The organism is Pseudomonas putida (assembly GCF_002906855.1).
GTDB lineage: Bacteria > Pseudomonadota > Gammaproteobacteria > Pseudomonadales > Pseudomonadaceae > Aquipseudomonas > Aquipseudomonas putida_N.
In genome coordinates this window covers 897,337-954,701 of sequence record NZ_MINI01000048.1, presented here as the reverse complement: position 1 = coordinate 954,701, position 57,365 = coordinate 897,337, and the positions used below count along the sequence as shown (strand labels likewise).

47 protein-coding genes (1 of these 47 running past the window's edge) are annotated in these 57,365 nt (G+C 62.7%); 27 read left to right on the top strand and 20 right to left on the bottom strand.

What is annotated here, in order from left to right; all coding sequences use genetic code 11:
• Positions 1 to 282: 282 nt before the first annotated feature.
• Together BGP85_RS27150 and BGP85_RS27145 are read left to right on the top strand one after the other, a co-directional pair.
• Positions 283 to 1,116 carry an EamA family transporter gene (locus tag BGP85_RS27150; protein WP_103445968.1) on the top strand — a complete coding sequence of 278 codons (834 nt, stop codon included), beginning with the start codon at positions 283 to 285 and terminating at the stop codon, positions 1,114 to 1,116.
• Between the two features lie 28 nt (positions 1,117 to 1,144).
• Positions 1,145 to 1,531 carry an MAPEG family protein gene (locus BGP85_RS27145; RefSeq protein ID WP_103445967.1) on the top strand — a complete coding sequence of 129 codons (387 nt, stop codon included), beginning with the start codon at positions 1,145 to 1,147 and terminating at the stop codon, positions 1,529 to 1,531.
• A 115-nt stretch (positions 1,532 to 1,646) separates the two neighbouring features.
• Here the strand turns inward: BGP85_RS27145 and mltA are convergent, their stop codons facing one another.
• Positions 1,647 to 2,798, bottom strand: a complete 1,152-nt coding sequence (gene mltA / locus BGP85_RS27140; protein WP_103445966.1) for a murein transglycosylase A — start codon at positions 2,796 to 2,798, stop codon at positions 1,647 to 1,649.
• Positions 2,799 to 2,917: 119 nt separating this feature from the next.
• On the opposite strand from mltA, the gene BGP85_RS27135 reads away from it, so the two are divergent.
• Positions 2,918 to 3,364 (top strand): c-type cytochrome, encoded by a 447-nt coding sequence (locus BGP85_RS27135; RefSeq protein ID WP_103445965.1) that lies wholly within the window; start codon positions 2,918 to 2,920, stop codon positions 3,362 to 3,364.
• Positions 3,365 to 3,394: 30 nt separating this feature from the next.
• On the opposite strand, the gene BGP85_RS27130 is transcribed toward BGP85_RS27135, so the two are convergent.
• The 4 genes from BGP85_RS27130 to BGP85_RS27115 form a co-directional block, all read right to left on the bottom strand.
• The gene (locus BGP85_RS27130; protein WP_103445964.1) at positions 3,395 to 3,787 is read right to left on the bottom strand and encodes a DUF1090 domain-containing protein; all 393 of its coding nucleotides are present in this window, start codon (positions 3,785 to 3,787) and stop codon (positions 3,395 to 3,397) included.
• A gap of 131 nt (positions 3,788 to 3,918) precedes the next feature.
• Positions 3,919 to 5,610 (bottom strand): NAD-dependent DNA ligase LigB, encoded by a 1,692-nt coding sequence (ligB, locus tag BGP85_RS27125; RefSeq protein WP_103445963.1) that lies wholly within the window; start codon positions 5,608 to 5,610, stop codon positions 3,919 to 3,921.
• Between the two features lie 145 nt (positions 5,611 to 5,755).
• The gene (metK, locus tag BGP85_RS27120) at positions 5,756 to 6,946 is read right to left on the bottom strand and encodes a methionine adenosyltransferase (protein WP_103445962.1); all 1,191 of its coding nucleotides are present in this window, start codon (positions 6,944 to 6,946) and stop codon (positions 5,756 to 5,758) included.
• 19 nt (positions 6,947 to 6,965) lie between these two features.
• On the bottom strand, positions 6,966 to 7,958 hold the full coding sequence (locus BGP85_RS27115; protein ID WP_103445961.1) for an ArsR/SmtB family transcription factor: 993 nt from the start codon (positions 7,956 to 7,958) through the stop codon (positions 6,966 to 6,968).
• 226 nt (positions 7,959 to 8,184) lie between these two features.
• Between BGP85_RS27115 and tkt the strand changes: the two genes are divergently transcribed.
• The 9 genes from tkt (at position 8,185) to BGP85_RS27070 (ending at position 17,561) form a co-directional block, all read left to right on the top strand.
• Positions 8,185 to 10,182, top strand: a complete 1,998-nt coding sequence (gene tkt, locus BGP85_RS27110) for a transketolase (protein WP_103445960.1) — start codon at positions 8,185 to 8,187, stop codon at positions 10,180 to 10,182.
• Positions 10,183 to 10,333: 151 nt separating this feature from the next.
• Positions 10,334 to 11,395, top strand: coding sequence for an erythrose-4-phosphate dehydrogenase (epd, locus tag BGP85_RS27105; protein WP_103445959.1), 1,062 nt, complete (start codon positions 10,334 to 10,336; stop codon positions 11,393 to 11,395).
• Between the two features lie 12 nt (positions 11,396 to 11,407).
• Positions 11,408 to 12,571 (top strand): phosphoglycerate kinase, encoded by a 1,164-nt coding sequence (locus BGP85_RS27100; RefSeq protein ID WP_103445958.1) that lies wholly within the window; start codon positions 11,408 to 11,410, stop codon positions 12,569 to 12,571.
• Between the two features lie 32 nt (positions 12,572 to 12,603).
• A complete protein-coding gene (locus tag BGP85_RS27095; RefSeq protein ID WP_103446237.1) occupies positions 12,604 to 12,822 on the top strand; it encodes a hypothetical protein in 219 nt (72 codons plus the stop codon).
• 76 nt (positions 12,823 to 12,898) lie between these two features.
• Positions 12,899 to 13,228, top strand: coding sequence for an MliC family protein (locus tag BGP85_RS27090; RefSeq protein WP_103445957.1), 330 nt, complete (start codon positions 12,899 to 12,901; stop codon positions 13,226 to 13,228).
• Positions 13,229 to 13,328: 100 nt separating this feature from the next.
• A complete protein-coding gene (fba, locus tag BGP85_RS27085; protein WP_008093958.1) occupies positions 13,329 to 14,393 on the top strand; it encodes a class II fructose-bisphosphate aldolase in 1,065 nt (354 codons plus the stop codon).
• A gap of 198 nt (positions 14,394 to 14,591) precedes the next feature.
• Positions 14,592 to 16,712, top strand: a complete 2,121-nt coding sequence (locus BGP85_RS27080) for a putative bifunctional diguanylate cyclase/phosphodiesterase (protein WP_103445956.1) — start codon at positions 14,592 to 14,594, stop codon at positions 16,710 to 16,712.
• A gap of 39 nt (positions 16,713 to 16,751) precedes the next feature.
• Positions 16,752 to 17,252 carry a M48 metallopeptidase family protein gene (locus BGP85_RS27075; protein ID WP_103445955.1) on the top strand — a complete coding sequence of 167 codons (501 nt, stop codon included), beginning with the start codon at positions 16,752 to 16,754 and terminating at the stop codon, positions 17,250 to 17,252.
• 12 nt (positions 17,253 to 17,264) lie between these two features.
• Entirely contained in the window at positions 17,265 to 17,561 is a 297-nt protein-coding gene (locus BGP85_RS27070; protein ID WP_023378388.1) for a winged helix-turn-helix domain-containing protein, read from the top strand.
• Here the strand turns inward: BGP85_RS27070 and BGP85_RS27065 are convergent.
• A complete protein-coding gene (locus BGP85_RS27065) occupies positions 17,536 to 18,009 on the bottom strand; it encodes a GNAT family N-acetyltransferase (RefSeq protein ID WP_103445954.1) in 474 nt (157 codons plus the stop codon). The two genes, BGP85_RS27070 and BGP85_RS27065, sit on opposite strands and share 26 nt — an antisense overlap.
• Before the next feature lie 166 nt (positions 18,010 to 18,175).
• On the opposite strand from BGP85_RS27065, the gene BGP85_RS27060 reads away from it, so the two are divergent.
• A complete protein-coding gene (locus tag BGP85_RS27060) occupies positions 18,176 to 18,913 on the top strand; it encodes a substrate-binding periplasmic protein (protein WP_103445953.1) in 738 nt (245 codons plus the stop codon).
• Positions 18,914 to 18,948: 35 nt separating this feature from the next.
• Here the strand turns inward: BGP85_RS27060 and yccS are convergent, their stop codons facing one another.
• The 7 genes from yccS to BGP85_RS27025 form a co-directional block, all read right to left on the bottom strand.
• The gene (gene yccS, locus BGP85_RS27055; protein ID WP_103445952.1) at positions 18,949 to 21,132 is read right to left on the bottom strand and encodes a YccS family putative transporter; all 2,184 of its coding nucleotides are present in this window, start codon (positions 21,130 to 21,132) and stop codon (positions 18,949 to 18,951) included.
• An 83-nt stretch (positions 21,133 to 21,215) separates the two neighbouring features.
• Positions 21,216 to 22,397: a BaiN/RdsA family NAD(P)/FAD-dependent oxidoreductase gene (locus tag BGP85_RS27050; protein WP_103445951.1), complete on the bottom strand. Its 1,182-nt coding sequence runs from the start codon at positions 22,395 to 22,397 to the stop codon at positions 21,216 to 21,218.
• 136 nt (positions 22,398 to 22,533) lie between these two features.
• Positions 22,534 to 23,868: an ATP-dependent RNA helicase DbpA gene (gene dbpA / locus BGP85_RS27045; protein WP_258035835.1), complete on the bottom strand. Its 1,335-nt coding sequence runs from the start codon at positions 23,866 to 23,868 to the stop codon at positions 22,534 to 22,536.
• Positions 23,869 to 23,980: 112 nt separating this feature from the next.
• Positions 23,981 to 25,408, bottom strand: coding sequence for a multidrug transporter subunit MdtD (mdtD, locus tag BGP85_RS27040; protein WP_103445949.1), 1,428 nt, complete (start codon positions 25,406 to 25,408; stop codon positions 23,981 to 23,983).
• 130 nt (positions 25,409 to 25,538) lie between these two features.
• On the bottom strand, positions 25,539 to 26,858 hold the full coding sequence (locus BGP85_RS27035; protein WP_103445948.1) for a TldD/PmbA family protein: 1,320 nt from the start codon (positions 26,856 to 26,858) through the stop codon (positions 25,539 to 25,541).
• Positions 26,858 to 28,300, bottom strand: coding sequence for a TldD/PmbA family protein (locus BGP85_RS27030; RefSeq protein ID WP_103445947.1), 1,443 nt, complete (start codon positions 28,298 to 28,300; stop codon positions 26,858 to 26,860). The genes BGP85_RS27035 and BGP85_RS27030 overlap by 1 nt, the downstream gene beginning before the upstream one ends.
• A gap of 118 nt (positions 28,301 to 28,418) precedes the next feature.
• Positions 28,419 to 29,297 carry a LysR family transcriptional regulator gene (locus BGP85_RS27025; protein ID WP_103445946.1) on the bottom strand — a complete coding sequence of 293 codons (879 nt, stop codon included), beginning with the start codon at positions 29,295 to 29,297 and terminating at the stop codon, positions 28,419 to 28,421.
• 125 nt (positions 29,298 to 29,422) lie between these two features.
• On the opposite strand from BGP85_RS27025, the gene BGP85_RS27020 reads away from it, so the two are divergent.
• From BGP85_RS27020 to BGP85_RS27010, 3 genes are read left to right on the top strand one after another with little or no spacing between them, the layout of a single operon-like run.
• Positions 29,423 to 30,403, top strand: a complete 981-nt coding sequence (locus BGP85_RS27020) for a hypothetical protein (RefSeq protein WP_103445945.1) — start codon at positions 29,423 to 29,425, stop codon at positions 30,401 to 30,403.
• 24 nt (positions 30,404 to 30,427) lie between these two features.
• Entirely contained in the window at positions 30,428 to 31,384 is a 957-nt protein-coding gene (locus tag BGP85_RS27015; protein ID WP_258035829.1) for a 2OG-Fe(II) oxygenase, read from the top strand.
• 2 nt (positions 31,385 to 31,386) lie between these two features.
• Complete coding sequence (locus BGP85_RS27010) at positions 31,387 to 32,319, top strand: DMT family transporter (RefSeq protein ID WP_103445943.1); 933 nt, start codon at positions 31,387 to 31,389, stop codon at positions 32,317 to 32,319.
• Here the strand turns inward: BGP85_RS27010 and BGP85_RS27005 are convergent.
• Entirely contained in the window at positions 32,316 to 34,118 is a 1,803-nt protein-coding gene (locus tag BGP85_RS27005) for an acyl-CoA dehydrogenase (protein ID WP_103445942.1), read from the bottom strand. The genes BGP85_RS27010 and BGP85_RS27005 overlap by 4 nt on opposite strands.
• A gap of 677 nt (positions 34,119 to 34,795) precedes the next feature.
• Positions 34,796 to 38,749 carry a trifunctional transcriptional regulator/proline dehydrogenase/L-glutamate gamma-semialdehyde dehydrogenase gene (gene putA, locus BGP85_RS26995; protein WP_103445941.1) on the bottom strand — a complete coding sequence of 1,318 codons (3,954 nt, stop codon included), beginning with the start codon at positions 38,747 to 38,749 and terminating at the stop codon, positions 34,796 to 34,798.
• A 357-nt stretch (positions 38,750 to 39,106) separates the two neighbouring features.
• Between putA and putP the strand changes: the two genes are divergently transcribed.
• Positions 39,107 to 40,585 (top strand): sodium/proline symporter PutP, encoded by a 1,479-nt coding sequence (putP, locus tag BGP85_RS26990; RefSeq protein WP_103445940.1) that lies wholly within the window; start codon positions 39,107 to 39,109, stop codon positions 40,583 to 40,585.
• Positions 40,586 to 40,711: 126 nt separating this feature from the next.
• On the opposite strand, the gene BGP85_RS26985 is transcribed toward putP, so the two are convergent.
• Positions 40,712 to 40,969 (bottom strand): hypothetical protein, encoded by a 258-nt coding sequence (locus BGP85_RS26985; protein ID WP_103445939.1) that lies wholly within the window; start codon positions 40,967 to 40,969, stop codon positions 40,712 to 40,714.
• 182 nt (positions 40,970 to 41,151) lie between these two features.
• On the opposite strand from BGP85_RS26985, the gene BGP85_RS26980 reads away from it, so the two are divergent.
• The 7 genes from BGP85_RS26980 (at position 41,152) to BGP85_RS26950 (ending at position 49,569) form a co-directional block, all read left to right on the top strand.
• On the top strand, positions 41,152 to 41,988 hold the full coding sequence (locus tag BGP85_RS26980) for a 23S rRNA (adenine(2030)-N(6))-methyltransferase RlmJ (protein WP_103445938.1): 837 nt from the start codon (positions 41,152 to 41,154) through the stop codon (positions 41,986 to 41,988).
• Between the two features lie 159 nt (positions 41,989 to 42,147).
• A complete protein-coding gene (locus BGP85_RS26975) occupies positions 42,148 to 43,905 on the top strand; it encodes a carbamoyltransferase family protein (RefSeq protein WP_103445937.1) in 1,758 nt (585 codons plus the stop codon).
• Complete coding sequence (locus BGP85_RS26970) at positions 43,889 to 45,019, top strand: glycosyltransferase (RefSeq protein WP_103445936.1); 1,131 nt, start codon at positions 43,889 to 43,891, stop codon at positions 45,017 to 45,019. The genes BGP85_RS26975 and BGP85_RS26970 overlap by 17 nt, the downstream gene beginning before the upstream one ends.
• Positions 45,019 to 45,915 carry an antimicrobial resistance protein Mig-14 gene (locus BGP85_RS26965; protein ID WP_103445935.1) on the top strand — a complete coding sequence of 299 codons (897 nt, stop codon included), beginning with the start codon at positions 45,019 to 45,021 and terminating at the stop codon, positions 45,913 to 45,915. Before BGP85_RS26970 ends, BGP85_RS26965 begins: the two co-directional genes overlap by 1 nt.
• Positions 45,912 to 47,315, top strand: coding sequence for a PIG-L deacetylase family protein (locus tag BGP85_RS26960; protein ID WP_103445934.1), 1,404 nt, complete (start codon positions 45,912 to 45,914; stop codon positions 47,313 to 47,315). The genes BGP85_RS26965 and BGP85_RS26960 overlap by 4 nt, the downstream gene beginning before the upstream one ends.
• 37 nt (positions 47,316 to 47,352) lie before the next feature.
• Positions 47,353 to 48,309 carry a glycosyltransferase gene (locus BGP85_RS26955; protein WP_103445933.1) on the top strand — a complete coding sequence of 319 codons (957 nt, stop codon included), beginning with the start codon at positions 47,353 to 47,355 and terminating at the stop codon, positions 48,307 to 48,309.
• Between the two features lie 168 nt (positions 48,310 to 48,477).
• The gene (locus BGP85_RS26950) at positions 48,478 to 49,569 is read left to right on the top strand and encodes a glycosyltransferase (protein WP_103445932.1); all 1,092 of its coding nucleotides are present in this window, start codon (positions 48,478 to 48,480) and stop codon (positions 49,567 to 49,569) included.
• 2 nt (positions 49,570 to 49,571) lie between these two features.
• On the opposite strand, the gene BGP85_RS26945 is transcribed toward BGP85_RS26950, so the two are convergent.
• The gene (locus BGP85_RS26945; RefSeq protein WP_103445931.1) at positions 49,572 to 50,177 is read right to left on the bottom strand and encodes a toluene tolerance protein; all 606 of its coding nucleotides are present in this window, start codon (positions 50,175 to 50,177) and stop codon (positions 49,572 to 49,574) included.
• A 101-nt stretch (positions 50,178 to 50,278) separates the two neighbouring features.
• On the opposite strand from BGP85_RS26945, the gene BGP85_RS26940 reads away from it, so the two are divergent.
• The 3 genes from BGP85_RS26940 (at position 50,279) to hldE (ending at position 54,829) form a co-directional block, all read left to right on the top strand.
• Positions 50,279 to 51,454 (top strand): O-antigen ligase family protein, encoded by a 1,176-nt coding sequence (locus BGP85_RS26940; RefSeq protein WP_103445930.1) that lies wholly within the window; start codon positions 50,279 to 50,281, stop codon positions 51,452 to 51,454.
• A gap of 15 nt (positions 51,455 to 51,469) precedes the next feature.
• Entirely contained in the window at positions 51,470 to 53,278 is a 1,809-nt protein-coding gene (gene msbA, locus BGP85_RS26935; RefSeq protein ID WP_103446236.1) for a lipid A export permease/ATP-binding protein MsbA, read from the top strand.
• A gap of 129 nt (positions 53,279 to 53,407) precedes the next feature.
• Positions 53,408 to 54,829: a bifunctional D-glycero-beta-D-manno-heptose-7-phosphate kinase/D-glycero-beta-D-manno-heptose 1-phosphate adenylyltransferase HldE gene (gene hldE / locus BGP85_RS26930; protein WP_103445929.1), complete on the top strand. Its 1,422-nt coding sequence runs from the start codon at positions 53,408 to 53,410 to the stop codon at positions 54,827 to 54,829.
• Between the two features lie 34 nt (positions 54,830 to 54,863).
• Here hldE and BGP85_RS26925 read toward each other — a convergent pair whose 3' ends face one another.
• The 3 genes in view from BGP85_RS26925 to BGP85_RS26915 are tightly spaced (at most 55 nt apart) and all read right to left on the bottom strand, a layout consistent with a single transcriptional unit that may run on beyond the window.
• Complete coding sequence (locus tag BGP85_RS26925) at positions 54,864 to 55,832, bottom strand: metal ABC transporter ATPase (protein ID WP_103445928.1); 969 nt, start codon at positions 55,830 to 55,832, stop codon at positions 54,864 to 54,866.
• Positions 55,833 to 55,887: 55 nt separating this feature from the next.
• Positions 55,888 to 56,700: an aldo/keto reductase gene (locus tag BGP85_RS26920; protein WP_103445927.1), complete on the bottom strand. Its 813-nt coding sequence runs from the start codon at positions 56,698 to 56,700 to the stop codon at positions 55,888 to 55,890.
• A protein-coding gene (locus BGP85_RS26915) for an NAD(P)/FAD-dependent oxidoreductase (RefSeq protein ID WP_103445926.1) crosses the window boundary here: on the bottom strand, positions 56,697 to 57,365 show its 3' portion. 507 nt of this gene lie beyond the right edge of the window; 669 of the gene's 1,176 nt are visible here — the last part of the coding sequence; its start codon lies beyond the right edge, outside the window; the stop codon is at positions 56,697 to 56,699. Before BGP85_RS26915 ends, BGP85_RS26920 begins: the two co-directional genes overlap by 4 nt.

Here is a 57,365-nt window from a genome sequence, read left to right as displayed (position 1 = left end):
TACCCCATGCGTTATGGCGATCCTAAACCTGCGCGTGTCGAAGCGTCAATCGTGTTTCGTAAGTGAGTGTGTATTCGTAGTGGTGGCTGCGTTCAGGTGCAGCACGAGCGCCCAACTACATGCGATGCGGTCCGTTATGAGTGTATTGAATGATGAGGCGAGAAACGGCTTTCTGAGGTGGCTGAAACTTCTACTGAACTTGTAGTCTTTTTCAGTAGCCTGACGCTGCCCCGAGGTATAGTGCTGCGGACCCATTTGAACCCAAGGCAAGGACTCTCTCGCGTGCTGGCAACTTCCCTGGTATTGGTCGCCGCCCTGCTGCATGCGACTTGGAACACCCTGATCAAATTCAGTGCCGAGCGCCTGTTGGTGATCGCCAGCATGGACGTCGTGGCGTTGCTGTTCGCCGTGTGCGCGGTGGCCTCCACCGAGTTCCCGCCCGCCGAGATCTGGCCTTGGTTGCTGGCTTCGGCGCTGGCCGAGCAGTTGTACCGGTTTCTGCTGATCCAGGCCTATCGGGTCGGGGATCTGGGGCTGGTCTATCCTCTGATGCGCGGCCTGTCGCCGTTGGTGGTGCTGGGGCTGACCCTGGCGTTTGCCGGTGAGTCGCTCAGCTCGCAGCAGATAATCGGCATCCTGCTGATCCCGTGTGGCATGGCGTGCCTGTTGTGGCAGGGTGGCGGTGGTGACCGGTTGCCGTGGTCGATGCTGCCGGTGGTTGCGCTGATCGGGCTGTGTATCGGTTGCTATACCTGGTTCGACGGCCAGGCGGTGCGGTTGTGGGGTAAGCCTTGGGATTACCTGGTGTGGTTGACGCTGCTCAGCGCCTGGCCATTCCCGTTGCTGGCCAGCGTGGCGCGCAGGGCGCCGTTCGTGCTGTTCTGGCGTACCCAATGGCGCTTGGGCCTGGCTGTGGGCTTTTGCGTGCTGTTCAGTTACGCACTGGTGTTGTGGGCCATGCACCTGGGGTCGGTGGCAGAAGCGGCAGCTCTGCGCGAATTGAGTGTGATCTTGGTGGTACTGCTCGGTATGCGCTACCTCAAAGAACCTTTTGGCGGGCCGAGACTCCTAGCTTGCGGGCTGGTCCTGGCAGGCATGCTGGTGATGAAGCTCTGACCTCACGATCGAACAAGGAGTCCTGTCCATGACCGTTGCCCTGTGGTGCATTCTCATCGCGTTGTTTCTGGCGCCGCTGTGCGCATTGATCGCTAAAGTGTCGAGCGGCCGCTTCGGGCTCAAGGACAACCACGACCCGCGCGCCTTCCTCGACACGCTGTCGGGCTTGCCGCGCCGTGCGCATGCCGCCCAGCAGAATAGCTACGAGGCTTTTCCGGCATTTGCAGCGGCGGTGCTGGTGGCAGATATCGTCGGTAATGCCGAACAGGTGACCCAGGATGTGCTGGGTGTGATGTATATCACCAGCCGCCTGCTCTACATCATCTGCTATTTGGCAGACTGGGCGGCGTTGCGCTCGCTGGTATGGTTTGCCGGGTTGGCGATTATCGTGGCGTTCTTTGTGGTTTCCATCTGATATCGAGTCGCCTGCTTCGCGGGACAAGCCCGCTCCTACGGGTAAAGCGCAGGATCGACGGCTTGCGCGATACCTGTAGGAGCGGGCTTGTCCCGCGAAGCAGGCGGCTCGGTCTTCAAAGAACCTTGGGCACCTCAGGCAACGGTTTGCCCTTGGGCCAGAGCATCCAGATCTGCCCCTGCTGCTTCATGTTCCCGGCCAGTTCGCCAGCCGCCGGCCCAGTGCCCCAGAACAGGTCGGCACGCACTTCGCCGGCAATTGCTCCGCCCGTATCCTGAGCCCCCACCGGACGTACCACCGGCGTGCCGTCGGGGCGCGTGGTCGACAGCCACAACAAGCTGCCCAGCGGGATCACTTTGCGGTCGATGGCCACGCTGTAGCCCGCTGTCAGCGGCACGTTCAATGAGCCACGCGGCCCTTCGTTGCTGTCCGGGCGGGCACTGAAGAACACATAGCTAGGGTTGCTGGCCAGCAGTTCCGGCACGCGCTGCGGGTTGGCCATGGCCCAGGCGTGAATGCTGCCCATGGTCACGTCTTCTTTTTTCAACTGGCCTTGTTCCACCAGCCAGCGGCCGATTGGCCGGTAGGGGTGGCCGTTCTGGTCGGCATAGCCCAGCCGCAGCTGGCGGCCATCTTCCAGCTGGATTCTGCCTGAGCCCTGAATCTGCAGGAACTGCAGGTCCATCGGATCGGTCAGCCAGGCCAGCACGGGTGCCTTGACCCCATCGCGGCTGATCACCTCGGCAGTGTCGTAAGGTTTGAGCACGCGACCGTCCAGGCGGCCACGCAGGCGCTTGCCTTTAAGTTCGGGGTACACGCTGGCCAGGTCGACCACGATCATGTCATCGGGTACGCCATAAACCGCAACGTGCGCCGCTTCAGTACGCTTCAGGCTGCCGGGGTAGACCGGTTCGTAATAGCCGGTGATCAGGCCGTTGGCGTTGTTGTCGGCGGAACGCAGGCCATACACCTGCAGGTTCTGCTCAAGGAACGTGCGCACCTGGGTGGCGCTCGCTGTGTCGCTGCCGGCCGCTTCGCAGGTGGCGGCCCACACCGGGTCGCGTTTGAGTTTTTCGCAGCCGTTGCGCCAGGCGTAGAAGCCGGCCAGCAAGTCTTCATCGCTGACCGCAGGCAGGTCTTTCCAGGTGGCCGGGGCATAGGTGGCGATGGCATGAGGCTCGGGCTTGGCGTTTTCGCCGCCGTTGCAGCCGGCCAGCAGGGCGAGTGCCGGGAGTGTCCAGGCCAGATGGCGCAGGGCAGATTTCATCAGTGGGTACCTGTGGCTGGCGAACATGAATATTCGCCCTTGTATTTTATGTGGCTATTGGTCTTTGCCTGGCGGGCGGCGATACTGGCCGCCCCTTTGCGTAGGCTGAAGTGACCGTGATGTTCAAGCGATTGACCGTAGTACTGCTGGCTGCCCTTGCCCTGACTGCCTGTGACCGGGTCGACCCCAACTCGCCGCTGGGCAAGCGCAAGGCAATCTTCAAGGACATGCTCAAGACCAGCGAAGACCTGGGTGGCATGTTGCGCGGGCGCTTGCCCTTCGACGGGGTGAAGTTCGCCGATGGTGCGTTGAAGCTTGATGGCCTTGCCCATGCGCCGTGGCAGCATTTTCCGCAGGTGCGGGATGAGGGCGACAGTAGCGCACGGCCGGAGGTGTGGGAGCGGCAGGCGCATTTCCATGACCTTGCCCGGCAACTGGAAGGTGTGACCGGCGAATTGGTCGACGTGACGCGGACCCAGCCATTGGACGCGGCGCAATTGAAGGCACCGATGGACAAGGTCGAGGCGGCGTGCAAGGCGTGCCATAACGAATTCCGCAATCATTGATCGCCTGCGTCAACAGGCGATCAGCAAGGATCAACGGTCCAGGTCGTCCACGGCTTCCTGCAGCTCTTTACGGGACTCGGCAAGCTTGTCCTTGCGCTTGTTGATCTTTTCCGCGTCGCCTTTTTTCTCGGCCTTCTTCAGGTCTTTCTCGCGCTGTGCCACTTCATGGCGGGCATCGAGCACTTTCTGCTCGCGCTCTTTGCGCAGGCTGGCGTCGGTGCAATTGTCAACGCCACGCAGTGCTTCCTCAAGCCCTGCCACCTGATCACTGTTGCCGTGGTCGCGGGCGATTTTCAGCTGGTTCTCGATGGCACTGCGCTTGGCGGCGCAACCGGTCAGGCCTTCTTCGGGTTGGGCGGCTTGGGTGACGCCGGCAGAGAGACCAAGCGTGGTCAGCAGCGCCAAGGTGGAAATCAATTTCATCAAAGCCTCCTTGAGGGGGCGGGGCAGCAAAAGATGGGGCAAATCCTGCCTTGCTTTTGACGATTTAGGAACCCTTGTTGGATATTTCTGGAACAATCCAGGCATTTTCCTACAACAGTTTTTGTTATAACTCATTGCCTCACGCGGGTGGCAGCGGCAGGAAACCCCTGGATGCCGCTTTCGCTCAGCTTTTGAGCCAGGGCCTGCACGTGCTCAGCCGCAAAAAATGCTTGTAGTTGGCTGGCACGGATTGCGCCAATGCCGGGCAGGGCTTGCCATTCAGCGGCTGAGCGCCGGGCGAGGGTCGCCCAGTCGTCCTCGATTGGCAGATTGCGTGGTATCGGCACGCCAAGACCGGTGATCCACTGGTCGAAAGGTCTGGCGCGGCCAGCCTCGAAGCTTCGTTGCAAGCGCCTGGCGCTGGTATCGCTGATGCCCGGCACCTGGGCCAGTAGCTTGGCGTCCAGCTCAAGCCAGTCGGTCAGCGACGTTACCAGCCCGGCCTGTACCAGCCGTCGCCAAGTTCCGCGCCCGGTGCCCGGCATGGCCAGGCCATGTTTGCCACTGAGCCAGGTGAGGCGAGCAATGAATTGCTCTTCGCAGTTTTCAACAGCTTGCCAGCAGGTCAAGGCGCCGTATTGATCCAACGCAGGAACCGTCAAGTCTTGGCGCTCGATGGCGCGGTGCACAACCTGCTCGAAGCGCGGGATGGTCAACCCCGCCAGGCTGATGGCTACCTGGTCCCCCGGGCGAATATCGAGTGCCTGCCAGCGAGCCAGGGAGCCCAGGCTCACCTGGGTAACACGGCGGTCGTCGAGTTGTACCGGCTGCAGCTTCAGGACCGGTGTGATTCGGCCTGTGCGACCGATGCGAAAGTGCACGTCACGCACTTCGCTCAATACCTGGGCAAAGGGATGCTTCCAGGCTGCGATCCAGTAAGGTGCATTGGTCTGCCAGCGCGCAGCGGATGGCCGCGTGTTCTGGCGCAGGATCACTCCGTCCGTGGCGAAGGGCAGGGCAGAGCGATACCAGTGCTGGCGCCAGTGTGCAGCTTCGCCAGCACTGCCGATGGCCACGCTGTAGCGCTGGCTGTCGGGGAAACCCAGTGCAGCGAGCCGGGCCACACGCTCGCCCTGATCGTTCGGCCCTTGCGGCCAGTCCCAGACAAACAGCGCAATATCTGCGCCTTGTTCACGGGCCAGCTGCTTGCGCGCCAACAACCCCGCTACGGTGGCGCGGGCGTTGACGCTACCGTTGCGTGCCTGCACATGGTCATCCAGGCGCAGGTACAGCTCGCCTTGCAGGATCAGGTCCAGTGAGCTTGGCAATTGCCGGTTGATGCCTTCCAGAACCTTGATATGCCGGCTCCAGTCATGCCCGTGGGTGCCGTCACCCCTGCTGAGCAGTTGGGTCAGGCTGCCTTGCTGATAAACCAGGGTCACCGCGACGCCATCGACCTTCGGTTGTAGCCAGACACCTGTCTTGCCGGCCATCCACTGGCTCACGGCCTGTTCATCCGGCAGCTTGTCGACGCCGGTGTGTGGGATCGGGTGGGCAATCGGCCCGCGTGCGCTGGCCAGTGAATCCAGCTCGCTCTGCAGTGAGAAACACCCTTGCAGGTGCAGCAAGCGTTGCCGGCTCTGGTCATAGACCTCATCGGGCACCAGGGACTTGCCCAGGCGATGGTAGTGGTCATCCCATTGGCTAACTGTCGCGCGCAGGCGGGTGACTTCTGTGCGAGCCCGCTCGACTGACCAGGTTGGGCAGTCAGCGGCTTGCGCGTTGAACGATAGAGCGAGCAGGAACATGAGCACTAATGGCATGGCCAGCATCCTTGCTTGGCAGAGGGGAAGCCTCAGCCTAGGCAACGCAAGCGAGCGTTGTGCCGCGCAGTTGTCAGCCGATATGTCACAAAAAAAGCCCCTGCCGATCACCCGGCAGGGGCTTTCATTTACCGCTGTAGGAAAATTACAGGCCGGCAGCGTCACGCAGCGCCTGGGCGCGGTCGGTGCGTTCCCAGGTGAAGGTGGTGAAGGTGTCGTCGCCGACGGTCTTCTGCTGCGGCTCGCGGCCGAAGTGGCCGTAGGCAGCGGTTTCCTGGTACATCGGGTGCAGCAGGTCGAGCATCTTGGTGATGGCGTACGGGCGCAGGTCGAAGCACTCGCGCACGATCTGGATGATCTTGTCGTCGGAAACCTTGCCGGTGCCGAAGGTGTTGATCGAGATGGAGGTCGGCTGGGCCACGCCGATGGCGTAGGACACCTGGATCTCGCAGCGCTCGGCCAGGCCGGCGGCAACGATGTTCTTGGCCACGTAGCGGCCGGCGTAGGCGGCGGAACGGTCGACCTTGGACGGGTCCTTGCCGGAGAACGCGCCGCCACCGTGCCGGGCCATGCCGCCGTAGGAGTCGACGATGATCTTGCGGCCGGTCAGGCCGCAGTCGCCCACCGGGCCACCGATGATGAAGTTGCCGGTCGGGTTGATGTGGAACTGGGTGCCTTTGTGCAGCAGTTCGGCCGGCAGGGTGTGCTTGACGATCAGCTCCATTACGGCTTCCTGCAGGTCTTTCAGCGAGACCTCAGGGTTGTGCTGGGTCGACAGGACAACCGCGTCGATACCGACGACCTTGCCGTTCTCGTAACGGCAGGTGACCTGCGACTTGGCGTCAGGGCGCAGCCACGGCAGCAGGCCGGACTTGCGCGCTTCGGCCTGGCGCTCGACCAGGCGGTGCGAGAAGCAGATCGGCGCTGGCATCAGTACGTCGGTTTCGTTGCTGGCGTAGCCGAACATCAGGCCCTGGTCACCCGCACCCTGGTCTTCCGGCTTGGAGCGGTCGACGCCCTGGGCGATGTCCACCGACTGCTTGCCGATGATGTTCATCACGGCGCAGGTGGCGCCGTCGAAGCCGACGTCGGAGCTGTTGTAGCCGATGTCGATGATGACCTTGCGCACCAGCTCTTCCAGGTCGACCCAGGCGGAGGTGGTGACTTCGCCGGCGATGATGGCGACACCGGTCTTGACCAGGGTTTCGCACGCTACGCGGGCGTACTTGTCCTGGGTGATGATGGCATCAAGGACCGCGTCCGAAATCTGGTCGGCGATCTTGTCCGGATGCCCTTCGGACACGGACTCGGAGGTGAAAAGGGAGTATTCGCTCATCTCGACGGGTTCCTAAAATTTACCGATGGTGAGTGTCGCCAGTCGTCCGCTGAAAGTGGCGGACCTGTATCTGGAAACCGTTACGCAAGCCCACATAGAGGCTATCCCCGGGGGCCAGCCCGGCTGCTGTGGCCCAACGGGCCAGGTCGTCCTGTTCGAAGCCCAGCCAGAGGTCGCCGCAGGCTTCCCGCGCCCAACCCTGGTCATGGCTGCACAGTTCGGTGACCAGCAGGCTGCCGCCTGCCTTCACCCGTTTGGCCAGCTGGCGCAGGGCCAGGGCCGGGTCGCTGAAATGGTGCAGGACCATGTTCAGCACAACGCAGTCGGCTTCCACATCCGTTGCACCCAGTGCATCGGCCAACTGCAGGTATACGTTACCCAGGCGTTCGCGTTCGCAGACCTGGCGCGCCAGCTCGAGCATGGTCGGGCTGTTGTCCAGGGCCGTGACTTGGGCGAAGCGCCGTGCCAGGTCTGGCAGGAAGCCGCCATCGCCTGGGCCGACTTCCAGCGCGCTGGCGGTCGAGGCGAAGTTCAGCTTGTCGAGCAGTGCCAGCAGGCTTTCGCGGTACTGCGGCAAGCCGGCGATGAGGTCTTGCTGGGCGCGGAACTTTTCTTCCACACGCAAGAAGAAGTCCTGGCTGGTGGCGGCGCGGCGTTGCTGCACCTGGGCGATGCGGGCCTGAACATCCTCCGGCAAGGTCAGGTCGTCGACCTCATCGAGCAGGGCCATGTGCAGGCGCCCACCGAAGCGCTGGCCATCGGGCAGCGCGCGACGGTAGAAGATCGCATTGCCTTCACGCCGCGTGGCAACCAACTCGGCCTGGGCCAGCACCTTGAGGTGGTGGCTCATGCCCGACTGGCCGACGTCGAAGATCTGCGCCAGCTCCAGCACGCCGAACGAATCACTGGCCAGGGCACGCAACACGTTCAGGCGCAGCTCGTCGCCACTGGCCTTGCACAGGGCGGCCAGTGTATCGCTTTGCTGAGGGATCGGTTGCGCACGGAGGTTCATGGGGCGGCAGTCTAGACAGGCAGGGCTGCCCCCGCAAGGTCAATATCAAAAAGTTTTGATATTGCCTGATGGGCGGGTGACGCTGGCGGATTTTTCGCCGTTATGGAGGCCAATCACAGGAAAATCCCCCAACTGCGACCATCCGTGATTGCCCCCGGCCCCCGCAGTGGGCGAAAATGGCCGCCTTTTTCGTGACACCACCTATTCAAGCCCCAGGAGATAAGCGATGCCCAGCCGTCGTGAACGTGCCAACGCCATTCGTGCCCTCAGCATGGATGCCGTGCAAAAGGCCAACAGCGGCCACCCAGGTGCCCCCATGGGCATGGCGGATATCGCCGAAGTGCTTTGGCGCGACTACATGAAGCACAACCCGAGCAACCCGAAGTTCGCTGACCGTGACCGCTTCGTGCTGTCCAACGGCCACGGCTCGATGCTCATCTATTCGCTGCTGCACCTGACCGGCTACGATGTCACCATCGATGACATCAAAGGCTTCCGCCAGCTGCACAGCCGCACCCCGGGCCACCCGGAGTACGGCTACACCCCAGGCGTCGAAACCACCACCGGCCCGCTCGGTCAGGGTATCGCCAACGCCGTGGGCTTCGCCCTGGCGGAAAAAGTCCTGGCGGCCCAGTTCAACCGTGACGGCCACACCATCGTCGACCACAACACCTACGTGTTCCTCGGCGACGGCTGCATGATGGAAGGTATCTCCCACGAAGTCGCCTCGCTGGCCGGCACCCTGGGCCTGAACAAGCTGATCGCTTTCTACGACGACAACGGCATCTCCATCGACGGCGAAGTCCACGGCTGGTTCACCGACAACACCCCGGCGCGTTTTGAAGCCTATAACTGGCAGGTCATCCGTAACGTCAACGGCCATGATGCCGATGAAATCAAGATGGCCATCGAGACCGCGCGCAAGAGCGACCGTCCGACCCTGATCTGCTGCAAGACCATCATCGGTTTCGGCTCGCCGAACAAGCAGGGTAAGGAAGACTGCCACGGCGCACCGCTGGGCAACGACGAAATCGCCCTGGCCCGCAAGGAACTGAACTGGAACCACGGTCCGTTCGAAATCCCGGCCGACATCTACGCCGAGTGGGATGCCAAGGCTGCCGGCGCCAAGGCCGAAGCCGACTGGAACCAGCGTTTCGACGCCTACGCCAAGGCCTACCCGGAGCTGGCTGCTGAGTTCAAGCGCCGTGACAGCGGCGAGCTGCCGGCTGACTTCAGCGAGAAGGCCCAGGCCTACATCAATGAAGTGGCCGCCAAAGGTGAAACCATCGCCAGCCGCAAGGCCAGCCAGAACGCGCTGAATGCCTTCGGCCCGATGCTGCCTGAGTTCCTCGGCGGTTCGGCTGACCTGGCCGGCTCCAACCTGACCCTGTGGAAAGGCTGCAAGGGCGTCGAGGCCAACGATGCCAGCGGCAACTACGTGTTCTACGGCGTGCGTGAGTTCGGCATGACCGCGATCATGAACGGCGTTGCCCTGCACGGTGGCCTGGTACCTTACGGCGCGACCTTCCTGATGTTCATGGAATACGCCCGTAATGCCGTGCGCATGTCGGCGCTGATGAAGCAGCGCGTGATCCACGTCTACACCCACGACTCCATCGGCCTGGGCGAAGACGGCCCGACTCACCAGCCGATCGAGCAGCTGACCAGCCTGCGCAGCACGCCGAACCTGGACACCTGGCGCCCAGCCGACGCGGTCGAATCGGCCGTGTCCTGGAAAAACGCCCTGGAGCGCAAGGACGGCCCATCGGCGCTGATCTTCTCGCGTCAGAACCTGCAGCACCAGGAGCGCGACGCCCAGCAGATCGCTGACATCAGCCGCGGCGGCTACGTGCTCAAGGATTGCGCTGGCGAGCCTGAGCTGATCCTGATCGCCACCGGTTCGGAAGTGGGCCTGGCCGTTCAGGCGCACGCCAAGCTGACCGAGCAGGGCCGCAAGGTACGCGTGGTTTCCATGCCTTGCACCAGCGTGTTCGATGCCCAGGATGCTGCCTACAAGCAGTCGGTACTACCGGTCGAAGTCGCTGCGCGCATCGCTATCGAAGCCGCTCACGCGGACTTCTGGTACAAGTACGTCGGCCTTGAAGGTCGTATCATTGGCATGACCACCTACGGCGAGTCGGCTCCGGCCGCTGCACTGTTCGAGGAATTCGGCTTCACCCTGGAGAATATCCTGGGCACCGCCGAAGAGCTGCTGGAAGACTGATACAGGCAAGGCGAGGGCCTTGGGCCCTCGCTCGCGGCGCAAGGCCGCTCCCACAGGGTCCGCTTGCACTGCGGTACTTGTGGGAGCGGCCTTGTGCCGCGAATGGGCCGCATGGCGGCCCCGTTCAACCGCCGGAGTTCACGAGCTACCTATGCCTCACCTGCGTCCCTACAAAGTTGCACTCAACGGTTACGGCCGCATCGGCCGCTGTGTCCTGCGCGCACTGTTCGAGCGGGGGGCAAAGGCCGGTTTCGAGATCGTTGCGCTGAACGACCTGGCCGATCAGGCCAGCATCGAATACCTGACACGCTTCGATTCCACCCACGGGCGTTTCCCCGGCGAGGTGAAGGTCGTCGGCGACTGTCTGCACATCAATGGCGACTGCGTGAGAGTCATGCGCAGCGCCACGCCTGAAGGCGTCGACTGGTCCGCCCTGAATGTCGACCTGGTGCTGGAGTGCTCCGGTGTCTACCACACCCGCGCCGATGGCCAGCGCTTCCTCGATGCCGGTGCGCCGCGCGTCTTGTTCTCGCAGCCCATGGCTAGCGAGGCCGATGTCGACGCCACCGTAGTCTACGGCATCAACCAGGATTGCCTGACAGGTAACGAACGTCTGGTGTCCAACGCCTCCTGCACCACAAACTGCGGCGTACCGCTGCTGCGCGTGCTGGACCAGGCATTTGGCATCGAGTACGTGCAGATCACCACCATCCACTCAGCGATGAACGACCAGCCGGTGATCGATGCCTACCACCATGAAGACCTGCGTCGCACGCGCTCGGCCTTCCAATCGGTGATCCCGGTGTCTACTGGCCTGGCGCGCGGTATCGAACGCCTGCTTCCGGAACTTGCCGGGCGAATTCAGGCCAAAGCGGTACGCGTGCCGACCGTCAACGTCTCGTGCTTGGACATCACCCTGCAGACCACCCGCGACACCAGCGCGGCCGAGGTCAATCGGGTGCTTCGCGAGGCAGCGCAGAGCGGCCCGCTCAAAGGCCTGCTGGCCTACACCGAGCTGCCTCACGCCAGCTGTGATTTCAACCACGACCCGCATTCGGCCATCGTCGATGCCAGCCAGACCCGCGTCTCAGGCCCACGCCTGGTGAACCTGCTGGCTTGGTTCGACAACGAATGGGGGTTCGCCAACCGTATGCTCGACGTTGCCGAACACTATCTGCACGTCGTCCACCCAACCCGCAGCAAACAGCCCTGAAGGACTGCATTCATGACCGTGTTGAAGATGACCGACCTCGACCTGCAAGGTAAGCGCGTACTGATCCGCGAAGACCTCAACGTACCTGTGAAGGACGGTGTGGTAACCAGCGATGCGCGTATCCTGGCAGCGCTGCCGACCATCAAGCTGGCCCTGGAAAAGGGTGCGGCGGTAATGGTCTGCTCGCACCTGGGCCGCCCGACCGAAGGCGAATTCTCTGCCGAGAACAGCCTCAAACCTGTCGCCGACTACCTGAGCAAGGCCCTGGGCCGCGAAGTGCCGCTGGTTGCCGACTATCTGGACGGTGTTCAGGTCAACACGGGTGATCTGGTGCTGTTCGAGAACGTGCGCTTCAACAAGGGCGAGAAGAAGAACGCCGACGAGCTGGCACAGAAGTACGCCGCCCTGTGCGACGTGTTCGTCATGGACGCTTTCGGCACCGCTCACCGCGCTGAGGGCTCGACCCATGGCGTCGCCAAGTTCGCCAAGGTCGCTGCCGCTGGCCCGCTGCTGGCAGCAGAACTGGACGCCCTCGGCAAGGCCCTGAAAGCCCCGGCCAAGCCGATGGCGGCCATCGTCGCCGGCTCCAAGGTGTCGACCAAGCTGGACGTACTGAACAGCCTGAGCAGCGTCTGCGACCAGCTGATCGTCGGTGGCGGCATCGCCAACACCTTCCTCGCCGCTGCCGGCCACCCGGTCGGCAAGTCGCTGTACGAGCCTGACCTGGTCGACACCGCCAAGGCCATCGCCGCCAAGGTCAGCGTGCCACTGCCCGTCGACGTGGTGGTTGCCAAGGCCTTTGCCGAAGACGCCGAAGCCACCGTCAAGGCCATCGCCGACGTAGCCGCCGATGACATGATCCTGGACATTGGTCCGCAGACCGCAGCCAATTTCGCCGAGCTGCTGAAGTCGTCGAAGACCATCCTGTGGAACGGCCCGGTTGGCGTGTTCGAGTTCGATCAGTTCGGCAACGGCACCAAGGTGCTGGCCAAGGCCATCGCTGAGAGCGCTGCGTTCTCCATCGCCGGTGGTGGCGATACCCTGGCTGCCATCGACAAATATGGCGTCAGCAAGGAAATCTCCTACATTTCTACCGGTGGCGGTGCTTTCCTCGAGTTCGTCGAAGGCAAAGTGCTGCCAGCCGTGGCGATCCTGGAAGAGCGGGCAAAAGCCTGACAATGGCGGCGCCTGGCAAAGGGAGCGACCTGATGGTCAAGCAATTGCCTGTGATGATCCTGGCCGGCCTGCTGGGCGCTTGCTCCAGCGGTCCGTCCTCGGATGCCGACCCGGCGCAGCCGCCCAAGGGCGGTTGCTACCAGTCCGAGTGGCAGGCCGAGACCGTGCCGGTCATCAGCAAGCGCGTCGGCCCGCAGGGCCTGGAAAAGTACGACGAAGAACACCAGCACCAGGCGCCGGGTTGCCCTTGAAGAGAACGACGGAATCAAGCGTTTCGTCGGGGCAGGCAACCAAGCGCCCGCTGTGTGGTCATCTAGAGGATATGTAATGAAAGCGCTGCTGGCCTCGATGGCCCTGGCGACACTGGCAGGATGCTCGCTGATGCAGCCTGCACCTTCCGCCCCGGCGGACAACTGGACCCGCTGGGTCTGTGACACCCAGGCCGAAGTGCTGTGGCGATTCGCTGATGCACAACGGGACCAGGTTGACGTGCGCCTCGGCGGCGGTGACCAGGTCTATCGGCTCAAGGCCGAGCCGGGCGCCTCTGGCGCGTTGTACAGCAATGGCGTGCTGGCCTTCCACACCAAGGGCGAAGAAGGTCTGGTGTACTGGGTGGCAACCAACGATCTGATTGGGCGGGGCTGCAAGGCACCGTGACTGGCCGGGCCGCACTGGCGGCCCACACTACTTGAACAGCAACCGCCCCTGCGGCAGGCTTGCACGAAACAAACGACGCTTGTCGGGAGAGAGATACACAATGGCACTCATTAGCATGCGCCAGATGCTGGACCACGCCGCCGAGTTCGGTTACGGCGTTCCGGCTTTCAACGTCAACAACCTCGAGCAGATGCGCGCCATCATGGAAGCGGCCGACAAGACCGACTCCCCAGTGATCGTCCAGGCTTCGGCAGGTGCCCGCAAATACGCCGGTGCCCCATTCCTGCGCCACTTGATCCTGGCCGCCATCGAAGAATTCCCGCACATCCCGGTGTGCATGCACCAGGACCACGGCACCAGCCCTGACGTCTGCCAGCGCTCGATCCAGCTGGGCTTCAGCTCGGTGATGATGGACGGCTCGCTGGGCGAAGACGGCAAGACCCCGACCGACTACGAGTACAACGTCCGCGTTACCCAACAGACCGTGGCCATGGCCCACGCCTGTGGCGTTTCGGTAGAAGGCGAGCTGGGCTGCCTGGGTTCGCTGGAAACCGGCATGGCCGGTGAAGAAGACGGCATCGGTGCCGAAGGCGTGCTGGACCACAGCCAGATGCTGACCGACCCGGAAGAAGCCGCCGACTTCGTCAAGAAGACCCAGGTCGACGCCCTGGCCATCGCCATCGGCACCAGCCACGGTGCCTACAAGTTCACCAAGCCGCCTACCGGTGACGTGCTGGCCATTGACCGCATCAAGGAAATCCACAAGCGCATCCCTAACACCCACCTGGTGATGCATGGTTCTTCCTCGGTGCCGCAAGAGTGGCTGGCGATCATCAACCAGTACGGTGGCGACATCAAAGAGACCTACGGCGTACCGGTCGAAGAGATCGTCGAAGGCATCAAGCACGGCGTGCGCAAGGTCAACATCGACACCGACCTGCGCCTGGCGTCCACCGGTGCCATGCGCCGCCTGATGGCACAGAATCCGAGCGAGTTCGACCCGCGCAAGTTCTTCGGTGAGACCGTCAAAGCCATGCGTGACGTGTGCATCGCCCGTTACGAAGCGTTCGGTACCGCCGGCAATGCCTCCAAGATCAAGCCGATCTCCCTGGAAGGCATGTTCCAGCGCTATCTGAAGGGTGAGCTGGCCGCCAAGGTCAACTGATCCACAGGTGCAGCCATGAGAAACCCGCAGCGATGCGGGTTTTTTATGTGTCGAAAATGCTGCAAGGCAACCGTTAGTCGGCTAACGTGAAACTTATTCACTGATAGCGATCTGATTGCATTGCTTGTCGCAATCGCAGGTCTAGAGTATCAATCGGATCCAATAGCTAGTCGAAGTCGGTCAAATAAGAGAAGCAGCATGGATGGCGCTTACCCTCAACCACTGGATGGCAAATCGGTTCTACTGGTAGTAGACGATTACCCGGAAAATCTCATTAGCATGCGGGCCTTGCTGGCGCGTAATGATTGGCTCGTGCTGACAGCGAGCTCGGGGATGGAAGCCCTGGGTACGTTACTCGAACACGAGGTCGATCTGGTCCTGCTCGATGTGCAGATGCCCGAAATGGACGGCTTCGAGGTCGCCCGCCTGATGCGCGGCAGTCAACGAACCCGGCTGACTCCGATCATCTTCCTCACCGCCAATGAGCAGTCCGATGCCGCCGTGCTCAAGGGCTACGCCAGCGGTGCGGTGGACTACCTGTTCAAACCGTTCGATCCACAGATTCTCAAGCCCAAGGTACAGGCGCAGCTGGACCAGCAGCGCAACCGGCGCATGCTGCAGCGCTTGACCCGTGAACTGGAGACCGCCCGGGCGTTCAATGCCTCAATCCTGGAAAATGCCGCCGAAGGCATCCTGGTGGTCGATGCCGAGGGCGTCATCAGTTTCGCCAATCCGGCGATCTCGCGTTTGATGCACAGCCCCGTCGAGCAACTGCAGGGGGGGCATCTGCTCGATTTGCTGCAGTTGGCCAATGCCACCCTGTGGAGCGAATCCGAGTTCCACAACGCCTATCTCACCCGGCAGATCGTGCGCGTTCATGATGCCCATCTACGTATCCCGGGTAGTGAGCTGGTGCCCGTGGCGCTGTCCTGTGCACCGTTACCAGCGGAGCAGCAGGCCATGGTGGTGACGGTGCTGGACATGTCGGTGGAGCGCAACCTTCACCAGCAGCTCGAGTACCAGGCAGTGACCGACCCATTGACCGGGCTGCTCAACCGCCGCGGCTTCTACCAGGCTGCGGAAGGCGTATTGTTGCGCGGCGAGCGCTCGAACAAGGTCCAGGCCCTGATGTACATGGACCTGGACGGTTTCAAGCGGATCAACGACTCGCTGGGCCACGAAGCCGGTGACCGGGTGCTGAACTGGGTGGCCGAACAGATGAAGGACTGCCTGGGTAGCGAGGCGCTGCTGGCGCGCATGGGGGGCGATGAATTCACCGCATTGTTCGACGGCCTGCCCTATCCGGAACAGGCCGGGCGCCATGCCGAGAAACTGCTTGAGCGGGTGTCGATCCAGCAGCAGGTGGAAGGCATGGATGTGTGCCTGGGTGTCAGCATCGGTATTGCCACCTACCCCGACTGTGGCGGCAATGTCGAAGGCCTGCTGCGCGCCGCCGATACGGCGATGTATGCGGCCAAGCAGGCCGGTCGCCAGCAGTATCGCTTCTATGATCAGGAACTCAATGGCCGTGCGCGCTCACGGCTGATGCTTGAAGACAGCGTGCGCAATGCCGTCGAGGCCCAGGATTTCAGCCTTGTGTACCAACCCCAGGTGGCTTTTGCCGATGGCCAGCTACGGGGCTTCGAAGCCTTGTTGCGCTGGCAGCACCCCAGCGTTGGCGACGTGCCGCCCGGGCTGTTTATCCCATTGCTGGAAGAGGCACGGCTGATCAACCGCCTGGCCAGCTGGATCTACCGCCAGGGTGCCGCCCAACGCCAGGCCTGGTGCCAGCGTTTCGACCCGGAACTGGTGTTGGGTATCAGCCTGAGCCGCGCGCAGTTCACCATGCCCAACCTGGTCGAGGAGCTGCAGCGGGTGATTCAGGATTACCAGCTCGACCCGGCGCAACTGGAGGTCGAGGTTGCCGAGACCTCGCTCATGTACAACATCGACACGGCGATCAAGCAGATTCACCGCCTGCGTGAACTGGGCGTGCGCGTGGCGCTGGACGATTTCGGTGCGGGGGACTGTTCGCTGCGCATGTTGCGTGACTTGCCCATCGACACGTTGAAGCTGGACCGCCATCTGGTGGCACGCCTGCCGGACTCGGCGGCGGATGCCGCGCTGGTGCGCAGTGTCCTCGGGTTGTGCGCGGATTACCGCATCACTGTGGTCGCTGAGGGGGTTGAAACAGAGGCCCAAGCTGCGTGGCTGAAGGCAAACGGTTGCGCTTACGTCCAGGGCTTCCTGGTCGCGCACCCGATGACGGCGGCTGATGCCAGTGGCTTTCCGGCGATTTTTCCCTGGCTGCGGCCGTGATTGGCTAGAATCGGCATTCGTTACGCCGAATGCCATGCCATGACCGTATTACGCTATTTGCAAGCCTACCCACCGCACCTGCAGGAGCAGGTGCGGCAGATGATCGTCAGCGACCGCTTGGGCGAGTACCTGCAGCGCCGCTACCCCGGGCGCCATGACGTGCAGAGCGACAAGGCGCTGTACGGCTTTGCCCAGGACCTGCGCCAGCAATACCTGCGCAGTGCACCCAACCTGGACAAGGTGCTGTTCGACAACCGCCTGGACCTGACTCACCGGGCCCTGGGGCTAAATACCGCGGTTTCGCGGGTGCAAGGCGGCAAGCTAAAGGCGAAGAAGGAAATCCGCATTGCCTCGTTGTTCAAGGAGGCGGCGCCCGAGTTCCTGCGCATGATCGTGGTACACGAGCTGGCGCACTTGCGCGAGCGCGATCACAACAAGGCGTTCTACCAGCTCTGCCAGCACATGGAGCCGGCTTACCACCAACTGGAATTCGACCTGCGCGTCTACCTGACCTACCGGGAGTTGCCAGGCAACCTGTAAGGATCACGCAGCATGGATGTGAGCAAGACCAAGAGCAGTTTCTACCGCCGCCTGTACGTGGCCTGGCTGATCGACAGCCAGACCGCCACCAGCGTGCCGGCGCTGATGGAGGCCACCGGCATGCCTCGGCGTACGGCACAGGACACCATCGCCGCACTCGCCGACCTGGACATCGTCTGCGAGTTCGAGCAGCAGGAAGGTGCGCGTAACCATGCCGGGCATTACCGCATCCATGACTGGGGGGCGATCGACAAGCAGTGGATCATCCAGCACCTGCGGCAGATCAGGGAAGTACTGGGGTATCCATGACCTTGCGCATGCCGATATGCGGGATGTCATCCTCAAGGTATTCCTCACCCACCACTGCAAAGCCGTGCCGGGCATAGAACCCTTGCAGGTGCGCCTGCGCCGACAGATAGACCGGCGTCCCGTGCCAGCAGTGCCCGGCTGCTTCCAGCCCTTTCATCAGCAGCGGATGACCCAGCTTCAGGTCGCGCACCTCGGGTGAAGTCACCACCCGCCCGATGACCACCTCGCCGCCCTGTGACTGCGGATCGAGCAGGCGCAGGTAGGCCACCAGCTTGTCATCCTGCCAGCCCATGAGATGCAGGGTGTCGCCCGTCAGGTCCTGGCCATCGACTTCCTGGTAGGCACAGCGTTGCTCGACCACGAACACGGCGGTACGCAGTTGCAGGATGGCGTACAGCTCAAGCTTGTCGAGGTCGGAGTGATGCTTGCAAAGCCAGTGGATGGACATGTGATAACTCCTGAAAATGATGGCTGATCATCGCAAATTTTCGCAGCACGGCCAAAATAGAGGCTAAATGACATTATCCGCCGCTGCCCTAGGCAACGGCTTTGTGTAATCTCATTTGCCAATCACCTTTCACAGCGTGTGCCTCCCACTGCAAAAGGACTTCTGCATGCGGCCACTGCTTTGCGCGTTAGGCTTGCTGGGTGTGTTCCTGGCAGCTCCTGCACTTGGCCAGGACAGGCTGCGCCTGGTGGCCGACAACTGGCCGCCGTTCACCGACAGCACCATGCCAGGTGGCGGCTTGGCCACCAGCCTGGTCACCACGGCGCTGGCCCGCGCCGGCTATGCCAGCGGCTACGAGGAAGTGCCTTGGGCGCGGGCGTTGATGGGCATCGGCGAAGGGCGCTACGACGTGCTGATCAGCGCCTGGTACAACGACGCGCGCAAAGAGATCGGGCAGTTTTCAAAAGGCTACCTGAGTAACCGCATTCGCCTGCTCAAGCGCAAGGGCGACACGTTCCGCTACAAAAATCAGGGCGACCTTTATCCCTACAGCATCGCGGTGGTGCGCGACTACGCCTATTCACCGGCGTTCGATGGCGATACCCGCTTGCACAAGGTGCAGGTGCGCAACTTCTCGACTGCCGTGCGCATGCTGGCAGCCGGCAGAGTGAACCTGGCCGTGGAAGATGAATACGTGGCGCGCTACAACCTGCAGCGCGAGCCACAGGATGTGCGCGATAGCGTGACGTTGGAGGAGCCGCTGCTGGCAGAGAACACCCTGCATATTCTGGTGAGCCTGAAGCACCCCGACCATCAGCAGATCGTCGAGCGCTTCGAACAAGCCATCGCCGCGATGAAGGCCGATGGCAGCTATGCACGGCTGATGCGGCAGCATGGCTTTTGATCTCTGGCCCTTTCGCGGGACAAGCACAGGCCAACTCAGGCCGCTGGAGCCTCTTTGATCAGGTGAGCTGCCAAGGTTCGCAATGGCCCCAGCTGCCGGCAGATCAGCGCCAACTGTGTCTGCACCAACCGCTGGTGCTCATCCAGCTCTTCCGGCATCTGCTCCAGGGCATTGGCCAGCGCCTCTTCGGCATCACTGTGAATTGCCACTGGCAGCCGCGCAGCCAGGCCATTGGCAATCTCGTCCAGGCTATTGGCCAGGCTCTGCCCGGCGCCATCGATCAACTGCTCCTGCACCTCTGCCGGCAGGGCTGTGTCGCGGTGCGCGCCCAACCCTGACAGGTAACTGAGCAAGGTGTGCGACAAAACCAGGAAGCGGAAACCGACATCGGCTTCCTTGCGGAAATGCCCCGGCTCCATGAGCATGTTGGCCAGTGTGGTCGACAGCGCCGCATCGGCGTTGTGGGCGTTGCGCCGGGCCAGGCGGTAGGCGAGGTCGTCGCGCTTGCCGTGGGCGTATTGCTGCATGATCTGGCGCAAGTACACGCTGGCACAGGCCAGGGTATTGGCCAGTGCCTTGTTCAAGCGCCGGCCTTGCCAGTCGGGGAGGAACAGGAACACCGCGAGAATGGCGATCAGGCTGCCGACCAGGGTATCGAACAGGCGCGGCAGGAACAGGCCGTAGCCATCGCCGATCTGGTTGAAGCAGAACAGCACCATCAGCGTGATGGCCGCCGTGGCCAGGGTGTAGCGGGTGGTGCGGTTGACGAAGAATACCACGCCCGCAGCCACGGCGAACAGCGACTGGATGACCGGGTTGGGGAACAGGTCGAACAGCGCCCAGCCGACGGTCAGGCCGATCGCGGTGCCGAAGATCCGCTGCACCAGCTTGCGCCGGGTGGCGCCGTAGTTGGGCTGGCAGACGAACAGCGTGGTGAGGATGATCCAGTAGCCCTGGGTCGGGTGGATCAGGTGCACCATGCCGTAACCGATCGATAGCGCCAGTGGAAGGCGCAGGGCATGGCGGAACAGCAGCGAGGTCGGCGTCAACTGGGTGCGCAGGCGCGTCCACACGTCTTTCAGCGTGCGCGGCGAGCGGTCGAGCAGGCTGCTGTCGCTGGCATCGGCCAGGCTGTCGGGGTTGCTGGCGGCGCTGAGCAGGCGGTCGAGGGTCGCCAGGTTGGCGGCCAGGGCGCGCAGCGAGCGCAGCAGGCCGCGCCAGGCCGGGTTGCTCTGGATGCGCAGGTGTTCAAGCGAGGCGTTGAGGTCTTCGAGTGCTTCGGCGAAACCGCTGGCCAGCACGAATGGCTGGCGCAGGCGGATCGAACGGGCCAGCTCCTGGCAGGAGGCGCCTTGTTTGCGCAGCAGGCGTTGGCAGCGGAACATCACATCGCTGTGGAAGAACGCTTCGTTGAGGGCGTTATAGGGGTAGTGTGAGGCGCTGACCCGTTCGTGGATGTCCTGGGCCAGGAAATACAGCTTGAGGTAGCGGCTGACCTTGGAGTTTGGCTGGCTGTTGCCGACCCGGTGCAGGATGATTTCCTTGGCCGCGTTGAGCGCCGCCACCACCTTGCCATTCTGCCGGGCCAGCTCCAGGCGCTGGGCCTCGACATCGAGGTTGCGGATCGGCTCGAACAGGCTGGCCTTGAGCTTGAGGTAGCTGCCGAGTTCGTAGAACAGTTTGGCCAGGCTCTGTTGCACCGGCTGGTTGGAAAACAGCGCCTGCCACAGCACCGAAAGCAACCCGTACCAGGCTGCGCCTGCCACCAGCAGCATCGGTTCGTGCCAGAAATCGGTGACCTGACCGCCACGCTGGTCCACGCCGATCATGGTGTACACCGAGGTGATCAAGGTCGCCGAAGCAATCGCCCCATAGCGCTCACCCAGGGCGCCGAGCATGGTCAGGCCGAACGCTGCCAGGGCCAGGGCGATGACGAAGATCCACGGATAGGGAAACAGCAGCTCGACCGCCAGAGCGGCGATGGCAAAGCAGGTGAGAGTAACGGCGAGGGCGCTGAGGCGGCCCTGCCAGCTGTCATCGGTCTCGGCCAGGGCACTGGCGATGATGCCGAGGAACAGCGGAATCAGCAGGGCCATCTCGTTCTGGTACCAGCACAGGGCCAGGCTGCCGGTGAGGGCGATGGTAACCCGGATGCTGTAGCTGAACTTGTCTTGGCCCCACAGGCGACGCAGTGACTGACGGAACGAACTCGATGACATGATGGCCTGCTAGGCAGTGATCGAATGAATGCATTGCAGCACGGCCAGCAAGAAGCGTTCCGTGCTGCTGAATGGATTCTACTCTACACGAACTGCGCAGCGGCGTTGGCGGATGCCCAGGCCCATTGGAAATTGAATCCGCCCAGATGGCCGGTGACGTCGAGCACTTCGCCGATGAAGTACAGGCCGGGGCTTTTCAGCGACTCCATGGTCTTGGACGACACTTCGCGGGTGTCCACGCCACCGAGGGTCACTTCTGCGGTGCGGTAGCCTTCGGTACCGGCCGGCACAACCTGCCAGTTCGCCAGTTTTTCGGCGATATGTGCCAATTCCGCCGGGGTGTACTGTTTCATCGGCTTGGACTCGAACCACTGCTCGGCCAGCAGGTTGGCCAGCTTGCGGGTGAACACCTCGCCCAGCACGGTCTTCAGTTCGGCGTTAGCACGCTCCGCTTGCATCTGTTGCAGCCAGCTCAGCGCGTCGCGGTCGGGCAGCAGGTTGATCTCCACCGTGTCGCCGGCTTCCCAGAACGACGAAATCTGCAGGATCGCCGGGCCACTCAGGCCGCGGTGGGTGAACAGCAGGTTCTCACGGAAACTGGTGCCGTTGCAGCTGGCCGTGCAGTCCAGCGAGGTACCCGACAGTTCGGTGCACAGTGCCTTGAGTTGGGGCTCGGTGATGGTGAACGGCACCAGCCCGGCGCGGGTCGGCAGCAGAGTGTGGCCGAACTGGCGGGCAACCTGATAACCGAAGCCGGTGGCGCCCAGGGTCGGAATCGACAGACCGCCGGTGGCGATCACCAGCGACTGGCAGGCGAACTGGCCGCCGCTGGTCTGCAGCAGGTAGCCACCTTCGGTCTTCTCGATGTGTTCGACGCTGGTGTGCATGCGGATTTCGGCACCCGCGTCGTCACATTCGGCCAGCAGCATGTCGAGGATGTCGCTGGCCTTGTTGTCGCAGAACAGCTGGCCGAGCTTCTTCTCGTGGTACGCAACGCCGTGCTTGCTCACCAGTTCGATGAAGTCCCACTGGGTGTAGCGGGCCAGGGCCGACTTGCAGAAGTGCGCGTTTTGCGAGAGGAAGTTGGCCGGCTCGGTGTACATGTTGGTGAAGTTGCAGCGCCCGCCGCCGGACATGAGGATCTTTTTCCCTGGCTTGTTGGCGTGGTCGAGCAGCAGCACCCGGCGGCCACGGCGGGCGCTGAGCTGGGCGCACATCAGGCCGGCGGCGCCGGCGCCGAGGATGATCACGTCGGTGGAGTGCACGGTGTTACCTCTTTGCAATTGCCGGGGCTGCTGTGCAGCCCATTCGCGGGACAAGCCCGCTCCTACAGGAGCATACGATCCCCTGTAGGAGCGAGCTTGTCCCGCGAATGGGCCGCCCGGCGGCCCCAAAGAATGATCAGACGATGCGGACTTTCAGGGATCGCCCCTTGATCTTGCCGCTGTTCAGGCGCTGCATGGCCTGCTTGGCCAATGCACGCTCCACAGCCACAAAGGCCTGGAAGTCGAAGATGGCGATCTTGCCCACCTGCTTGCCCGGGATCCCGGCATCGCCGGTCAGCGCACCCAGGATGTCGCCCGGGCGCAGTTTGTCCTTGCGTCCAGCGGCGATGCACAGCGTGCTCATCAGAGGCAGCAGCGGCTCGCCTTTGTTCTTCAGGCTGTCCAGCTGGTCCCAGCGCAGCGGGCTTTTCTGCAGGTCTTCGATGGCCTGGGCACGATGGCCTTCGGCTGGCGCCACCAGGCTGACCGCGACACCTTTCTCACCGGCGCGGCCGGTACGGCCCACGCGGTGTACGTGAATTTCGGCATCACGCGCCAGCTCGACGTTGATGACCATGTCCAGGCCATCGATATCCAGGCCACGGGCCGCCACGTCAGTGGCCACCAATACCGAGCTGCTGCGGTTGGCGAACATGGTCAGCACCTGGTCACGGTCACGCTGCTCCAGGTCGCCATGGAGGGCCTGGGCGACGATACCCTTGGCGGTCAGGTGGGCAACCACGTCCTCGCACTGCTGCTTGGTGAAGCAGAATGCCACGCACGATTGCGGGCGATAGTGGCCAAGTACACGGGTGACGGCTTCCAGGCGTTGCTGCGGGTCGATCTCGATGAAACGCTGCTCGATCTGGTTGTCGGCGTGCAGGCTTTCGACCTTGACCTGCTGCGGCTTGCGCATGAAATCGGCGGCCAGTTGCTCGATGCCGACCGGGTAGGTGGCCGAGAACAGGAGGGTCTGACGACGCGACGGGGTCTTGCCGATGATGCTGGCGATGGCATCGAAGAAACCCATGTCGAGCATGCGGTCGGCTTCGTCCAGCACCAATGTGTTCAGGCCGTCGAGCACCAGGGTGCCCTTGTCCAGATGCTGTTGGATGCGCCCGGGAGTGCCGACGATGATGTGAGCACCGTGCTCCAGCGAGGCGATCTGCGGGCCCAGCGACACGCCGCCGCAGAGGGTTAGGATCTTGATGTTGTCCTCGGCCCGGGCCAGGCGGCGCAGCTCCTTGGCCACCTGATCGGCCAGCTCGCGGGTCGGGCACAGCACCAGCGCCTGGCAGCCGAAGTAGCGCGGGTTGATCGGGTTGAGCAGGCCGATGCCAAAGGCGGCGGTCTTGCCACTGCCGGTCTTGGCCTGGGCGATCAGGTCCTGGCCGCGCAGGATGACGGGTAGGCTCTGGGCCTGGATCGGCGTCATCGAGGCATAGCCGAGAGCGTCCAGGTTGGCCAGCATGGCGGTGGACAGCGGCAAGGTGGCAAAGGCGGTGGATTCGGTGGTCACGAGGCGGGCCTGCGATGCGAAGCGAAAAATGCCGCACAGTCTACCAGCCTCATGGCCATTCGCCCTACGACTCCATGTGCTGTTCCGGACGACGGGCACGCCTTCCGTCCATCGGCGACAGTTGCAGGAAGATCGCCGCCGCCAACATGGCCATCACGCCGATGGTGACAAAGGTCAGCTGAAACGCGCCCAGGGTGGTCTCCACGCCCTCGGCGCTGCCCGCCGCGGTGAAACCGCCGAGCAAGGCACCGGCGCAGGCCACGCCGAGGCTCAGCGACAGCTGCGCGACCACCGACAGCAGACTGTTGCCGCTGCTGGCGCTGGCGTCGTCAAGGTCGATCAGGGTCACCGTGTTCATCGCCGTGAACTGCATCGAGTTGACTGCGCCTAGCAGGGCCAGTTGCACCAGCAGCAGTGCATACGGCGTCTGCTCGTCGACCAGGCCCAGGCTGGCCAGCAGGATGCCCAGCAGCAAAGTGTTGCCGGTCAGCACGATACGGTAGCCCAGCCGCTCGATCAGGGACCGGGCGACGGACTTGGCGAGCATCGCCGAGGCGGCCAGCGGAATCATGCTCATGCCTGCTTGTGCCGGCGAATAGCCCAGCGCCACCTGCAACAACAATGGCACCAGAAACGGCAGGGCACCGCTGCCCAGCCGCGAGAAAAGGTTGCCGAGGATGCCGATGGCGAAGGTACGCACGCGGAACAGGCTCGGCGAGAACAGCGGCTCTGGGTCGCGCCCGGCGCGCAGCCAGTAGGCCGCCAGGCAGGCCATGCCGGCGAACAACAGCAACATCACCCGCAGGTGCGGCAGGTGCAGCTCGCCCAGACCTTCCATGGCAATGGTGATCAGCACCATCGCCGCGCCGAACAGGATAAAGCCCGGCGTGTCGAAGCGGGTACGTTCAGCGCCGCGCAAGTCGGGGATGAACTTCCAGACTGCGTAGCAGCCGACCAGGCCGACGGGCAGGTTGAGCAGGAAGATCCAGTGCCAGCTGAGGATTTCCACCAGCCAGCCGCCCAGGGTCGGGCCCAGCAGCGGGCCGAGCAGGCCGGGGATGGTGATGAAGCTCATGATCCGCACCAGCTCAGTGCGTGGGTAGGCGCGCAGCACCACCAGGCGCCCGACCGGTAGCATCAGTGCGCCGCCCAGGCCCTGCACGACGCGGGCGAAGATCAGGAAACCGAGGCTGTTGGCCGTGGCACACAACAGTGAGCCGAAGCTGAACAGCAGGATGGCGCTGAAGAAGATGCGCTTGGTGCCGAAGCGGTCGGCGATCCAGCCGGAGGCGGGGATCAGCAAGGCCACGGTGAGCATGTAGGCGATGATCACGCCTTGCATGCGCAGTGGGTCTTCGGCCAGCGAGCGGGCCATGGCCGGCAGGGCGGTGTTGAGAATGGTGCCGTCCAGGGACTGCATGAAGAAGGCAATGGCCACCACCCAAGGGATCCAGCGGGCAGTGGTGGGATCTAACGGAGTGCGTTCGGGCATGGCTTCCTCGTTTTGCCTGTGCCGGCCCTTTCGCGGGGCAAGCCCGCTCCTGAAGGATCTCCACCGCCTTTGAGTGTGGTGACATCCCTGTAGGAGCGGGCTTGCCCCGCGAAAGGGCCGGTCCTGCCAATCACAATGTCAGGGTCAGCCCTTTGACCAGCGCCCCCGGCAGATGACTCGACCCGGTACTGCGCTGCCCATAGGTGCTGGTCGACAGTATCATCTCGCGCTCGCGAGTCAGGTCCTCCAGTTGGCTGCCGAGCAAACTGTACAGGCTGTCATCGAAGCGCATGGTGCTCACCGGCCCCTGAATCTCGCCGTTCTCCACCCAGAAAGTGGCGAAACGGGTCAGCCCGGTCATGCGCGCCGCTGGCAGGTCAGAGTAGTTCAGGTACCACAGGTTGCTGATGTACAGCCCGGTGCTGAGCCGCTTTAGGATCTGCTCACTGGGCAAGTTGCCCGGCGCCAGGCTCAGCGCGCACGGCGACTCGTAGCTGTCGGCGCCATTGGCCCGCAACTCGAATTCTGCTGCGCTGCGGGCACTGACCAGCCGCTGCATTGCGTTGCCTTGCTGGATCAACGGCACATCCAGGCGCGGTGAGCCCTCGTCGGAGAATGCCGGGCTCAGCGAGCCGCTGACCTGCTCGCTGAAACTGACCATCGGGTGCAGTTGCGCATCGCCGTTGTACAGGCGCTGCAGGGCACTGTTGCCGGTGGCCAGGGCCTGTGCGGAGAAGCCACCCCAGCAGAGCATGCCAGCGATTTCGTCCATGGCCGCTGGTGCCAGGTAGGCGCGGTAGCTGCCGGGCTTGAGGGTCACTGCCGGGCGGCCGAGGAAGCTGAGCTGCTCCCGTGCCAGACGCAGGCGGGCAGTGAAGTCATCGGCGCTCCAGCGCTGGCCGGCATAGTTGGCCTTCACCGCCTCGCCGTTTTCGTGGAACAGGCTCCAGTCGACGTTGAAGCTGTTGGCCTGGTGCCAGCCAATGGCCCCGAACGAACTGGCGAAGCCCCGGCAGATCGGGCCCGCAGCATAGATGCCGACCAGGTCCAGGTCGCCGGCCTCGCGTTCGAGCAGGGCCAGCACTTCGCTCAGCGCGGGCAACGGCTGCTCCTGCTGGCTGTGGCTGTGCCATGCGCTTTCGTCCAGGCGCAAGTACGGGTCGATGGCCAGCAATGGCAGGGTCTGGCGCAACTGCTCCAGGGCAGCGATCAGGCGTTGCCGGTCAAGTTGCGCGTCGCCACTCAGGGTCACCTGCTGTTCCGCCTGGCGGCCATCGTGGATCAACCGCAGTTGCGCGCTGGCCTGGCTAACCTCGCCAGCCTGGCGCACCTTGGCGTGGTTGAAACGCACGAATTGCGACTGCTCGGCACTGTAACCGAGGGTGAATTGCTCGTCGGCCTGCAGGTACAGGCGCACATCCGCGATCAGGGCTTCGAAAACGTCTTTCATCAGGCGTCTCCTCCGAACACGTCGATCTGGCGGAACACGCAGGCGGGCGAAGCGTGCCCGACCCGCACCACCTGGTTGGGCTCGCCCTTGCCGCAGTTGGGTGTACCCAGAACCTGGAAGGTGCTGCGGTCGCCGACCGCCGCGAGGTTGCGCCAGAACTGCGCGGAGATGCCGCGGTAGTTGGGGTTCTTGACGATGCCCTTGAGCTCGCCGTTTTCGATCAGCTGGCCCCATTCGCAGCCGAACTGGAACTTGTTGCGCGCATCGTCGATGGACCAGGAGCGGTTGGTGCGCATCAGGATGCCGTGCTCGATGCCTTGGAGCAGCTGATCGAGGGACTGGTCGCCCGGTTCGATATTGAGGTTGGCCATGCGGTCGATCGGTGCGCGGTTCCAGCCGCAGGCACGGCTGTTGGCAACGCCATCCAGGCCCGAGCGGAACTGCGACAGTGCGCCGCCCAGCGGGCGTAGCAACAGGCCATTGTGGATCAGGAACTGCTTGCTGGCTGGGGTGCCGTCATCATCAAAGCTGTAGCTGGCCAGTTCTTCGCCAATGGTTGGGTCGAAGGTCACATTGAGCAATTCGGAACCGTATTGCAGGTGGCCGAAGTCGCTGGCTTTGACGAAGCTGGTGCCGGCGTAGTTGCGCTCGTCACCCAGAATGCGGTCCATCTCCAGCGGGTGGCCGATGGATTCGTGAATCTGCAGCATCATCTGGTCGGGCATCAGCAGCAGGTCGCGTGCGCCGCTAGGGGTGTTCGGCGCCAGCAGCAGTTGCAGTGCCTGGTCGGCGACTAGGCGAGCAGCGCCAACCAAGCCACAGCGCTCGACGATTTCGAAGCCGCCTTGCTGGCCGAAGTTGTCGCGGCCCAGGCTGCGGCTCTGGCTGTCCTGGCCGTCACTGGCGGTAACACTCAGGCCCGGGAACAGGAAGCGCTGGGCATGGCGTAGTTCGGCGCCAGCCGAGTTCAGGTAGGTCTGCTCGACCAGGCTCAGACCCAGGCTGGCCTGCCAGTCCACCAGGCGGCTGTCCTTGGGCACGCTGGCCGATTCGGCGGCGAGCAGGCCAAGGCAATCGGCCAGGCTCGGCACCGGCTGGTCGAAGTTGGGTGAGATGTGGTCGTGGCGAGCGCTGGTCGCCGGCTGCTCGCGCAAGTCGAGCAGGCTGTACGGGGCGATCTGTCGCGCCAGTGCCTCGGCCTGTTCCAGTGCCCGTTGCAGGCCAGTCTGTGACAGGTCGGCGGTGGCCGCATAGGCTTCCACGCCATTGACCCGCACCGTGAGCATGGCGCCCTCGTCGTGGCTGAAGACAGGCGGCTCAGCCACATTGCGGCGAACCGAAAGCGCCTGGTGCGACTGTTTCACATGGCGCAGGGAAAACAACTCGGCCGTACTGCGCAGCCCAGCAAAGCGCTGGCGCAGCAGGGCGCTGGAATCGAACATCTGGAAGCCTCCGTTTGCACGGTGGCTCCCTAGAACCACCTGTCTTGCATGGCGAGGCAGGTGTCGTCGCGTGCCTCGAGCAATGCCAGGCCATTATGGCAGGCGGGGATTTACCAGGTCAGGAAATAACGCGCGGCGCCGACAGGTCATCTTTCTGGATGGCGGCTTTCAACATCCCGTTCAGTTGCAAAGCGATATGGTGAGAGGTATCTGTCAGCAGGTAAAGGTGATGCTCGGCGAAGTCGGGCAAACCCGACCCTTGCACGAATGCCAGCGATGTATCGCCGCTCTCAAGCCCTTCGACGATACCCACCGCCAAGCCGCTGCGCATGCACGCCAGCACTGCATGCCAGTTGGCGCTTTCCAGCAGGATACGGTAGGCAATGCCGTGAGCCTTCAATGCCTGCAAGGCCGCTTCCCGATACGGGCAGCCCTTCATTTGCAGTGCCAGCGGCAATGGGCGGCTGGCATCGTATGCAAAGCCAGGCGCGGCGGCCCAGCGTGGCTGGGTCGAGCGCAGCCACTCACCTTGCTGCCAGCGGTCACTGCTGACGGCCACTGCCAGGTCCAGCCGCTGGCGCGCAAACAGGTCGATGAGTTCTGCGCTGGAGCATGCCACGGCTTCCAGCTCCAGTTTCGGATTGCTGGCTACAAACACCGGCAAAAAGTCGCTCATCAGCTTGGCGGCGTAGCCATCGGGTACGCCCAGGCGCACCTTGCCGGTGATCTGCTGCGTCGACAGCGTCGCCAGCAGCCGGTCATGGGCCATCAAGAAGCGTGTGGCTTCACCCAGCAAATGCCGGCCTGCCGTGGTCAGTTCCACCGACTGGTTGCTGCGGGCGAACAATTGTTGGCCGACCTTTTCCTCCAGCTTCTGGATCTGAGTGGTAACTGCCGAAGGGCTGCGGTGAACGTAGTCGGCTGCATCTTTGAAGCGGCCAAGCCGGGCTACTGCCTGGAAGGTTCGCAGTACGTTTATGTCGAGGCCTTTGCCCATGTAACCACCTCATTTGGTTGGATCGAACCAGCGCTTCGATTTAATCAACTGTACAGGCTTTATAGCCCTTCTTACCTTGTGGTTGCAGCACGGTCGCCCCTCGAAAATGCAATGGAATGATACTGATGAGCCTGAACGACTTCGTTGTAGATGCCCTCGTACACACCCCGACCTACCAGAATGCACGGCTTTGGACTGTCGAGAATCATGAGAAGTACTCGACGCTGCTTCAGCCTGATTCAGGGGCTGAAGCCGAGCATCGATTCAATCACGAAATATTTCTGCTTATGCGCGCCTTGAATGAGCAAGGCCTGGATGAAGATGGGTTGTGTGCCGACACGCAAGGGCAGGGTGCGCTCAAGAGCGTCATTTGCAAGGTTGCCGAGCGTTTGGCGATGCTGGGCAGCGGGCGCAGTGTGCACTACGTCGAGCTGGGCCCCGAGCCGGTCAAAAGTACCTGCTTGCTCAAACGAATGGCCGAGACGTCCAGCTCCATCCGTTACACCGCCATCGATATCAACCAGACATCTGAACCCGCGATGAGCGATGCATTGCGCCCCATCGTGCAGGCTGATGGCAGCTTCAACTACATCGCTGCCGACTACCGCACCGTGACACATGATTCCTTGCGTCACGACCAGGAGCTCACCCTGATCACTTTACTCGGATTTCAGGAAGGCAATGAGCTGCCGGTAAGTACGGGCAGGCTGATACGCAACCTGGCAGGAGAGTCCACTTACATACTTTCTGAAATGCAAGTGTATGAACAAGGGCTGGAAGGCGCGATTCTTGCGTTTTATGCCAACAGCAACATGCTTCAGTTCTCGCGCATGGTTGCACTGCAACAAGGTTTCATACCTTCGGGTGAGCACGAAGCCATCCTTGTGCCTTTACGTACTCTGGATGAATCGATCCATGTAGCCGTGACCCTCCAGCCCGTGCAGCGCTTTCACGAGCATGGATACCTGTTGACCAACATCTGCCTCAAATACACACCCGAACAGTTTCGTCGCATTCGAGCCCGCCACTGCAACTGCAGTGTGGTCGATGAATTCGCCAGCGGCGACGGCACGGTGCGCTATCAGATCGCCAAGTACCTTCAGTAGGGGCCACACAGGGACAGACACATCATGAACCTAGACACCTTACCCTTGTTCGAGCGCGGCATCGGGCGCGTGAAGCTGGCGCTCAAGTCAACCTTGAAACGCACACTGCGGCCTGCACCAATGTGCCTGACCGAGCAGAGCGTTTGGCGGGATGATTTCCTCTGCCAACATGGACCCACCGTCAGCGACACCCGGACACTGGGAGAGCTTGGGTATGGCCAGAGCCCGCACGCAAATATTGCAGTAGACAGCATCACCGGCGCAGCGGTTGTCCATCGGCTGCTAACGCCGGAAGGTGTCGCGGTTTTGCAAGGTATCTGCTCACGTCTGGAAGAGCGCGCGGGTGACAGTGACTGGATCATTTCCCGGCGCACGCGGGGTGTGACGGCGCTGTCGTCGTTCATCAACGACATGATGTGCAGTCGCTCATTTCTTCTCGCTGTCTCGCGTGTTGCTGGCGTACCGCTTGTGCCTTACCCGATGCTCAATGCTCGCTCGCAGATCAACTACTTCTACCCCAAGCCTGCAGAGCAACAGCAGCAATTGGGCATGTGGCACACGGATGGCACCAACTATGTGCTGAACATCGTGCTCTCGGGCGCCTCCGACTATAGCGGCGGCGAGTTCCTGTTCCACAACGGTACTGTCGACAGCTTTGATGCCCTGGATTACCGGACCTTCGAGACCGCGCAGCTCGCCGATCCTGGCGATGCCCTGTTCATCTACGGCAGCCGATTGTTCCACGGTGTTCGCCCGGTGCTCAGCGGGCGGCGCATGTCACTTGTGTTGTCATTCCATTGTCCTTATTTCACCGATGACTCCAACCGGTTCTGGCACCTGGCCTCCGACGACGGAATACCCGCTACTATCCCCAACTGGTTGAAGTTGCGGTGGGCTTTGCAGCGCTCGGCTACCCGGCAATTTGCTCGAATAGGCATCGCGCCGATTACGTTCGAGGAATTGCGTCACACGGAGCCTTGATCATGCTAAGCAGTGCGCTTTACCTGATCCTGCTTCAAGCCATCTTTGTCCTGTCCTGGAGTTCGGGCTTTATTGGTGCCCGCATGGGGACGGAGGACGCAGGTGCGATAAACCTGTTGTTCTGGCGATTCCTGCTGGTCTGCGCCTGCCTGCTGCCCTTTGTCTGGCACCGGTTGCGTGTGCTGACATGGGCGCAGATCCGCTACAACGCGGTGATTGGTTTTCTGGCCCAGTTTGCGTATCTGGTCAGCGTTTACATCGCCATTCGCGGTGGGCTGCCGGCAGGGATTGCTGCCATCATTTGCGCGCTGCAACCACTGATCACGGCATCGATGAGCAACAAGGACCAGCAAGAGCGCAGTGGCCTGCAGGAGTGGTTAGGGCTTGGGATCGGGTTTGCCGGTGTCAGCATGGTTATCCTCGGCGAGTACAGCCTGTCTACGACCCGCCTTGACCCTTGGCTGTACGCCCTGCCGCTGATCGCCGCGATCACGCTCTCCATCGCCACGCTCTATCAGCGGCGGCAATCGGTCATGGCAACGGGCCACAGCAAGGACGGGTTGCTGATGCCGTTGTTCCTGCAATCGACTGCAACGCTTTTACTGCTCACCGCTACAGGCTTGCCGTTTGGCTTGATCGAAGTCCCTGCTAGTACGCAGGTGTGGGCGGCCGTTGCATGGCTGACATTGTTTTCGACCTTCATTGCCTACTTGAGCCTGTGGATATTGTTGACCAGGCTATCGGCTACCCGCGTATCGGCACTGGTCTACCTGGAGCCGCCGGTCACGTTGTTATGGGCCGCGTTGATGTTCGGGGACGCAGTTCATTGGACAACTTATGTGGGTATCGCGGTAGTTGCGGCAGGCATGGCCATCACTCGCAACCCGCACAGGCCAAGGCGGGCGGCGAGTGTGGAACACGGTAGTCCGCCTTAGAACCACCCGTCCTGCATGGCGAGGCAAGTGTCGTCGCGCGCCTCGAGCAATACCAGTTCGTTATGGCAGCCTGGCACTTCCCAGGTCAGGAAATAACGTGCGGCCTGCAGCTTGCCCAGGTAAAAACCGCGATCACCAGCAGTTCCCTTGAGTAGGCCAAGCTCGGCGTGAACTGCCTGTTCCAGCCAACGCCAGCCGATCACGCTGTGGCCGAAGGCCTTGAGATACACAGCCGAGTTGGCCAAGGCGCCAGCGATTTTGCCTTGGGCCATGTCGCCGAGCAGGGCCAGGGTTACGACTTGCAGGCGGCTGACCAGTTGCTCCAGCGGCTGGCGTAGCGGGTCAAGGTTGGGGTGATGGCTGGCGCGTTCGGCAGTGGCAGCGATCAGGCGGATCAGCTGCTTGAGGCCGGCACCGTTGTTCTGCGCCAGCTTGCGGCCCAGCAGGTCAATCGACTGGATGCCCTCGGTGCCTTCGTGGATCGGGTTCAGGCGGTTGTCGCGGTAGTACTGTTCCACCGGGTACTCGCGGGTGTAGCCGTGGCCTCCGAGGATCTGGATTGCCAGTTCGTTGGCCTTGAGGCAGAAGCTCGAAGGCCAGGATTTGACGATCGGAGTCAGCAGGTCGAGCAGTTCCTGAGCTTGCTTGCGGGCGCTTTCGTCGCTGGCGGTGTGGGTGTCGTCGAACAGGCGCGCAGCGTACAGGCCCAGGTCGAAGGCGCCTTCCACATAGGCCTTCTGCGCCAGCAGCATGCGCTTCACATCGGTGTGCTCGATGATCGGCACGGCCGGGCTCTGCGGATCCTTGTTGTCCACCAGGCGGCCCTGCGGCCGCTGGCGGGCGTATTCCAGCGAGTACAGGTAGCCAGCGTAGCCAAGCATCACCGCGCCCATGCCGACACCGATGCGCGCTTCATTCATCATCTGAAACATGCACGCCAGGCCCTGATGCGGTTGTCCGACCAGATAGCCGACGCACTGGCTGTTGTCGCCGAAATTCAGCGCGGTGGACGTGGTGCCGCGCCAGCCCATCTTGTGAAACAGCCCGGCCAGCAGCACGTCATTGCGCGGGCCACGGCTGCCGTCCTGGTTGACCAGGTACTTCGGCACGATGAACAGCGAAATGCCCTTAACGCCAGGCGGTGCGTCCGGCAGCTTGGCCAGCACCATGTGCACGATGTTTTCCGACAGCTCGTGGTCGCCGCCAGAGATGAAGATCTTGTTGCCCTTGAGCAGGTAAGTGCCATCGCCAGCCGGTTCGGCGCGGGTGCGGATATCGGCAAGCGACGATCCCGCATGGGGCTCGGTCAGCGCCATGGTGCCGAAGTAGCGGCCTTCGATCATTGGCTGCAGGTACAGGCGCTTCTGCTCCTCGGTGCCGAAGCTTTCGATCAGGTTGGCCGCGCCCATGGTCAGGAACGGGTAGGCCGTGGTGCCGGCGTTGGCTGCCTGGAAATGGGCGAAACAGGCTTGCGAGACCAGGCTGGGCAGTTGCATGCCGCCGACTTCGAAGTCGCGATTGGCGTTGAGGAAGCCGGCTTCGAGGAAGGCATCGACGGCGGGCTTCACCTCGGGGATCAGCTCGGCGCGGCCGTCCACATAGCGCGGCTCGTTTTCGTCGGCTTTGCGGTTGTGCGGGGCGAAGAACTTTTCGGCGATGTTGCGCGCGGTGGTCAGGGCTGCGTCGAAGGTCTCGCGGCTGTGCTCGGCGAAGCGCGGGCGCTGGGTCAGGGCTTCGGCGTCGAGGACTTCGTACAGTTCGAAGTCGAGGTTGCGGGGGCTGAGCAGGGTCTCGGGCATGGTGGCGGTCCTTGGGCGGGCGTCAGCCGAGTCTAGGTGTGGCTCATTGGGGTAGCTACCATGATTGATCCAGATGATGGCTGGTCACAGCCAGCATGTTTAGGTGTTGTGCAGCTATCGGAAGAATCTGACTTATTCCTCGGAAGTGTATGGCATGTTTTCAGGAGGAATAAATATCCAATAGCAAGCTCTATTCGCGCCAAGAGTTGCTGATGATGCTAGAGCAAGAAAAGTTCCCGGTTGCTGAGGGGCAGCAATTTTTTACAGTGTCGTTAAAGAAGATTGCTGTCGTTAGCTTTTTTACATTTGGTTGGTATTGGCTTTATTGCTTCTATCGGAGCTGGGTATCGCACAGAAAGTATTCTGGAGAGCGAGTGTTACCCCTGGTGCGTGCATTCTTCGCTGTATTTTTTATTTATGCGCTGCTGACGTCAGCGGGAAAGTCAATTCGACTTTCACAGTTGCGAACTGGCTGTGGATGTCATTAGGCCTGTTGGTTTGGCCTAGTATGGTTTTCCTGACTCTATTGGCTTTGCTTATGGGCGTCGATCTAGGCAGCGTTTGAGTGGCTAGGTAGTCGCCACAACGATGTCGATCTGACTCTCCCAACCTCTCAAGATATGCGTCCATAAAAAAGGAGAGCCGAAGCTCTCCTTTTTCATCAATAACCCCGCGCCTTAGCCAATGGTCATCAAGCTGGCGTTACCGCCCGCCGCCGCAGTGTTCACACTCACCGCCCGCTCGATTACCAGGCGCTCCAGGGCAATCTGGTGGTCACCGCTGGACAGCCCGTGCACCCCGACGATCGCGCCAGAACGCTTGGCCACCTGCTGGCACACGCCGCGCAGTTGGTCGGAGTCGCCATGGTGGATCACGGCGTCGAACGCCACTTCGTCCTTGTTCCAGTCCGCCACCAGCTTGACCTTGGCCTGCAGCTCACGCGGCAGGCGGCCGCGTAGGGCCTTGCCAGGTTCTGCATCAGCCCACACCGCCGAGCTACCCACCGCCAGCACGGCAGCGAACTGCGCCAGCAGGTCGGCTTCGTTGTCTGCCAGGCACAGCACGTGCTCGCGCGGCAGGATGGTGTAGGTGTTGCGCTCGCCGGTCGGGCCGGGCAGCAGGCGGGCGATGCCGCTCTGCGACTGGCTGGCGAACTGGCTGCACAGGGCGGCCAGGTCGGCTTGCTGGTTGCTTTCGGCCCAGGCCTTGAGGGCGTGCAGCGGCTTGATCAGCTGGTCGTGCAGGGCACGGTCCGGCTGGCCATCGCCATCCTGCTGCTGGAAGTGGCGGCCGATCGCGTCGGCCGGGCGGGTCGACAGCAGGCGGTACAGGTACAGCGGGCCGCCGGCTTTCGGGCCGGTGCCGGACAGGCCTTCACCCCCGAACGGCTGCACGCCCACCACGGCGCCAACGATGTTGCGGTTGACGTACATGTTGCCGGCATTGGCGGTTTCCACCACCTTGGCGATGGTTTCGTCGATGCGGGTGTGCACGCCGAGGGTCAGGCCGTAGCCGGAAGCGTTGATCTGCTCGATCAGCTGGTCCAGGTTGCGGCGGTTGTAGCGCACCACGTGCAGCACCGGGCCGAAGATTTCACGCTTCAGTTCGTCGAAGCTGTCCAGCTCGATCAGGGTTGGCATCACGAAGGTGCCGCGCTTGATCTCTGCCGCATCGGCGATAGCGACTTGATAGACCGTGCGGCCTTTCTCGCGCATGCCCTGGATGTGCTTCTCGATACCGGCCTTGGCTTCGGCGTCGATCACCGGGCCAATGTCCACGGCCAGGCGGTCCGGGCAGCCCAGGCGGCTTTCGGCCATGGCGCCCTTGAGCATTTCGATCACGCGGTCGGCGGAGTCTTCCTGCAGGCACAGCACGCGCAGGGCCGAGCAACGCTGGCCGGCGCTGTCGAAGGCCGAGGACACCACGTCGATCACCACCTGCTCGGTGAGTGCCGAGGAGTCGACGATCATGGCGTTCTGGCCGCCAGTTTCGGCGATCAGCGGGATCGGCCGGCCCTGGTTGTCCAGGCGGCCAGCGACATTGCGCTGCAGCAGGCGGGCAACTTCGGTGGAACCGGTGAACATCACCCCTTTGACGCGCTCGTCACCGACCAGGCCGGCGCCGACGGTTTCGCCGCGACCCGGCAGCAGTTGCAGCACCCCTTCAGGAATACCGGCTTCCAGCAGCAGGCGTACGGCCTGGGCTGCGATCAGTGGCGTCTGCTCGGCGGGCTTGGCCAGTACCGGGTTGCCGGCCGCCAGGGCGGCGGCCACCTGGCCGCTGAAGATTGCCAGCGGGAAGTTCCACGGGCTGATGCACACCACCGGGCCCAGTGGGCGGTGGGCGTCATTGCTGAAGTCGTTGCGTGCCTGCACCGCGTAGTAGCGCAGGAAGTCCACGGCTTCACGCACTTCAGCGATGGCGTTGGCGAAGGTCTTGCCGGCTTCGCGGATAAGCAAGCCCATCAGCGGCTGGATTTCGGCTTCCATCAGGTCGGCGGTGCGCTCGAGGATCGCGGCACGCTCGGCTGGCGGGGTGGCCTGCCAGATTGGCGCAGCGTTCAGTGCGCACTGGATGGCATTGTCGACGTCGGCGACAGTGGCTTCCTGCACGTGGCCGACCACGTCGCGGTGGTCCGCCGGGTTCAGTACTGGCACGGCTACCGCTTCACTGGCGGCGCAGGCCAGCATCGGGGTGGCTTTCCAGTCATTGTTGGCCGTGGCCAGCATGGCGCAGGACAGCGACGCCAGGCGGTGTTCGTTGGCCATGTCGATACCGGCCGAGTTGGCCCGCTCGCTGCCATACAGGTCGCGCGGCAGCGGAATGCGCGGGTGTGGCAGGCCGATGCTGCCTTCCTGGGTGCCCATGCGCTCGATGCTGGAAACCGGGTCGGCGACCAGTTCCTGGATGGAGATCGAGTGGTCGGCGATGCGGTTGACGAACGAGGTGTTGGCGCCATTTTCCAGCAGGCGGCGGACCAGGTAGGCCAGCAGGGTTTCGTGGGTGCCGACCGGTGCGTACACGCGGCACGGACGGTTCAGCTTGCCTTCGGAAACCTTGCCCACGACTTGCTCGTATAGCGGCTCGCCCATGCCGTGCAGGCACTGGAACTCGTACTGGCCTGGGTAGTAGTTCTGGCCGGCGATGTGGTAGATGGCCGACAAGGTGTGGGCGTTGTGGGTAGCGAACTGCGGGTAGATGGCTTCCGGTACGGCCAGCAGCTTGCGGGCACAGGCAACGTAGGACACGTCGGTGTACACCTTGCGGGTATACACCGGGTAGCCTTCCAGGCCTTCGACCTGGGCGCGCTTGATTTCGCTGTCCCAATAGGCGCCTTTCACCAGGCGGATCATCAGGCGGTGGCGGCTGCGCTTGGCCAGGTCGATGACGTAGTCGATCACATACGGGCAGCGCTTCTGGTAAGCCTGGATGACGAAACCGATACCGTTCCAGCCAGCCAGGGCCGGCTCGAAGCACAGGCGCTCGAGCAGGTCGAGGGACAGCTCCAGGCGGTCGGCTTCTTCGGCGTCGATGTTCAGGCCGATGTCATATTGCTTGGCCAGCAGGGTCAGCGACAGCAGGCGCGGGTACAGCTCTTCCATGACGCGCTCGTACTGGGCGCGGCTGTAGCGTGGGTGCAGTGCCGACAGCTTGATCGAGATGCCAGGGCCTTCATAGATGCCGCGGCCGTGGGAAGCCTTGCCGATCGAGTGGATCGCTTGCTCGTAGGAGGCCAGGTACTTCTGCGCGTCATGTTCGGTCAGTGCGGCTTCGCCGAGCATGTCGTAGGAGTAACGGAAGCCTTTGGCTTCGAAGCGGCTGGCGTTGGCCAGGGCTTCGGCGATGGTTTCGCCGGTGACGAACTGCTCGCCCATCAGGCGCATGGCCATGTCGACGCCCTTGCGGATCATCGGTTCGCCACTCTTGCCGATGATGCGGGTGAGCGAGGAGGTGAGGCCGGCTTCGTTATGGGTGGAGACCAGCTTGCCGGTCAGCAGCAGGCCCCAGGTGGCGGCGTTGACGAACAGCGACGGGCTGTTGCCCAGGTGCGGCTGCCAGTTGCCGTTGCTGATCTTGTCGCGGATCAGGGCGTCGCGGGTACCTTTGTCGGGGATGCGCAACAGGGCTTCGGCCAGGCACATCAGTGCCACGCCTTCCTGGGACGACAGGGAGAACTCCTGCAGCAGCCCCTGGACGATGCCGGCACGGCCGCCAGCACTTTTCTGGTTACGCAGTTTTTCCGCGATGCCGGCAGCCAGCTTGTTGGTAGCTTCGGCCAGTGGCGCGCTCAGGCGCGCCTGCTCCAGCAGCATCGGCACGACTTCCTGCTCGGGGCGGCGGTAGGCGGCGGTGATCGCCGAGCGCAGTACCGACTGCGGCAGGATGCTCTCGGCAAATTCGAGGAAGCACTGGTGGGCGTGGTCTGGCTGGACTTCGCCAGCGTCATCGGCCAGGTTGTTGGCGTGACCGTTGAGTTCGGTCAGGGTGGCGCCACCCTCGAGCTTCTCCAGGTAATTGAAGATCGCTTGCTTGATCAACCAGTGCGGCGTGCGGTCGATGGACTGCGCAGCTGCTTTGAGTCGCTCACGGGTCGGGTCGTCAAGTTTGACCCCAAGGGTGGTCGTCGCCAATTTCTTATCCTCATTATTGCCACGGTTGTGGCTTAAGCTGCGCCAAGATTAGCTGTAGGCGTTTTCGGGTGCAACCAGGTGCAACCCGATTTTTTTGAGGAAAAGGTGCAACTCGTCTGAGGAAGCTTCCTACAGATTAAAAAGCGTTCATAACCGTGCGTTTTCTTATGAAAAACTGTGTTTTTGCTCCTAAAGGGAGCAAAAAATAGGATTTTTCGCAAAGCGCACGGGTGGGTGCAACTTGCAAATGAAAAATGGTTGCACCGACTTTGCGTTGTTGCATAGCATTCGCCGCCTGGGTGCAACCATCGTCAAGAAGGTTGCGCATGAGATAAAAACAAACGCCAGGGCACACGCATGGGCAATCCACTAACGATCACCTTCGTGATCTACATCGCGGCAATGGTGCTGATCGGTTTCGCGGCCTATCGCTCCACCAACAACCTTTCCGACTACATCCTCGGCGGTCGCAGCCTGGGTAGCGTGGTCACCGCACTCTCTGCCGGTGCTTCCGACATGAGCGGCTGGCTGCTGATGGGCCTGCCGGGTGCCATCTACTTCTCCGGCCTTTCCGAAGCCTGGATCGCCATCGGCCTGACAATAGGCGCTTACCTGAACTGGCTGTTCGTCGCTGGCCGTCTGCGCGTGCAGACCGAGCACAACGGCGATGCGCTGACCCTGCCGGACTACTTCTCCAGCCGCTTCGAAGACCACAGCGGTTTGCTGCGGATCATCTCGGCGATCGTCATCCTGGTGTTCTTCACCATCTATTGTGCCTCTGGCATCGTCGCGGGTGCGCGCCTATTCGAAAGCACCTTCGGCATGTCGTATGAAACCGCCCTGTGGGCCGGTGCTGCGGCTACCATCGCCTACACCTTCATCGGTGGCTTCCTGGCGGTCAGCTGGACTGACACCGTGCAAGCCTCGCTGATGATCTTCGCACTGATCCTCACCCCGATCATCGTGCTGATTTCGACAGGTGGCTTCGACACCACCTTCCTGGCCATCGAGGCGCAGAACCCTGCACACTTCGACATGTTCAAAGGTGCAACCTTCATCGGCATAATTTCGCTGATGGGCTGGGGCCTGGGTTACTTCGGCCAGCCGCACATTCTGGCGCGCTTCATGGCCGCCGATTCGGTCAAGTCGATCGCCAAGGCGCGTCGCATTTCCATGACCTGGATGATCCTGTGCCTGGCCGGTACCTGCGCCGTGGGCTTCTTCGGGATCGCCTACTTCTCGGCGCACCCTGACTTGGCTGGCCCGGTCACCGAGAACCATGAGCGCGTGTTCATCGAGCTGGCCAAGATCCTGTTCAATCCGTGGGTCGCCGGTGTGCTGCTGTCGGCTATTCTGGCAGCGGTGATGAGCACCCTGAGCTGCCAGCTGCTGGTTTGCTCCAGCGCCCTGACCGAAGACTTCTACAAGGCCTTCCTGCGCAAGAACGCTTCGCAGGGTGAGCTGGTGTGGGTCGGCCGCCTCATGGTGCTGGCCGTTGCCCTGATCGCCATTGCCATGGCAGCCAACCCGGAAAACCGCGTGCTGGGCCTGGTGGCCTACGCCTGGGCCGGCTTCGGTGCGGCCTTCGGTCCGGTGGTGCTGATTTCGGTGCTGTGGAAAGGCATGACCCGTAACGGCGCGCTGGCCGGTATCGTGGTGGGTGCCCTGACCGTGATCCTGTGGAAGAATTTCGACACGCTCGGCCTGTACGAAATCATCCCTGGCTTCCTGTTCGCCAGCATTGCCATCGTACTGGTGAGCAAGCTGGGCAGCCCGTCGCAGGCGATGGTGCAGCGCTTTGAAATCGCTGACGCGGCGTATCACGCTGACAAGTAAGGCGGATGTCCGCCGGCTTGGCGGGAGCTGATAGTCGGTAGCGAGTTATCGGCACTTGGCCGGCCAAACGCGAACGGCCCGGACAACCTTGTTGTTCGGGCCGTTCGCGTTTTCAGCCAGGGCAGATTACAGCGAGAACGCCAGGCGAGTGCCTTCGAACGCCATGCCATTCCTTGGGCGGATCACGGCGCCGTATTTTCCGGCAGCGTATCCGTCCAGGCTGACAGCCCAGGCATCAGTGTTGGAGCTGGGCACGACCAGGGTGTCGACGCTGCCGTCGGGCCTGGTCAGTTCGAGAGTGGCGGTGTATGGCGCATTCATGATGCCGAGCTTGCCTTTTAGTGTGGGTGTCGCAGACTTGTCGAGTTCAATGGAAGCTTTCATGCGGTTTACTCCGGTTGGTGGAGCCGCGATTGTTGGTCAGTGGCGGACCGGGAAAAATCTGGAAAGTATTCCCGCGCGCTGCATGTCGTAGCGGTCAGAGGCGCCATGAAGGATGCCGATCGACTGCCCACCTGACGTCGTCAGCCTGACAGGGTAAACTTGCCACCCCCGCAGGAGTTGCCATGAACTATCGTCACGCCTTCCACGCCGGCAACCACGCCGACGTCCTCAAACATATCGTGCTGACCCGCCTCATCGCCCTGATGTCGCGCAAGGAGCAGCCGTTCGCCTACATCGATACCCATGCCGGCCTCGGCCTGTATGACCTGCAAGGCGATCAGGCGACTCGCACCGGCGAGTACCTGGAAGGCGTCGCCCGCCTGTGGAACCGCGATGACCTGCCGGCCATGGCTGCGGACTACCTGCGTATCATCAAGCGCCTGAACGCCGATGGTGAACTGCGCTACTACCCAGGTTCGCCCGAGCTGGCGCGTCGCCTTATGCGCGAGCAGGACCGTGCACTGCTCAACGAAAAGCACCCGGAAGACGGGCCGCTGCTCAAAGAGAACATGAAGAAAGACCCGCGTGTGGTGGTGCATCTGGGCGAAGGTTGGCATGTGCCGCGGGCACTGCTGCCTGTGCAGGAAAAGCGCGCGATCATGCTGATCGACCCGCCGTTCGAGCAGGCTGACGAGCTCAAGCGCTGCACCACCTCGATGAAAGAGGCGATCAGCCGCATGCGCCAGACCGTCGCGGCCATCTGGTACCCGATCAAGGACCAGCGCTCACTGACCCGCTTCTACCAGGACCTGACCAGCACCGGTGCGCCGAAGCTGCTGCGGGTCGAGCTGTATGTGCACCATCAGGACAGTCCGCAGGGCCTCAACGGCTCGGGCTTGGCAATTGCCAACCCGCCGTGGGGGCTGGAGGAGGAGCTGCGCGAGCTGCTGCCTTGGCTGGCCAAGGAGCTGGCGCAGACTGCTGGCAGCTTCCGCATGGACTGGCTGATCGCCGAATAAGCTGCGTCGCGATCCCCTATGGGAGCGGCCTTTCGCGACGCACGGCCGCTCCTACAACGACCGCGCAGTCGGTGATGTTTGCGTTATAATCTCGCCCTTTAGCCGCCACCCGCCCATGAGGCCGCTGGCGCATCTCTACCGAATGAAGAGGCTAATCCCTTGGCATTGACGATTCTTGGCCTGTCCGGCGCCCTTAGCCATGACCCTTCCGCGGCCCTGTACATTGACGGCAAACTGATTGCCGCCGCCGAAGAAGAGCGCTTCGTGCGTGACAAGCATGCGAAGAACCGCATGCCCTACGAGTCGGCGAAATTCTGCCTGGAGCAAGCCGGCATCAAGCCGTCCGACGTTGACGTGGTGGCCATTCCGTTCGCCCCGATCAGCCTGTTCGGCAAGGCCCGCTGGCACTACGCCAAGCGTTACTGGTACGCCCCGGACCGCGCCCTCGACGCGATCCTGATGGGCAACCGTCGCTACAAGCGCTACCGCAAGAAGATCGTCTGGTGCCTGGAGCAGCTGGGCTTCGACCCGAAGAAGATCAAGATCGAACCGGTCGAGCACCACCTGGCCCACGCTTCCAGCGCCTACCACTGCTCGGGCTTCAAGGAAAAGACCGCGATCCTCGGCATCGACGGCAAGGGTGAGTACGCCACCACTTTCTTCGGCTACGGCGAAAACGGCAAGATCCACAAGATCAAGGAATTCTTCGACCCGGACTCGCTGGGTGGCCTGTACGGCGCAATCACCGAATTCCTCGGTTTCGAGATGCTCGACGGCGAGTTCAAGGTCATGGGCATGGCGCCGTACGGCGACGCCAGCAAGTACGACTTCTCCCGCCTGGCCAGCTTCGAGAACGGCGAACTGGTGATCAACACCGAGTACGCCAACGTCATCGGCCTGCGCCGCCATAAAGAGAAGGGCAAGGGCTTCTACTTCTCGCCGAAGCTGATCGAATGGCTGGGCCCCAAGCGCGAAGGCGACATCGCCGACGAGCCGTACATCCACTACGCGGCCAGCATGCAGGCGTTGTTCGAGAAGATCGCCCTGCAGATGATCGACCATTATCTGGGCGACACCCTGCGTGAAACCGGCAAGCTGGCCTTCGCCGGCGGCTGTGCGCTGAACGTCAAGCTCAACCAGAAGATCATCGCCCGTCCTGACGTCAAGGAACTGTTCGTCCAGCCGGCTTCCGGCGACGCCGGTACCGCCGTCGGTGCCGCAGCCTACGTTTCCCACGCCCGTGGCGTGCCGGTCGAGAAGATGGAACACGTCTACCTTGGCCCGTCGTACTCCAACGAAGACGTGATCGCCGCCTGCGCCCGTCACCCGAACGCGCCGAAATGGCGCAAGCTTGACGACATGCCGCAGCGCATCGCCAGGATCATGGTCGAGGGCAACCCGGTGGCCTGGTTCCAAGGTCGCATGGAGTTCGGCCCGCGTGCCCTGGGTGGTCGTTCGATCATCGGCTGCCCGAGCGTGCCGGGCGTGGCCAACCGTATCAACGAGCAGATCAAGTTCCGCGAACGCTGGAGACCTTTCTGCCCGTCGATGCTCGACACTGTCGCTCCGCAGATGATCAAGGTCGACCACCCGGCGCCGTTCATGACCTTCACCTTTGAAGTGGCTGAAGAGTGGAAGACTCGTGTGCCGGAAGTGGTCCACGAAGACGGTACCTCGCGTGCCCAGGTGCTCAAGCGCGAGTACAACCCGCGCTACTACGACATGATGAAGGCGCTGGAAGACCTGACCGGCAACGGCGTGTCGCTGAATACCTCGCTGAACCGCCGCGGCGAGCCGATGATCTGCTCGCCGACCGATGCGCTGAACATGTTCTTCGGTTCGGACCTGCAGTACCTGATCATGGAAGACATCCTGGTCGTGAAGGACGGCGCCGCCGCCTATGACCAGCCGCTCTGAAACGCGGATCCTGCAGTTCTGCCATGGCTATGACGGGCCGTTCCTCGATTGTGCCCGTCAGTACGCCAGCCTGTTCCAGGGCAGCGGCTACAAGGTCACCACCGTGTTCCTCACTGGCGCCGCCGACCCGCAGGTTGCGGCAGGTTGTGCGTCGGACGAGGTGCTGTTTCTCGAATTCAGCTCCAAGGCCGTGCGTGGCCTGAAGCTCGGCGCGATTCGTGCCCTGCGGCGCATCGCGGCCGAACGCAATTTCAGCTTCTGCATCGCTCACCGTTTCAAGCCGATCTATGTCGCGCTGTTGGGCACCGGCTTGCCGGTGATCGGCGTGCACCATGCGTTCGGCGACTATGAGCGCAAGGGCCGGCGCCTGTTCGCCAACCTGTTCAGCAAGCGCCTGAGCCTTCTGGGCGTGTCGGATGCGGTGCGTGACGACATGCGTCGCTGCCTGCCGCAGTGGCCGGCCGAGCGTATCCAGACGCTGTACAACCGTATCGATATCGACGCCCTGCAAGCTGCCCTGGTGCCCCGTGCCGAGGCCCGTGCGGCGTTGGGCCTGGATGCCCAGGCATGGGTGGTCGGCAACGTTGGGCGCCTGCACCCTGACAAGGACCAGGCAACCTTGCTGCGTGGCTTTGCCGAGGCGCTGCCGGGCTTGCCAGCCGGCGCACGCCTGGCAATCCTGGGCAAGGGCCGCCTGGAAGCCAAGCTCAGGGCTCAGGCTGCCGAGTTGGGCATTGCCGCGCAGGTGGACTTCCTCGGCCAGGTGCCGGATGCCCGTCGCTATTTCCAGGCCTTCGATGTATTTGCCTTGAGCTCCGACCATGAGCCGTTCGGTATGGTCCTGCTCGAAGCCATGGTCGCTGGCGTGCCCGTGCTGGCCACGGCCTGTGGCGGTGCGCGTGAGGTGGTCGAGGGTGTTGGCGTGCTGTTCCCGCTGGCCGATGCAGGGCAGCTGGCGCAGGGCCTCAAGCACATGGCTACGCTGGATGAACAGCAACGTGAAGCCTGCGCCGCGCACATGCTGCGGCGCCTGCACGAGCGTTTCTCCGACCAGGCCGTGCGCGAGGCGTTCTGGCAGTTGCCACAGGTTCGTGCGCTGGTGGAGAAGGCTTGATGCTCAATCGTATCCAGGCCTTCCGCGAGCGCGGTTGGCAGGCCATCGATGCGCCAGCCTACGCCGAGGCGTGGGCGCGTTTCGGTGGCAGCGTCGCGACGCATCCGTTGGTGGTCGAGCAACTGGCTGACCTGGCACAGATTCCGGTGCGTTATCTGGGCTGGTACCAGGCGGGTGAACTGAAAGCCGCCATCCCGACCTGGGGGCGTCATCTGGCGTTGTCCAAGGACGTGCTCAAGCAAGCCGGCAAGAAGGCGCTGTTCGACCTTGGCAATGCCGAGCTCATTCTGCCGGCAGCGGCTGATGCCCACGCGCCGTTGCGCCATGCCGCACGCTATCTGTCCGAACTGAACCAGGGCCGCTTCAGCGGCCTCAAGGTGCAGAAGGAGCAGTTGGCCATGGCCCGCGCCCATGAAGACCTGTCGAAGAAATTTCGCTACAACCAGCGCCGCGAATTGCGCCTGCTGGAAGAGGCGGGCGGCGTGGTGCGCCCGATCGACGACTTCAGCGCGCAACAGATTGCCGCCATGTATTGCGACCTGTTCCAGCGCCGCTGGGGCTTCCCGGCCACCGGTGCCGAGCGCATGGCCGATGTGCTGGAGCGCCTGCGCGAGCTGCTGATTGGCTCGGTGCTGATGCTCGACGACAAGCCCATCGCCATCCAGCTGGTGTATCGCGTCGAAGCGCCCGAGTGGATCAGCGTTGAGTACATCAACGGCGGTGTCGACCCGGAAACCAAGGCCTTCAGCCCGGGTAGCGTGCTGAGCTTCCTCAATACCCAGGCGGCCTGGGAAGATGCCCGGGCGCGCAACAAACCCCTGCGCTTTTCGTTCGGCCGTGCCGACCGTGAGTACAAGGACCGCTGGTGCAACCCTGTGCCGGTATTCCAGGCGTGAGCCGCAAGCAGCAGTTGCTCAAGCGCCATCGGCGTAACAAGCGCCTGGGCTTGCTCGCCAGCCTGATGGTGCTGGTGGCGCTGGGTGTCTTTACCTGGTGGTGGCTGCCGCTGTTGCTGCTGCCGCTGCTCTGGGCCGCGCACGAAGCCTGGTTCGCCGATCACCTGTTCTATGCGCCTGGCGAGGATTACGCATACCGCTTCGGTGAACTGAGCCACGAAGCGCCGGCCATGTTGAGCGACGGGCAGCTCAAGGTGGACGCGGCGTTGCAAGGTGATGAAACCCTGGTGCTTGAAGTTCGGGTCAAAAGTGGTTGGCTGGGGCGCTTCCTCGATCCACGGGTCGAGTTGCACGGCAGCGAATGCGCGGATCGGCAAACCTTCGAGCGCGGTGTCGATGGCCTTCGCTTTCTCAACCTCACCGGTATGGCTGGGCCTTTGCAGGCTGGTACGCTGCGTCTGCGTGGGCGCCATTGCCGGCTGCAGGGTGAGCCACGCCTGTGGATAACCCCCAGCGTCGAGCTTCAGCGCCGCCGCGTGATGGTCATCGCACCGCATGCCGATGATGCCGAGCTGGCGGCTTACGGCTTGTACAGTCAGGCCGACGAGACTTGGGTGGTAACCCTGACTGCGGGTGAGATCGAGGCCGAGCACTATCAGCAGATGGGCATGGGCAAGTCGGAGGCTGCCCGCTTGAAGGGTCGCCTGCGCGCCTGGGACAGCATCGCCGTACCACGCTGGGCCGGCGTGCCCGAGTCGCGCTGCGTGCAGTTGGGGTATTTCTGCCTGCAACTACCTGCCATGCAGGCCGCCCCTGATCAGCCTGCCGCGTCCCGCGAAGCGGACATGGCCGATATTCGCCCGTTCCGCCAGTTCAACCCGTTCCCACTGCCGGGCGATCGCGATGGTGCGCCAACCTGGCACAACCTGCTGGCCGACCTGCAGGCACTGCTGGAAATGGCCAGGCCTGAAGTGCTGGTCATGCCGCATCCGCAACTTGACCCGCACCCCGACCATATCTGCGCCCAGGCGGCTGTCATGGAGGCCCTGCAGGGTCTGGCCTGGCAACCGCAGACGCTGCTGTGCTACGCAAACCACCTGCATGACAACGACCGCTGGCCAATGGGCGACAGTGGCGATGGCGTGGCTTTGCCGCCGCAATTGAGTGCCGAGCAGGCCTGGGCGCCGTGCAGTTTGCTGCTGGATGTGGAAACCCAGCGGGACAAGGCCATGGCCTTGGGCATGATGCACGACCTGCAGCCCCCTGCTCCGTTCAAGCGCCGCCTGCGTCGCTTGCTGCAGCGCTGGCTGGCGGGTCGCCGGCCGTCGCCTTACGGGGAGAACGAGTTCTTCCGCAAGGCCGTGCGCCGGCATGAGTTGTTCTGGCGGCGTGAGCTGTAAACCCGACCGCGATGGCGCAGAGCGCCCAAGGAAAGCAATGAAAGTCCTATTTCTGGTACAGAAGGAACAGCGCGCGATCCTCGATCGCCTGTACGACGGCGTCGCGGCCAACTGCGAATGCGACCTGCGCTGGCTGACCAGCGAAGACCAGCGCAACCTGCGCCGTTACTTCAAGCGTGAAGTGCAGGTTGAGCGTTATGACCGTATCGTCTTCTTCCTGCGCTTCAAGCAAGAGATCCGCCAGGCCGCCTTCATCCGCACGGTACCGAACCTGGTCATTCTCGAGCACGACGCCTACCAGAACTACATCCCTTGCAAGTACACCGGCAAGTTCAGCGCGCATTATCGCAAGCTGCCGTGGGCGCGAGTGATCAGTTCGGGCTTCATGGTCAGTGAGCGCCTTCGCCAGGAGGGCTTCGATGCGGTATTCGTGCCCAAGGGCTACGATGAGCAACTGCTGACCGACCAGGGCCGTGAGCGCGATATCGAACTGGCATTCGTCGGCAGCACCAACAGTGTTGCCTACAGCGGGCGCAAGGCGCTGCTGGACGAACTGGGGCAGGTCGAGAAGCTGGTGGTCACCCGCACCAAGTCGGGCGAGGACTACTGCAACACGCTCAACCGTATCCAGTACTTCGTCAGTGCCGACGTAGGCATGGGCGAGTACATGATCAAGAACTTCGAAGCCATGGCCTGCGGCTGCGTGTTGCTCGCCTATGACCAGGGCGAAGCAGAGAATCGCGCGCTGGGGCTGCAGGATATGCACAACGTCGTGTTCTATGGCGACATTCCGACGTTGCAGGCAAAGTTGCGTATCTTGCGCGACGATCCAGCTCTCGCACAGCAAATCGCCAGAAATGGGCGCGAACTGGCAGTGTCGCGCTTCAGTTTTGCTGCCGTTGGGAAAAGCATCGTGGAGCATATGCGCCCGGCGCTGAGGCCCCGTCCGCCGTTGTCCGCGTGGCAACGCTTGCGCCTGAAACTGGGCTTCTGATCTGAATATTCCAGCCTATGCTGGAAAAAGGGTGCTTTCCCGGCGGTACGCCGGGACAAGACCGGCATTGACGCGGTGCTTGGGCACCCCTGTCGGCACGGGATCAACTTTTTCTGTCAATGACGTTGCAGTCCCACTTGGCTTGCACGGGAGAGCGGCGCTATCGCCATGAATATTGTCAACATGATGTGGGCAGGCGGTTCTCCGTACATGTCCATCCATAAAGTTCATCAACAGGTGCTGTCGCAAGCGGGAGCCGACGCCCGCATCAGTAACTGGCTGCTGCTGGGCGGTGAGCTGTGCCATGGGCAAGGAGCCACGCGTGTATGGCACATGCCGCAGCGAGCGCTGAAGGGCAAGCATCTGTGGCGCCTTTTGCGTCCCTGGCTGCGCCTGCGCCTGCGCAGGGCGCTGGAGGCGGCGGGGGCCGAGGTGATCCTGCTCGACGGCGTTGGTGTCGCACGGCTGGTGTTGCCAGTCCTGCAACACATCCCCGAGGTGCGGGCCAAGGTGCTGTTCCATGGCATGACCCGCCTGACCGCCAGTGATGTCCAGTTGTTGAACCAGCTTCCCGCGGAGCGTTTGAGCATCGCGGCGGTCTCTCGCACCCTCGCGCAATCCCTGGAGCAAGACATTGGCCGGCCCGTGCAGACACTGCGCATGGCGTTCGACCCGCAAGCCTTCACCAGGCCGCTGCTCAGTCGTGAGCAGGCGCGCAAGGCGCTGGCACTACCGGATACCGGTGGCCCCGTGCTCGGCGCGGTGGGCCGGCTGGTCGAAAGCAAAGGTTTCGAGATGCTTATCGAGTCATTTGCCAAGGCGACTGAGCGCCAGCCAGGTATGCGGCTGGCGATTGTCGGTGATGGCCCGCTATGCGCGAGCCTGCAGGCGCGGATCGATCGGCTGGGACTGGCTGGTAGCGTACATCTGTGTGGGCATCATGATGACTTGCAGCAACTGTACCGAGCGTTTGACTGGCTCTTGGTGCCTTCGCGTGCCGAAGGCCTGGGGCTGGTGGTGCAAGAAGCCGTCATGGCGGATGTGCCGGTAGTCTGCAGCGACTTGCCGGTGTTCAGGGAGCAATTGCAGGCGTCGGGCTGCTACCTTCCGGTTGGCGATGTGGAAGCCTGGGCTCGGGAGATCGCGCGCTGTGATGTGCCCCGAGCGCTGGCGATGGCCGCCCGGCAGCGGCAGACGCTGGCGCCGGAGGCGGCATGGCAGGCGTTCTGCGATGGATCGCACAGCCTGCTGCGCGGTTGAGTTCAGCGCGCCAGTAAGGCTGCTTCGAAGTCGGCGAGGGGGAATCGGTCACCCAGATTCTCCCGTTCGATGTAACGCACCATGTGCTGCACGTTGCGGCGGATCATGCGGGCGGACAATGGCGGGCGCAGGAAGCGCATATCCGCTACGTCGATCAGGCCGAGGCGCTGGTCAGGAGTGACGACCACATTGCCCAGATGCAGGGAGCGGAAATAGATGCCACTGCGATGAAGGTGGCGAATGAGCTCGATCAGGCGGGGCAGGTAGTGATCCCAGCTGAAGTCGGCGTCGCGAGACATTTGCAACAAGGTGCGTCCTGGCAACGGGCGATAAAGCACCGCTGTTCTGCCCGGTACGTCGAGTTTGTGCTGGCTGATCACCTCAAGGGTAGGGATGCCCAGTTGTGCAAGGCGTGCGGCGTTGTCGACGAAGCGTTGCGAGTAGGGGCGCAGCAGCGCAGATGAAATCAGGCGCTTGCGGCGAAAGACCTTGAGGAAATTACCATCGCCAAGCAGGTAGACTTTGGCGCCATGACTGTCAGCCTCCAGTATCTGGGCACCAAGTATCAGCTGATCGAAGTCGAGCTGGGAGAGCCGGGAGCATTGCATGAGTTGAGCCTTGTCATCTGGCGAGCAAATTGACCGGCAATAATGCCGAAAATAATGCCGTAGCACCAATGCATGGTGTCGTTGATTGACCGAGGGGACCTATGGTCTACGAGAAAAACTGGGTTCAGGCCTGGTTGGGTGTTGGTTTGGTGTGGTTCTTAGGGGCGATCGCCCTGGCGCCTAGTAACAAGGTTTATCAGCAAGGTCTGGTTGTGTTTCTGTGGGTGCCCATGCTGCTGCTGGCATGGCCTGCTCGGCGGGTGCTGGTTGAAGCCTGGCGACGCCAACCGGCGCTATGGGGCAGCATTATGTTGCTGATGGTGTGGGGGCTGATCAGCCTGGCCTGGACTGCTGCCGAAGATGCCAGCCGCGAGGCCAAGCGCTTACTGTACATTTTCGTTTTCTTGCTCGCGTTCCCTGTGCTGGCACAAGCCGGCAGCGCCCGTGTTCGGCACTTGTTGCAGCTTGGAGCCGCTGCACTGGCTTTCGCCGCATTGCTGTCGATCGTGCATTTTTATGGCCTGCAGTCCATGCCTTTGACCGGGCGGCTGGCCGGTATCGGCGGTATTTCGCACCCGATTCTCGGCGCCTATGTGGTGGCCGCCGGAGCGCTGTTGCTGTTGTACCAGATGCCTCGGCAACGGCTTGCCCAACTGGGTTGGTTGCTAGCGCTCGCCTGCCTGGGGGCCTTCGTCGTGCTCAGTCAGAGTCGTGGTGCAGTGCTGTCCTTGCTGTTTACCCTGTTACTCGCGCCGCTTTGGTGTCGCGACCGGCTCAGCCGCGTGATTGCGATCATGGCGATGGTTACGTTCGGCCTGGCCATCTATTTCATGTATGACCTGCTGGCTGAACGTGGTGCGTCGTATCGCCCGCAAATCTTCGAAACGGTGCTGCACATGATCACTGCTCATCCGTGGGGCGGGCTGGGCCTTGGCTCCGGTTACACGGTAAGCGCTGCAGGCCTTGAGTTCGATCACTCCCACAATATGTTCACCCACGTTGCCTTGGAACTGGGCTTGCCCGGTATGGTGCTGTGGGCCGCAGTCTGGCTGTTTGCCCTGGGTGAGATCGCACGTGCCCGGCACACCCCGATGGGCAAGATCCTGTTTGGCCTGTGGGTCTTTTCGACCATGGCGATGCAGTTCGATGCTGCAAGCCTGACGGCTACGCCGCGCGCCGAGTGGTTCGTCAGTTGGCTGCCGGTTGCTCTGGTCATGTTGTTGCCATGGGTACGTGCCGAAAATGACGCCTGTGGTAAAATTTCCGGTTCAACCTGAACAGCGAGCTCGATGATGGCCGAAACACCGCTACCGGCGGAACACAGCTCCAGCCTGAAGATCTACTTCCGGCTGCTGGGCTACGTGAAACCTTATGTCGGCATTTTCCTGCTGAGCATTGTCGGTTTTGTGATCTTTGCTTCGACCCAGCCCATGCTGGCCGGGATTCTCAAGTATTTCGTCGACGGGTTGAGCAACCCGGAAGCGGTACTGTTCCCCAATGTCCCCTACCTGCGCGACCTGCAATTGCTGCAGGCGGTGCCACTGCTGATCATCCTGATCGCGGCGTGGCAAGGCCTGGGCTCGTTCCTGGGCAACTATTTCCTGGCCAAGGTTTCCCTGTGCCTGGTGCATGACCTGCGCGTTGAGTTGTTCAACAAGTTGCTGGTGCTGCCCAACCGCTACTTCGACAACCACAACTCTGGCCATCTGATCTCGCGGATCACCTTCAACGTGACCATGGTCACCGGCGCTGCCACCGATGCGATCAAGGTCGTCATCCGTGAAGGCCTGACGGTGGTGTTCCTGTTCGGCTACCTGCTGTGGATGAACTGGCACCTGACCCTGGTGATGGTCGCCATCCTGCCGGTGATTGCGGTGATGGTCAGCGTTGCCAGCAAGAAATTCCGCAAGCAGAGCAAGAAGATCCAGTCCGCCATGGGCGACGTGACGCATGTCGCGTCCGAGACGATCCAGGGTTACCGTGTGGTCCGCAGCTTCGGCGGTGAAGCCTACGAGCAGCAGCGCTTCGGCAATGCCAGCCAAAGCAACACCGACAAGCAGCTGCATATGACCAAGACTGGTTCGCTGTACACGCCGCTGCTGCAGTTGGTTATCTACACCGCCATGGCGGCGTTGATGTTCCTGGTGCTGTTCCTGCGCGGGGAATCGACCGCCGGTGACCTGGTGGCCTACATCACGGCGGCAGGCCTGCTGCCCAAGCCGATCCGCCAGCTGTCGGAAGTCAGCTCGACCATCCAGAAGGGCCTGGCCGGTGCCGAGAGCATCTTCGAGCAGCTGGACGAGCAGCCGGAGATCGATACCGGCACTGTCGAGAAGGAGCGCGTGGAAGGCCGCCTTGAAGTGCGCAACCTGAGCTTCACCTACCCGGGCACTGAGCGCGAGGTGTTGAGCGACATCAGCTTCGTCGCCGAGCCTGGGCAGATGATCGCCCTGGTCGGGCGGTCGGGCAGCGGCAAGTCGACCCTGGCGGCGTTGATCCCGCGCTTCTACCACCACGACCAGGGGCAGATCCTGCTCGATGGCGTGGAGATCGAGAACTATCGCCTGCGCAACCTGCGTCGCCATGTTTCGCAGGTGACCCAGCATGTCACACTGTTCAACGACACCGTGGCCAACAACATCGCCTATGGCGATCTGGCGGGCGCGCCGCGTGCCGATATCGAAGCGGCAGCCGCAGATGCCTATGCCAAGGAGTTTGTCGACCGCCTGCCAAAAGGCTTCGATACCGAAGTCGGTGAGAACGGCGTGCTGCTCTCCGGTGGCCAGCGCCAGCGCCTGGCGATTGCCCGGGCACTGCTGAAGAATGCGCCGCTGCTGATCCTCGATGAAGCCACTTCGGCGCTGGATACCGAGTCCGAGCGGCATATCCAGGCGGCCTTGGACCATGTCATGGAGGGCCGTACCACGCTGGTGATCGCCCACCGCCTGTCGACCATCGAAAAGGCCGATCTGATCCTGGTGATGGACCAGGGCCGCCTGGTCGAGCGCGGTACGCACGCCGAACTGCTTGCGGCTAATGGCCATTATGCCCGCCTGCATGCCATGGGCCTGGATGAGCCGGCCAAGGCCGATATCACCTGACCCGCCTTGATCGGGGCCGCATCGGCCCCGATTGTCACGGGAATTTTCCAGGGTGTATCTGGCCGTAAAGCCGTCGCCTACCCTGTGCTAATATCCTGCCCCTGTTCATTATTTCCATATGGGTTGCCCATGAAGTTGTCCATGCCGCGTTTCGATCAAGCCCCGGTACTGGTGGTCGGCGATGTCATGCTCGACCGCTACTGGCATGGCGGTACTTCGCGTATCTCGCCTGAAGCGCCAGTGCCGGTGGTCAAGGTCGATCAGATCGAGGATCGCCCCGGCGGCGCGGCCAACGTTGCCTTGAACATCGCCGCCCTTGGCGCGCCAGCCTCGCTGATCGGTGTCACCGGCCAGGACGAGGCCGCCGACAGCCTGGCCAACAGCCTGCAGGCCGCTGGCGTGCGTTCGGTGTTCCAGCGCATCGCGCACCAGCCGACCATCGTCAAGCTGCGGGTCATGAGCCGTCACCAGCAATTGCTGCGCATCGATTTCGAAGAGCCGTTCGCCACCGACCCGCTGTCGCTGGGGGCGGAAGTCGACACGTTGCTCGAAGGCGTAAAGGTCCTGGTCCTGTCCGACTACGGCAAGGGCGCGCTGAAGAACCACCAGAGCCTGATCCAGGCCGCACGTGCCAAGGGCATTCCAGTGCTGGCCGATCCCAAGGGCAAGGACTTTTCCATCTACCGTGGCGCCAGCCTGATTACCCCGAACCTCAGCGAGTTCGAGACCATTGTCGGCCGTTGCGCCGATGAGGCCGAACTGGTCGCCAAGGGGCTGCAACTGCTGCAGGACCTGGATCTCGGTGCGCTGCTGGTGACTCGCGGCGAGCACGGCATGACCCTGCTGCGCACCGGCCAGCCGGCGCTGCACCTGCCAGCCCGGGCGCGCGAAGTGTTCGATGTGACCGGTGCAGGCGATACCGTGATTTCGACCCTGGCGGCTGCCATTGCCGCAGGCGAAGACCTGCCGCACGCCGTGGCCCTGGCCAACCTGGCTGCGGGCATCGTGGTCGGCAAGCTGGGTACCGCGGCCATCAGTGCCCCGGAACTGCGCCGGGCGATCCAGCGTGAGGAAGGCTCCGAGCGTGGCGTGCTGGGCTTGGAGCAACTGCTGCTGGCCATCGACGATGCACGGGCACACAAAGAAAAGATCGTCTTCACCAACGGCTGCTTCGATATCCTGCATGCCGGGCATGTCACCTACCTGGAGCAGGCGCGGGCACAGGGCGATCGCCTGATCGTCGCGGTCAATGACGACGCGTCGGTCAGCCGCCTCAAGGGGCCGGGCCGTCCGATCAACAGCGTTGACCGGCGCATGGCCGTGCTGGCCGGCCTGGGCGCGGTGGACTGGGTGATCAGCTTCCCTGAAGGAACGCCGGAAAACCTGCTGAGCCAGGTCAAGCCGGACGTGCTGGTCAAAGGCGGGGACTATGGTATCGACCAGGTGGTAGGTGCCGATATCGTCAAGGGCTATGGCGGCACCGTGAAGGTGCTGGGGCTGGTCGAAAACAGCTCGACCACAGCCATCGTCGAGAAGATCCGCAAGAACTGATCGATTGCCGGGGCCGCAAAGCGGCCCCAGCTTGTTACTTGTGAAGTGAAGTCCGGGCCCGTTCCAGCAGCGCCCGCGCCTTGTCACCAAAGCGCTGCAGGTGCGAAGCCGGCGCCACGTTGCGCTCCACCAGCCCCTGCTGCTTCACCCAGTCCTTCCAGCGAATCCGCTCATCGGCCACCACCCAGCCTTCCTGCCGGGCAAAGCTCTCGGCCAGGTACAGGCCACGGGTACTGGCCGGCACCAGCTCATCTTTCTTCAACGTGTACAGCTCGGCCAACGGCTGCCCATCCTGTACCGGCATCAGGTACAGGTCAGGTCGCTTGCGGTTGAGCCGCGCCACCAGTTGGTCACCTTCCAGCCGCTCATCGACATGGAACAAGCTGAGCTTCTTGGCTTCCCTCGGCACCTGCAGGCGCATGTCGTAGATCAGCTGCAGCGAAGCCGTTGGCAAGTGGACATAAGCCCGTGGCCGCTCCAGCAGCATCAGGTTGCCGCAGTGCACCGGGCGGGCAGCACCCGACTGCGGCGTAAGTACGAAGGGCAAGGCTTCGCGGTAATGCAATGCGGCGGCATAGGGGGCTGGCAGCCAGGTGTCATTGAAACGCCCGCTTAACCAGCCTTCCGGGGTCTCCAGCAGGCATTCTTCAGCTACTTCCTGAACGGCGGTGTGCAGCGGCAGGTTGAGTTCCTGGGCGGGGACATAGCCGGAAATCAGTTTCAGGACCACGTCGCCGCGGTCCTGGCGGCGCTGCCTCACCAGCACCCAGTAATCACGGTGCTGCCAGTGCAGGGTCAGGCGTACGGAAACACCCAGGTTGGCCAGTTCGACCACGAAGCGCTGCTTGTCAGCCAGCTGGATCGCGCGCCGGCGCTGCTGGGTCTGAGCGAAGTTCAGGGGCATGCCGATGCTCTGGTAGACCAGGCCTTCAGCGGTGGCTTCGACATGCAGCGGCAGTGTCTTGAAGTTGCTCGGGTTCTTGCGGATCAGCGTACGCGCCACGAGGCTCCTCCTTGCGTCGGGTCAGTCTCCAGGCCCATCTTGGTTGGGTGACAACTCAATGCTGGCCCAGGATGCGGGCGACGGTGGCCACGTTGTGGGCCAGGTGCAATGGATTGATGGTGCCGACAATAGCACTGCTCACCCCGGGGTGGGCGAACAGCAACTCGAAGCTGGCTTGCACCGGATCGACCCCAGGGGCAAGACAGATATGCCCGCTGGCCAACGCCTTCTTCACCAGAATGGCCTTGCCGTGTTCGGCAGCGTAGTCCAGCACTGCGCGTTCTGCCTGCTCGTTGAGGTTGTAGGTGACCATGGCGCAATCGCCTTGCTCCAGCGCTTTCAGGCCGCCGGCAACGGTCTTGCCGGAAAGGCCATAGCCGAGAATCTTGCCTTCCTGCTTGAGTGCGGCCAGGGTCTGGTAGACCTCTTGCTGTTCGAGGATTGCCAGGTCATTGCCATCGGAGTGCACCAGCACCAGCTCGATGCGGTCAGTTTCCAGGCGGCGCAGGCTGCGCTCCACCGAGCGGCGGGTGTGGGCAGCGCTGAAGTCGAAACTGGACTGGCCGTCTTCGAATTCTTCACCCACCTTGCTGACAATCACCCACTCATCACGCTGGCCGCGCAGCAGCGGACCCAGGCGTTCTTCGCTGCGGCCATAGGCCGGGGCGGTGTCGATCAGGTTGATACCCAGTTCGCGGGCTTGGGCCAGCAGCAGGCGAGCTTCGTCATCGCCGGGGATGGTGAAGCCATTGGGGTATTTGACGCCTTGATCGCGGCCAAGCTTGACCGTGCCCAGGCCCAGCGGCGAGACCTTGAAACCGGTGCTGCCCAACGGGCGGTGCAAGCCATGCAAGGTGGGCAAGGTCATGGCAGCAGTTGCTCCCAGGCCGGTACACCCAGGGCCGGGCGCGGCAGGCCGGAAAGGTCGCTCTGCGCGGAAGGGCGAACGCTATCGCGCTCGAGGCTGGCCAGTACGCGGTCACTGAAGTCCGGTGCCAGCGCCAGTTTGGTCGGCCAGCCTACCAGCAGTCGTTGTTGTTCGGCGAGGAAGGCATTGTCGGGGCGTACCAGTCCGGACTGCGCGGGCTCGGCGCGATCGACGCGCAGGGTCGCCCAGCGCACCTGGCCTTGGTCGACCCAAGGCAGCAGGCTGGCGATTTCCTTCTGCGCTGCGGCAATCTGCGCGGCAGGTTCGCGGGCTACACCGTCGGCTTCGGCGATATCGCCGCCGAGGTACCAGACCCACTGGCCGTCTGCGGCCGGGTGGGTGGTGACGGTTACACGCGGCTTCGGCCCACCGCCCAGGCAGTGCGCATAAAGCGGCTTGAGGTTTGGCCCTTTGGCCAGGACCATGTGCAACGGGCGGGTCTGCATGGCAGGTTGCTTGAGGCCCAAGGCATGCAGCAGGTCTTCGGTGCCAGCGCCGGCGCTGAGCACGATGCGCTGGGCGCGGATTTCACGGCCGTCGACGCGCAGGCCGACCAGTTCGTCGCCCTCGCGCAGCGGTTCGATCTGTTCGCCAGCGAGCAGGCT

What these genes read in the sequence shown, in the direction of transcription:
- BGP85_RS27145 (WP_103445967.1), top strand. Translation starts at nt 1,145, where the DNA reads ATGACCGTTGCCCTGTGGTGCATTCTCATCGCGTTGTTTCTGGCGCCG.
- mltA (WP_103445966.1), bottom strand. Translation starts at nt 2,798, where the DNA reads ATGAAATCTGCCCTGCGCCATCTGGCCTGGACACTCCCGGCACTCGCC.
- BGP85_RS27135 (WP_103445965.1), top strand. Translation starts at nt 2,918, where the DNA reads ATGTTCAAGCGATTGACCGTAGTACTGCTGGCTGCCCTTGCCCTGACT.
- BGP85_RS27130 (WP_103445964.1), bottom strand. Translation starts at nt 3,787, where the DNA reads ATGAAATTGATTTCCACCTTGGCGCTGCTGACCACGCTTGGTCTCTCT.
- ligB (WP_103445963.1), bottom strand. Translation starts at nt 5,610, where the DNA reads ATGCCATTAGTGCTCATGTTCCTGCTCGCTCTATCGTTCAACGCGCAA.
- metK (WP_103445962.1), bottom strand. Translation starts at nt 6,946, where the DNA reads ATGAGCGAATACTCCCTTTTCACCTCCGAGTCCGTGTCCGAAGGGCAT.
- BGP85_RS27115 (WP_103445961.1), bottom strand. Translation starts at nt 7,958, where the DNA reads ATGAACCTCCGTGCGCAACCGATCCCTCAGCAAAGCGATACACTGGCC.
- tkt (WP_103445960.1), top strand. Translation starts at nt 8,185, where the DNA reads ATGCCCAGCCGTCGTGAACGTGCCAACGCCATTCGTGCCCTCAGCATG.
- epd (WP_103445959.1), top strand. Translation starts at nt 10,334, where the DNA reads ATGCCTCACCTGCGTCCCTACAAAGTTGCACTCAACGGTTACGGCCGC.
- BGP85_RS27100 (WP_103445958.1), top strand. Translation starts at nt 11,408, where the DNA reads ATGACCGTGTTGAAGATGACCGACCTCGACCTGCAAGGTAAGCGCGTA.
- BGP85_RS27095 (WP_103446237.1), top strand. Translation starts at nt 12,604, where the DNA reads ATGGTCAAGCAATTGCCTGTGATGATCCTGGCCGGCCTGCTGGGCGCT.
- BGP85_RS27090 (WP_103445957.1), top strand. Translation starts at nt 12,899, where the DNA reads ATGAAAGCGCTGCTGGCCTCGATGGCCCTGGCGACACTGGCAGGATGC.
- fba (WP_008093958.1), top strand. Translation starts at nt 13,329, where the DNA reads ATGGCACTCATTAGCATGCGCCAGATGCTGGACCACGCCGCCGAGTTC.
- BGP85_RS27080 (WP_103445956.1), top strand. Translation starts at nt 14,592, where the DNA reads ATGGATGGCGCTTACCCTCAACCACTGGATGGCAAATCGGTTCTACTG.
- BGP85_RS27075 (WP_103445955.1), top strand. Translation starts at nt 16,752, where the DNA reads ATGACCGTATTACGCTATTTGCAAGCCTACCCACCGCACCTGCAGGAG.
- BGP85_RS27070 (WP_023378388.1), top strand. Translation starts at nt 17,265, where the DNA reads ATGGATGTGAGCAAGACCAAGAGCAGTTTCTACCGCCGCCTGTACGTG.
- BGP85_RS27065 (WP_103445954.1), bottom strand. Translation starts at nt 18,009, where the DNA reads ATGTCCATCCACTGGCTTTGCAAGCATCACTCCGACCTCGACAAGCTT.
- BGP85_RS27060 (WP_103445953.1), top strand. Translation starts at nt 18,176, where the DNA reads ATGCGGCCACTGCTTTGCGCGTTAGGCTTGCTGGGTGTGTTCCTGGCA.
- yccS (WP_103445952.1), bottom strand. Translation starts at nt 21,132, where the DNA reads ATGTCATCGAGTTCGTTCCGTCAGTCACTGCGTCGCCTGTGGGGCCAA.
- dbpA (WP_258035835.1), bottom strand. Translation starts at nt 23,868, where the DNA reads ATGCTGGCCAACCTGGACGCTCTCGGCTATGCCTCGATGACGCCGATC.
- mdtD (WP_103445949.1), bottom strand. Translation starts at nt 25,408, where the DNA reads ATGCCCGAACGCACTCCGTTAGATCCCACCACTGCCCGCTGGATCCCT.
- BGP85_RS27035 (WP_103445948.1), bottom strand. Translation starts at nt 26,858, where the DNA reads ATGAAAGACGTTTTCGAAGCCCTGATCGCGGATGTGCGCCTGTACCTG.
- BGP85_RS27030 (WP_103445947.1), bottom strand. Translation starts at nt 28,300, where the DNA reads ATGTTCGATTCCAGCGCCCTGCTGCGCCAGCGCTTTGCTGGGCTGCGC.
- BGP85_RS27025 (WP_103445946.1), bottom strand. Translation starts at nt 29,297, where the DNA reads ATGGGCAAAGGCCTCGACATAAACGTACTGCGAACCTTCCAGGCAGTA.
- BGP85_RS27020 (WP_103445945.1), top strand. Translation starts at nt 29,423, where the DNA reads ATGAGCCTGAACGACTTCGTTGTAGATGCCCTCGTACACACCCCGACC.
- BGP85_RS27015 (WP_258035829.1), top strand. Translation starts at nt 30,428, where the DNA reads ATGAACCTAGACACCTTACCCTTGTTCGAGCGCGGCATCGGGCGCGTG.
- BGP85_RS27010 (WP_103445943.1), top strand. Translation starts at nt 31,387, where the DNA reads ATGCTAAGCAGTGCGCTTTACCTGATCCTGCTTCAAGCCATCTTTGTC.
- BGP85_RS27005 (WP_103445942.1), bottom strand. Translation starts at nt 34,118, where the DNA reads ATGCCCGAGACCCTGCTCAGCCCCCGCAACCTCGACTTCGAACTGTAC.
- putP (WP_103445940.1), top strand. Translation starts at nt 39,107, where the DNA reads ATGGGCAATCCACTAACGATCACCTTCGTGATCTACATCGCGGCAATG.
- BGP85_RS26985 (WP_103445939.1), bottom strand. Translation starts at nt 40,969, where the DNA reads ATGAAAGCTTCCATTGAACTCGACAAGTCTGCGACACCCACACTAAAA.
- BGP85_RS26980 (WP_103445938.1), top strand. Translation starts at nt 41,152, where the DNA reads ATGAACTATCGTCACGCCTTCCACGCCGGCAACCACGCCGACGTCCTC.
- BGP85_RS26970 (WP_103445936.1), top strand. Translation starts at nt 43,889, where the DNA reads ATGACCAGCCGCTCTGAAACGCGGATCCTGCAGTTCTGCCATGGCTAT.
- BGP85_RS26965 (WP_103445935.1), top strand. Translation starts at nt 45,019, where the DNA reads ATGCTCAATCGTATCCAGGCCTTCCGCGAGCGCGGTTGGCAGGCCATC.
- BGP85_RS26955 (WP_103445933.1), top strand. Translation starts at nt 47,353, where the DNA reads ATGAAAGTCCTATTTCTGGTACAGAAGGAACAGCGCGCGATCCTCGAT.
- BGP85_RS26950 (WP_103445932.1), top strand. Translation starts at nt 48,478, where the DNA reads ATGAATATTGTCAACATGATGTGGGCAGGCGGTTCTCCGTACATGTCC.
- BGP85_RS26945 (WP_103445931.1), bottom strand. Translation starts at nt 50,177, where the DNA reads ATGCAATGCTCCCGGCTCTCCCAGCTCGACTTCGATCAGCTGATACTT.
- BGP85_RS26940 (WP_103445930.1), top strand. Translation starts at nt 50,279, where the DNA reads ATGGTCTACGAGAAAAACTGGGTTCAGGCCTGGTTGGGTGTTGGTTTG.
- msbA (WP_103446236.1), top strand. Translation starts at nt 51,470, where the DNA reads ATGGCCGAAACACCGCTACCGGCGGAACACAGCTCCAGCCTGAAGATC.
- hldE (WP_103445929.1), top strand. Translation starts at nt 53,408, where the DNA reads ATGAAGTTGTCCATGCCGCGTTTCGATCAAGCCCCGGTACTGGTGGTC.
- BGP85_RS26920 (WP_103445927.1), bottom strand. Translation starts at nt 56,700, where the DNA reads ATGACCTTGCCCACCTTGCATGGCTTGCACCGCCCGTTGGGCAGCACC.